At 60.8% G+C, this 54,897-nt stretch carries 55 protein-coding genes (2 of these 55 only partly in view); 19 read left to right on the top strand and 36 right to left on the bottom strand.

The features are described from left to right. Window positions 1–566 carry the 3' portion of a DUF481 domain-containing protein gene (locus AC0IXA_RS08530; RefSeq protein WP_024011896.1) on the top strand. Its footprint begins 442 nt before the window's first position, so 566 of the gene's 1,008 nt are visible here — the last part of the coding sequence; the start codon falls outside the window, past its left edge; it ends in the stop codon at window positions 564–566. A 118-nt stretch (window positions 567–684) separates the two neighbouring features. Here the strand turns inward: AC0IXA_RS08530 and AC0IXA_RS08525 are convergent, their stop codons facing one another. Continuing rightward, window positions 685–894, bottom strand: a complete 210-nt coding sequence (locus AC0IXA_RS08525; RefSeq protein ID WP_002554837.1) for a cold-shock protein — start codon at window positions 892–894, stop codon at window positions 685–687. 355 nt (window positions 895–1,249) lie between these two features. Between AC0IXA_RS08525 and dcd the strand changes: the two genes are divergently transcribed. Next, a complete protein-coding gene (dcd, locus tag AC0IXA_RS08520; protein ID WP_007940589.1) occupies window positions 1,250–1,816 on the top strand; it encodes a dCTP deaminase in 567 nt (188 codons plus the stop codon). Between the two features lie 107 nt (window positions 1,817–1,923). Then, a complete protein-coding gene (locus AC0IXA_RS08515) occupies window positions 1,924–2,133 on the top strand; it encodes a hypothetical protein (protein WP_016771389.1) in 210 nt (69 codons plus the stop codon). Between the two features lie 44 nt (window positions 2,134–2,177). On the opposite strand, the gene pdeM is transcribed toward AC0IXA_RS08515, so the two are convergent. The 10 genes from pdeM to AC0IXA_RS08465 all read right to left on the bottom strand — a co-directional run bounded on the left by pdeM (window position 2,178) and on the right by AC0IXA_RS08465 (window position 15,550). After that, window positions 2,178–2,831 carry a ligase-associated DNA damage response endonuclease PdeM gene (gene pdeM / locus AC0IXA_RS08510; protein ID WP_435896497.1) on the bottom strand — a complete coding sequence of 218 codons (654 nt, stop codon included), beginning with the start codon at window positions 2,829–2,831 and terminating at the stop codon, window positions 2,178–2,180. Next, on the bottom strand, window positions 2,828–5,314 hold the full coding sequence (locus AC0IXA_RS08505; protein WP_471812596.1) for a ligase-associated DNA damage response DEXH box helicase: 2,487 nt from the start codon (window positions 5,312–5,314) through the stop codon (window positions 2,828–2,830). The genes pdeM and AC0IXA_RS08505 overlap by 4 nt, the downstream gene beginning before the upstream one ends. A 193-nt stretch (window positions 5,315–5,507) precedes the next feature. After that, on the bottom strand, window positions 5,508–6,272 hold the full coding sequence (locus tag AC0IXA_RS08500) for an ABC transporter ATP-binding protein (protein ID WP_041478066.1): 765 nt from the start codon (window positions 6,270–6,272) through the stop codon (window positions 5,508–5,510). A gap of 12 nt (window positions 6,273–6,284) precedes the next feature. After that, window positions 6,285–7,403: a succinylglutamate desuccinylase/aspartoacylase family protein gene (locus AC0IXA_RS08495; protein WP_471812594.1), complete on the bottom strand. Its 1,119-nt coding sequence runs from the start codon at window positions 7,401–7,403 to the stop codon at window positions 6,285–6,287. A 27-nt stretch (window positions 7,404–7,430) separates the two neighbouring features. Further along, a complete protein-coding gene (locus AC0IXA_RS08490) occupies window positions 7,431–8,141 on the bottom strand; it encodes an ABC transporter permease (RefSeq protein ID WP_041478064.1) in 711 nt (236 codons plus the stop codon). Then, window positions 8,138–8,866 (bottom strand): ABC transporter permease, encoded by a 729-nt coding sequence (locus AC0IXA_RS08485; RefSeq protein ID WP_016771383.1) that lies wholly within the window; start codon window positions 8,864–8,866, stop codon window positions 8,138–8,140. Before AC0IXA_RS08485 ends, AC0IXA_RS08490 begins: the two co-directional genes overlap by 4 nt. Window positions 8,867–8,922: 56 nt before the next feature. Further along, the gene (locus AC0IXA_RS08480; protein WP_042608231.1) at window positions 8,923–9,705 is read right to left on the bottom strand and encodes a transporter substrate-binding domain-containing protein; all 783 of its coding nucleotides are present in this window, start codon (window positions 9,703–9,705) and stop codon (window positions 8,923–8,925) included. Window positions 9,706–10,077: 372 nt separating this feature from the next. After that, complete coding sequence (locus tag AC0IXA_RS08475) at window positions 10,078–11,766, bottom strand: ATP-dependent DNA ligase (RefSeq protein ID WP_122505745.1); 1,689 nt, start codon at window positions 11,764–11,766, stop codon at window positions 10,078–10,080. Next, window positions 11,763–12,797 (bottom strand): ligase-associated DNA damage response exonuclease, encoded by a 1,035-nt coding sequence (locus tag AC0IXA_RS08470; RefSeq protein ID WP_217852534.1) that lies wholly within the window; start codon window positions 12,795–12,797, stop codon window positions 11,763–11,765. The genes AC0IXA_RS08475 and AC0IXA_RS08470 overlap by 4 nt, the downstream gene beginning before the upstream one ends. 302 nt (window positions 12,798–13,099) lie before the next feature. Then, window positions 13,100–15,550 carry a penicillin acylase family protein gene (locus AC0IXA_RS08465; RefSeq protein WP_471812591.1) on the bottom strand — a complete coding sequence of 817 codons (2,451 nt, stop codon included), beginning with the start codon at window positions 15,548–15,550 and terminating at the stop codon, window positions 13,100–13,102. Window positions 15,551–15,751: 201 nt separating this feature from the next. Between AC0IXA_RS08465 and AC0IXA_RS08460 the strand changes: the two genes are divergently transcribed. Continuing rightward, window positions 15,752–16,309 carry a cysteine hydrolase family protein gene (locus AC0IXA_RS08460; RefSeq protein ID WP_471812589.1) on the top strand — a complete coding sequence of 186 codons (558 nt, stop codon included), beginning with the start codon at window positions 15,752–15,754 and terminating at the stop codon, window positions 16,307–16,309. Window positions 16,310–16,510: 201 nt separating this feature from the next. Here AC0IXA_RS08460 and AC0IXA_RS08455 read toward each other — a convergent pair whose 3' ends face one another. The 4 genes from AC0IXA_RS08455 to AC0IXA_RS08440 all read right to left on the bottom strand — a co-directional run bounded on the left by AC0IXA_RS08455 (window position 16,511) and on the right by AC0IXA_RS08440 (window position 18,300). Next, window positions 16,511–16,714, bottom strand: a complete 204-nt coding sequence (locus AC0IXA_RS08455) for an SEC-C metal-binding domain-containing protein (protein WP_003198420.1) — start codon at window positions 16,712–16,714, stop codon at window positions 16,511–16,513. 5 nt (window positions 16,715–16,719) lie between these two features. Beyond that, the gene (locus AC0IXA_RS08450) at window positions 16,720–17,205 is read right to left on the bottom strand and encodes an LEA/WHy family protein (protein ID WP_471812587.1); all 486 of its coding nucleotides are present in this window, start codon (window positions 17,203–17,205) and stop codon (window positions 16,720–16,722) included. Window positions 17,206–17,321: 116 nt separating this feature from the next. Next, on the bottom strand, window positions 17,322–17,798 hold the full coding sequence (locus AC0IXA_RS08445; RefSeq protein ID WP_016770618.1) for a YchJ family protein: 477 nt from the start codon (window positions 17,796–17,798) through the stop codon (window positions 17,322–17,324). Window positions 17,799–17,802: 4 nt separating this feature from the next. After that, on the bottom strand, window positions 17,803–18,300 hold the full coding sequence (locus AC0IXA_RS08440) for a DUF6231 family protein (RefSeq protein WP_039762620.1): 498 nt from the start codon (window positions 18,298–18,300) through the stop codon (window positions 17,803–17,805). A 199-nt stretch (window positions 18,301–18,499) separates the two neighbouring features. Between AC0IXA_RS08440 and AC0IXA_RS08435 the strand changes: the two genes are divergently transcribed. From AC0IXA_RS08435 to AC0IXA_RS08420, 4 genes are all read left to right on the top strand, one after another. Continuing rightward, window positions 18,500–19,195: a PA1041 family peptidoglycan-binding anchor lipoprotein gene (locus AC0IXA_RS08435; RefSeq protein ID WP_024011908.1), complete on the top strand. Its 696-nt coding sequence runs from the start codon at window positions 18,500–18,502 to the stop codon at window positions 19,193–19,195. Window positions 19,196–19,285: 90 nt separating this feature from the next. Further along, complete coding sequence (locus AC0IXA_RS08430; RefSeq protein WP_024011909.1) at window positions 19,286–20,008, top strand: PA1041 family peptidoglycan-binding anchor lipoprotein; 723 nt, start codon at window positions 19,286–19,288, stop codon at window positions 20,006–20,008. A 160-nt stretch (window positions 20,009–20,168) separates the two neighbouring features. Beyond that, window positions 20,169–20,450, top strand: coding sequence for a DUF1145 domain-containing protein (locus AC0IXA_RS08425; protein ID WP_471812584.1), 282 nt, complete (start codon window positions 20,169–20,171; stop codon window positions 20,448–20,450). Beyond that, window positions 20,443–21,201, top strand: a complete 759-nt coding sequence (locus AC0IXA_RS08420; RefSeq protein WP_133335095.1) for a collagen-like triple helix repeat-containing protein — start codon at window positions 20,443–20,445, stop codon at window positions 21,199–21,201. The genes AC0IXA_RS08425 and AC0IXA_RS08420 overlap by 8 nt, the downstream gene beginning before the upstream one ends. Before the next feature lie 200 nt (window positions 21,202–21,401). Here the strand turns inward: AC0IXA_RS08420 and AC0IXA_RS08415 are convergent, their stop codons facing one another. After that, on the bottom strand, window positions 21,402–21,866 hold the full coding sequence (locus tag AC0IXA_RS08415) for a CopD family protein (RefSeq protein WP_471812582.1): 465 nt from the start codon (window positions 21,864–21,866) through the stop codon (window positions 21,402–21,404). 99 nt (window positions 21,867–21,965) lie between these two features. Between AC0IXA_RS08415 and dinG the strand changes: the two genes are divergently transcribed. From dinG to AC0IXA_RS08385, 6 genes are all read left to right on the top strand, one after another. Beyond that, complete coding sequence (dinG, locus tag AC0IXA_RS08410) at window positions 21,966–24,110, top strand: ATP-dependent DNA helicase DinG (RefSeq protein ID WP_024011911.1); 2,145 nt, start codon at window positions 21,966–21,968, stop codon at window positions 24,108–24,110. Window positions 24,111–24,205: 95 nt separating this feature from the next. Beyond that, the gene (locus AC0IXA_RS08405; protein WP_471812580.1) at window positions 24,206–26,674 is read left to right on the top strand and encodes a beta-galactosidase; all 2,469 of its coding nucleotides are present in this window, start codon (window positions 24,206–24,208) and stop codon (window positions 26,672–26,674) included. 210 nt (window positions 26,675–26,884) lie between these two features. After that, entirely contained in the window at window positions 26,885–28,030 is a 1,146-nt protein-coding gene (locus tag AC0IXA_RS08400) for a serine hydrolase domain-containing protein (protein WP_341638631.1), read from the top strand. Window positions 28,031–28,143: 113 nt separating this feature from the next. Further along, entirely contained in the window at window positions 28,144–29,247 is a 1,104-nt protein-coding gene (locus tag AC0IXA_RS08395) for an OmpA family protein (protein WP_186568211.1), read from the top strand. A 24-nt stretch (window positions 29,248–29,271) separates the two neighbouring features. Beyond that, window positions 29,272–29,919, top strand: a complete 648-nt coding sequence (gene pdxH / locus AC0IXA_RS08390) for a pyridoxamine 5'-phosphate oxidase (RefSeq protein ID WP_130902007.1) — start codon at window positions 29,272–29,274, stop codon at window positions 29,917–29,919. 180 nt (window positions 29,920–30,099) lie between these two features. Beyond that, a complete protein-coding gene (locus AC0IXA_RS08385) occupies window positions 30,100–30,564 on the top strand; it encodes an outer membrane lipoprotein (protein WP_016771369.1) in 465 nt (154 codons plus the stop codon). A gap of 73 nt (window positions 30,565–30,637) precedes the next feature. On the opposite strand, the gene AC0IXA_RS08380 is transcribed toward AC0IXA_RS08385, so the two are convergent. The 5 genes from AC0IXA_RS08380 to nhaA form a co-directional block, all read right to left on the bottom strand. Further along, the gene (locus AC0IXA_RS08380) at window positions 30,638–30,889 is read right to left on the bottom strand and encodes a pyocin S6 family toxin immunity protein (protein ID WP_471812578.1); all 252 of its coding nucleotides are present in this window, start codon (window positions 30,887–30,889) and stop codon (window positions 30,638–30,640) included. 20 nt (window positions 30,890–30,909) lie between these two features. Then, window positions 30,910–31,155: a colicin E3-like toxin immunity protein gene (locus AC0IXA_RS08375; RefSeq protein ID WP_471812576.1), complete on the bottom strand. Its 246-nt coding sequence runs from the start codon at window positions 31,153–31,155 to the stop codon at window positions 30,910–30,912. A 63-nt stretch (window positions 31,156–31,218) separates the two neighbouring features. After that, window positions 31,219–31,446, bottom strand: coding sequence for a DUF7683 domain-containing protein (locus AC0IXA_RS08370; protein WP_460160179.1), 228 nt, complete (start codon window positions 31,444–31,446; stop codon window positions 31,219–31,221). After that, complete coding sequence (locus tag AC0IXA_RS08365) at window positions 31,430–32,665, bottom strand: S-type pyocin domain-containing protein (protein ID WP_471812574.1); 1,236 nt, start codon at window positions 32,663–32,665, stop codon at window positions 31,430–31,432. Before AC0IXA_RS08365 ends, AC0IXA_RS08370 begins: the two co-directional genes overlap by 17 nt. A gap of 171 nt (window positions 32,666–32,836) precedes the next feature. Next, window positions 32,837–34,021 (bottom strand): Na+/H+ antiporter NhaA, encoded by a 1,185-nt coding sequence (nhaA, locus tag AC0IXA_RS08360; protein ID WP_122505756.1) that lies wholly within the window; start codon window positions 34,019–34,021, stop codon window positions 32,837–32,839. 251 nt (window positions 34,022–34,272) lie between these two features. Between nhaA and AC0IXA_RS08355 the strand changes: the two genes are divergently transcribed. Then, window positions 34,273–35,367 (top strand): PLP-dependent cysteine synthase family protein, encoded by a 1,095-nt coding sequence (locus tag AC0IXA_RS08355; RefSeq protein ID WP_341638635.1) that lies wholly within the window; start codon window positions 34,273–34,275, stop codon window positions 35,365–35,367. A 138-nt stretch (window positions 35,368–35,505) separates the two neighbouring features. Here AC0IXA_RS08355 and AC0IXA_RS08350 read toward each other — a convergent pair whose 3' ends face one another. The 3 genes from AC0IXA_RS08350 to AC0IXA_RS08340 form a co-directional block, all read right to left on the bottom strand. After that, on the bottom strand, window positions 35,506–37,119 hold the full coding sequence (locus AC0IXA_RS08350) for an NAD(P)/FAD-dependent oxidoreductase (RefSeq protein WP_471812572.1): 1,614 nt from the start codon (window positions 37,117–37,119) through the stop codon (window positions 35,506–35,508). Between the two features lie 96 nt (window positions 37,120–37,215). Continuing rightward, complete coding sequence (locus tag AC0IXA_RS08345; protein ID WP_471812570.1) at window positions 37,216–37,869, bottom strand: COG3650 family protein; 654 nt, start codon at window positions 37,867–37,869, stop codon at window positions 37,216–37,218. A 60-nt stretch (window positions 37,870–37,929) separates the two neighbouring features. Beyond that, entirely contained in the window at window positions 37,930–38,529 is a 600-nt protein-coding gene (locus AC0IXA_RS08340) for a short chain dehydrogenase (protein ID WP_471812568.1), read from the bottom strand. Between the two features lie 104 nt (window positions 38,530–38,633). Between AC0IXA_RS08340 and AC0IXA_RS08335 the strand changes: the two genes are divergently transcribed. Then, complete coding sequence (locus AC0IXA_RS08335; protein ID WP_136492099.1) at window positions 38,634–39,548, top strand: LysR family transcriptional regulator; 915 nt, start codon at window positions 38,634–38,636, stop codon at window positions 39,546–39,548. A gap of 108 nt (window positions 39,549–39,656) precedes the next feature. Here AC0IXA_RS08335 and AC0IXA_RS08330 read toward each other — a convergent pair whose 3' ends face one another. The 9 genes from AC0IXA_RS08330 to AC0IXA_RS08290 all read right to left on the bottom strand — a co-directional run bounded on the left by AC0IXA_RS08330 (window position 39,657) and on the right by AC0IXA_RS08290 (window position 47,394). Next, window positions 39,657–40,133: a DoxX family protein gene (locus tag AC0IXA_RS08330; protein WP_471812566.1), complete on the bottom strand. Its 477-nt coding sequence runs from the start codon at window positions 40,131–40,133 to the stop codon at window positions 39,657–39,659. Next, on the bottom strand, window positions 40,130–40,888 hold the full coding sequence (locus tag AC0IXA_RS08325) for an HvfC/BufC N-terminal domain-containing protein (RefSeq protein ID WP_471812564.1): 759 nt from the start codon (window positions 40,886–40,888) through the stop codon (window positions 40,130–40,132). The genes AC0IXA_RS08330 and AC0IXA_RS08325 overlap by 4 nt, the downstream gene beginning before the upstream one ends. After that, window positions 40,885–41,772 (bottom strand): MNIO family bufferin maturase, encoded by an 888-nt coding sequence (bufB, locus tag AC0IXA_RS08320; protein WP_471812562.1) that lies wholly within the window; start codon window positions 41,770–41,772, stop codon window positions 40,885–40,887. Before bufB ends, AC0IXA_RS08325 begins: the two co-directional genes overlap by 4 nt. A gap of 25 nt (window positions 41,773–41,797) precedes the next feature. Continuing rightward, complete coding sequence (locus AC0IXA_RS08315) at window positions 41,798–42,103, bottom strand: BufA1 family periplasmic bufferin-type metallophore (protein WP_471812560.1); 306 nt, start codon at window positions 42,101–42,103, stop codon at window positions 41,798–41,800. A 291-nt stretch (window positions 42,104–42,394) separates the two neighbouring features. Continuing rightward, window positions 42,395–43,096 carry an ABC transporter ATP-binding protein gene (locus AC0IXA_RS08310; protein ID WP_003222380.1) on the bottom strand — a complete coding sequence of 234 codons (702 nt, stop codon included), beginning with the start codon at window positions 43,094–43,096 and terminating at the stop codon, window positions 42,395–42,397. Then, window positions 43,097–43,864, bottom strand: a complete 768-nt coding sequence (gene livG, locus AC0IXA_RS08305) for a high-affinity branched-chain amino acid ABC transporter ATP-binding protein LivG (RefSeq protein WP_016771357.1) — start codon at window positions 43,862–43,864, stop codon at window positions 43,097–43,099. After that, window positions 43,861–45,117, bottom strand: coding sequence for a high-affinity branched-chain amino acid ABC transporter permease LivM (locus AC0IXA_RS08300; protein WP_016771356.1), 1,257 nt, complete (start codon window positions 45,115–45,117; stop codon window positions 43,861–43,863). The genes livG and AC0IXA_RS08300 overlap by 4 nt, the downstream gene beginning before the upstream one ends. Further along, entirely contained in the window at window positions 45,114–46,037 is a 924-nt protein-coding gene (gene livH, locus AC0IXA_RS08295; RefSeq protein ID WP_016771355.1) for a high-affinity branched-chain amino acid ABC transporter permease LivH, read from the bottom strand. The genes AC0IXA_RS08300 and livH overlap by 4 nt, the downstream gene beginning before the upstream one ends. Window positions 46,038–46,266: 229 nt before the next feature. Continuing rightward, on the bottom strand, window positions 46,267–47,394 hold the full coding sequence (locus tag AC0IXA_RS08290; RefSeq protein WP_016771354.1) for a branched-chain amino acid ABC transporter substrate-binding protein: 1,128 nt from the start codon (window positions 47,392–47,394) through the stop codon (window positions 46,267–46,269). A gap of 351 nt (window positions 47,395–47,745) precedes the next feature. Between AC0IXA_RS08290 and AC0IXA_RS08285 the strand changes: the two genes are divergently transcribed. After that, window positions 47,746–48,051 carry a DUF2288 domain-containing protein gene (locus AC0IXA_RS08285; RefSeq protein ID WP_016771353.1) on the top strand — a complete coding sequence of 102 codons (306 nt, stop codon included), beginning with the start codon at window positions 47,746–47,748 and terminating at the stop codon, window positions 48,049–48,051. A gap of 282 nt (window positions 48,052–48,333) precedes the next feature. Here the strand turns inward: AC0IXA_RS08285 and AC0IXA_RS08280 are convergent, their stop codons facing one another. Then, window positions 48,334–50,532 carry a hypothetical protein gene (locus AC0IXA_RS08280; RefSeq protein ID WP_076566290.1) on the bottom strand — a complete coding sequence of 733 codons (2,199 nt, stop codon included), beginning with the start codon at window positions 50,530–50,532 and terminating at the stop codon, window positions 48,334–48,336. A 196-nt stretch (window positions 50,533–50,728) separates the two neighbouring features. Here AC0IXA_RS08280 and AC0IXA_RS08275 point away from each other — a divergent pair, with 196 nt between their 5' ends. Beyond that, complete coding sequence (locus AC0IXA_RS08275; protein WP_471812556.1) at window positions 50,729–51,625, top strand: NAD(P)-dependent oxidoreductase; 897 nt, start codon at window positions 50,729–50,731, stop codon at window positions 51,623–51,625. Here AC0IXA_RS08275 and AC0IXA_RS08270 read toward each other — a convergent pair. After that, window positions 51,516–53,798 (bottom strand): putative bifunctional diguanylate cyclase/phosphodiesterase, encoded by a 2,283-nt coding sequence (locus AC0IXA_RS08270; RefSeq protein WP_471812554.1) that lies wholly within the window; start codon window positions 53,796–53,798, stop codon window positions 51,516–51,518. The genes AC0IXA_RS08275 and AC0IXA_RS08270 overlap by 110 nt on opposite strands. 150 nt (window positions 53,799–53,948) lie before the next feature. Next, complete coding sequence (locus AC0IXA_RS08265; protein ID WP_024011928.1) at window positions 53,949–54,317, bottom strand: YkgJ family cysteine cluster protein; 369 nt, start codon at window positions 54,315–54,317, stop codon at window positions 53,949–53,951. A 301-nt stretch (window positions 54,318–54,618) separates the two neighbouring features. Here AC0IXA_RS08265 and AC0IXA_RS08260 point away from each other — a divergent pair, with 301 nt between their 5' ends. After that, a protein-coding gene (locus AC0IXA_RS08260; RefSeq protein ID WP_073475856.1) for a spinster family MFS transporter crosses the window boundary here: on the top strand, window positions 54,619–54,897 show its start. It continues 1,071 nt past the right edge of the window; 279 of the gene's 1,350 nt are visible here — the first part of the coding sequence; its start codon is at window positions 54,619–54,621; the stop codon falls past the right edge of the window.

The raw sequence follows: 54,897 nt of genomic DNA, 5'->3' as shown, positions 1-54,897 counted from the left end.
AGACTTCGGCTCGCCATGGCCGCTGGCGGCATACCGGCGAGGGCGAGTACAACCGCGAAGTCCAGGATGCGGAAACCACCACCAACAACTGGCGCGCCGAATACTCCCTCGACCGCTTCCTCACCGATCAGTGGTTCTGGCAGGGACGCATCAACTACAAGCGTGATCACATCGAAGAGCTGGCGCGTCAGCGCGTGGTCGGTACCGGTCCCGGCTACCAGTTCTGGGACGACGAACTCGGCGCGTTCTCGCTGGGCTCGTTGCTTAACCGAACCGATTACGAGTATCGCGATGGCAGCAAGGACAACTTCTACTCCGTCGCGATGAAGTGGGACTACAACCGCTACCTGATCGGCAAGAAGGTCGAGTTCTTCACCAATGGCGAAGTCGGCAAGCCGCTGTCGGGTGTTGCCGATTACGCACTGGATGCCGAGCTGGGCCTGCGCTACAAGGTCACCGACTGGGCTTCGCTCAACCTCAAGGCCGAGCGCGACATCATCAGTGGCACCAACGATGCGGATCTGAACAAGACCCGATATACCGCAGGGTTTGGTGTGGCTTGGTAAAAACACAAACGAAAAATCGCAGCCTTTCGGGCTGCGATTTTTTTTGCCTGAACAAAACAGGCGCCCACAAAAAAGCCCCGCTTTTAAGGGCGGGGCTCTTTTCTAAAGAAGCTGCAAGTTAGATAACTTGTACTTCTTCAGCTTGCATGCCTTTCTGACCGCGGGTAGCGATGAAAGAAACCTGTTGGCCTTCTTTCAGGCTTTTGAAGCCGTCGGATTGGATAGCTTTGAAGTGAACGAACAGGTCGTCACCGGATTGTGGAGTGATGAAGCCGAAGCCTTTTTCATCGTTGAACCACTTAACGGTACCGGTTTGGCGATTAGACATGGTGTAACTCCTTGAACAAAGATAACTGCGACTCAGGAAGAACCCTGGCCGAGACTGAGTGCAAAGAGCAGGAAAAATTCTTGTAGATGGTTGGATCGAAATTCAACATATCGTGTAGAGATTCTCAGTGACACAAGCAACACAGTGACGCCACCTTAACCCTTTTTCCGGAACGTGCCAATGTTTCTTGCAAAGGATTCTGTGTTTTAGGGATCGGCGGTGCGACGGTTCGTCGCCACAGCGCGTAAATACGGGGTGTTCGCCGAGAATTGCGTTGCGCACTTTGATCGCGGCGACGCGCCCGGTAAGATGCCGGACAGAATTTTTCCACCTCGCTATTCAGGACAAACCCGCCATGAGCATCAAATCGGACAAGTGGATTCGCCGCATGGCGCAGGAACACGGCATGATCGAACCGTTCGTCGAGCGCCAGATGCGCGGCAGCGACGACAGCCGGGTGATTTCCTACGGCGTGTCGAGCTACGGCTACGACGTGCGTTGCACCAACCACTTCAAGGTGTTCACCAACATCAACTCGGCCATTGTCGACCCGAAGAACTTCGACGCCGGCAGCTTCGTCGACATCCACAGCGACGTCTGCATCATTCCGCCGAACTCCTTCGCCCTGGCCAGCACCGTCGAGTACTTCCGCATTCCGCGCAACGTGCTGACCATCTGCCTGGGTAAAAGCACCTACGCGCGCTGCGGCATCATCGTCAACGTCACTCCGCTCGAGCCTGAGTGGGAAGGTCATGTGACGCTGGAGTTCTCGAACACCACCAATCTGCCGGCGAAAATCTACGCCAACGAAGGCGTGGCGCAGATGCTCTTCCTCGAATCCGATGAAGAATGTGAAGTTTCCTACAAGGATCGTGGCGGCAAATATCAGGGCCAGCGTGGCGTAACCTTGCCGCGTACCTGATCGACCATCCGACGGATGTCGGGAATTCTTTGGCGGGCAGACACTCTATGGGGTGTACTGCCCGTTTTTGTTACACACAAATTCGGGCCTTCACTGAGGAGTGCCCTATGAAGATCGACCCGCGAATCAGCGCTGAACTGGCAAGGCTTGAGCCCAATCAGATAGGCGTTCTGGCCTGGTCGTTACTGGCGAATCCGTCTTTGAGCCTGTCCGGCGGCGTACCCGGCCAGCCCGATCCCGATACTCCCAACGAACAACCGACCGAACCAGGCGAACCGACGCTGCCGGACGAGCCGCCTCCGGCGCCTGTTGCCTGATCCACTGTCATGAATATGGCCCGTCAGTCTGATCGATTTGCGATCTAGCTGACGGGCCATATTTCGTTGTCGCCGATCACGAAGACCTTGCAACTGTCGTCGCGCTCGACCTGATAGCCGCCAGTAAACGCACCGAATGCTGGCATCAGGCTGATGCGCTCACCGAGTCTGAAACAAGCCAGGCGCAGACTCTGCCGACCTTTGCCATGCAGCCGATAGACCGGGTGCACATGGCCGGCGATCACGTGCCGTTCCGGATGCGCATCGGGCTCATGCTGCAAGGCAAACGGCCCGAGTAACAGCGGCTCTGGCACTACGCGGATATTCAGCGAGGCCGGCGGGTCGCCCGCGCGTTTGTCGTGGTTGCCGCGAATCAGCGTCATCGGCAGGTCAGCGTGGCGCGCTCGCCACTCTGCCAGCGCATTCAATGTGGTCGGGACATGTGAGCCAGGCCCATGCAAGAAATCACCGAGAAAAATCAACTGGCGACACGGCAGCCGTGCCAGCAACGCGTCGATTACCTCGATGTTGCTCGCCGTCGTGCCATGCGGCACCGGCTGGCCGAGGCTGCGATAGGCCGCTGCTTTACCGAAATGCACATCGGCGATCAGCAATGCTTCCTGCGCTGGCCAGTACAGGGCTTTCTCCGGCAGCAGCCACAACTCCTCACCGGCCAAACGCACCGGGTAGGCACTCACGACGATTTTCCGTTATCAGCGGTTTTTTCCAGGTCACCGACCATTCTTCTGATCCTGTCAGCCAGCTTTTCCGAACTCATGCTCTCGCGCATCCGCTCCACCAGCAGCGGAAAACCCAGTGGTGTAGGACGTTTAACCTGATGCACGTCCAGTTTCATCTGATTGATGCGCTCCAGTGTCTGTTCCAGACGACGAATATCCAGTTCCTCGCGTAGGACTTCTTCCCCGGCCTGGGCCAGCAGCAGGTTGTCGGCGTCATATTGTTTGAACACCTGGAAAAACAAGCCACTCGACGCCTGCACCTGGCGGGTACTCTTTGGTGCGCCCGGATACCCGGCGAACACCAGCCCGGCGATCCGCGCGATTTCGCGGAAGCGGCGCAACGCCAGCTCACCGGCATTGAGGCTGGCCAGCACATCCAGCAACAAGTCATCGGCGTTGAACAGGTGAGCGTCGAGATGCGCGGCCCAATCCACCGGCGTGGCGCTGAGCAGTTCCAGGCCGTAATCATTCACGGCAATCGAGAAGGTCACCGGTTGCCGCTGACTGACGCGCCACGCCAGCAGGCTCGCCAGTCCCAGATGCACTTGGCGCCCGGCGAACGGATAGAGGAAAAGATGCCAGCCTTCGCGGGATTTCAGTACCTCGGCCAGCAGATTTTCCGTGGTGGGCAAGCCGGACCAGCGTATCTGCGTCTCCAGCAGCGGCCGCAGCGCGTGCATTTCCGGGCCGTTGAACTGACCTTGAGCAGCGGCGCTGAAGCGCGTCACCACTGCTTCGGCCAGTTCGTTGGATAACGGCATGCGTCCGCCATTCCAGCGCGGCACGGCGGCTTTTTTTGCGGTGCTGCGTTTGACGTAGGCGGTCATGTTTTCCACCCGCACCAGTTCCAGCAGGCGCCCGGCGAAGAGGAAACCATCGCCGGGTTTCAGTCGCGCGATAAAGCCTTCCTCGACGCTGCCCAGTTGTTTGCCACCGCCGCCCTTGCTCCAGAATTTCAGGTTGATACTCGCGTCGCTGACGATGGTGCCGATGCTCATACGATGGCGCCGCGCCAGACGCGCATCCGGCACGCGCCAGACGCCGTGTTCGTCCGGCTCGACCCGGCGGTAATCCGGATACGCTGTAAGAGACATCCCGCCATGGCGTACGAACGCCAGCGCCCAGGCCCAGTCTGCCGCTGTCAGGTCACGATAAGCCCAGGCACCACGGACTTCTTCGTACAAGTCTTCAGGAATAAAGCCACCGCCAAGGGCCATACTGACCAAATGCTGGACCAGCACATCCAGCGGCTTGTGCGGTGACAGACGCGGCTCTATGCGCCGCTGTTCGACGGCATCGCGTGCGGCAACCGCTTCGATCAGCTCCAGGCTGTGGGTCGGCACCAGCGTCACCCGCGAGGTGCGCCCCGGTGCGTGACCGGAACGGCCGGCACGTTGCATCAACCGCGCAACGCCTTTGGCCGAGCCGATCTGCAATACACGCTCGACCGGGAGGAAATCCACACCCAAGTCCAGGCTTGAGGTACACACCACCGCTTTCAATTGGCCATTCTTCAACGCCTGCTCGACCCAGTCGCGGGTATCGCGTGACAGTGAGCTGTGATGCAGCGCGATCAACCCGGCCCAGTCCGGCCGCGCTTCCAGCAGCGCCTGATACCAGATCTCCGATTGCGCGCGGGTGTTGGTGAACACCAGGCTGCTGGCGCAGGCGTCGAGCTCGGCCACCACTTGCGGCAGCATCTTCAGACCGATGTGGCCGGCCCAGGGAAAACGCTCGATGGCCGGTGGCAGCAGGGTGTCGACTTGCAGGGTTTTTTCGCTTTTGCCCTGAACACTGACGCCGCCCTGTGGGATCAGCACTTGCTCGGCGTGGGATTGATTACCGAGGGTGGCGGACACGCCCCAAACGATCAGTTCCGGCTGCCAATGCCGCAGGCGAGCGAGGGCCAGTTGCAGTTGCACGCCGCGTTTGTTGCCGAGCAACTCGTGCCATTCATCCACGACGATCATGCGCAGGGTCGACAACGCGGTGCGCGCATCGGCGCGGGCGAGCAACAGAGTCAGGCTTTCCGGTGTGGTGATCAGCGTGGTCGGCAGACGTCGGCCCTGGCGGGCGCGTTCGCTGCTGCTGGTATCGCCGGTGCGCAGGCCGATGGACCACGGAATCTGTAAATCATCCACCGGGCTTTGCAGCGCGCGGGCGGTATCGGCGGCGAGGGCGCGCATGGGCGTGATCCACAGCACTGTCAACGGCTCGGCCGGCGGTTTGCGTTTGCGCGGTGTAGCCACGGGCGGTTGCAGGCGGGCGAAGCGGTTGAGCGCAGCAAACCACACCGCATAGGTTTTACCGGCGCCGGTGCTGGCGTGGAGCAACCCGGATTCGCCGTTTTTCACCGCCGCCCACACCTGTTTCTGAAAGGCGAACGGCTTCCAGTCGCGGGCGCTGAACCAGGTTTTTGCAAAGTCGCGGGATTTCGCCATGCCGGCTGCGTGCGCTCTGGAGGTGTTGTTTCAGAGACAGCGAAGCGGGGGGACAAGTTTAACTTTGTCGGTCGGTGGATTCCCCCGTGGGAGCGAGCCTGCTCGCGAATGCGATGTCACCTTCAACATTGATGTTGACTGATAAACCGCTTTCGCGAGCAGGCTCGCTCCCACAAAGGGTTGAGTGCCAACCTTATTTAAGATTGCCGCTCAGGAATTGCTTCAGGCGTTCGCTTTTCGGGTTGCCCAGCACGTCTTCCGGCGCGCCTTCTTCTTCCACCAGACCCTGATGCAGAAACAGCACCTGATTCGACACCTTGCGCGCAAAACTCATTTCGTGGGTGACCATGATCATCGTCCGGCCTTCCTCGGCCAGGCCCTGAATCACTTTCAGCACTTCGCCGACCAGTTCCGGGTCGAGTGCCGAGGTCGGTTCGTCGAACAGCATCACTTCCGGTTCCATCGCCAGTGCCCGGGCGATCGCCACGCGCTGTTGCTGACCGCCGGAGAGAAACGCCGGGTATTGATCGGCGACCCGCGCCGGCAAGCCGACTTTGTCCAGATAACGTCGGGCGCGATCCTCGGCTTCCTGTTTGCTGCAGCCCAGCACCCGGCGCGGGGCCATGGTGATGTTTTCCAGCACGGTCATGTGGCTCCACAGGTTGAAATGCTGGAACACCATCGCCAGCCGCGTGCGCAGGCGTTGCAGTTCATCGGCGTCGGCGACGTGCATGCCGTGGCGGTCGGTGACCATGCGGATCGCCTGGCCATCGAGGCTCATGGCGCCGTCATTGGGTTGTTCAAGGAAATTGATGCAGCGCAAAAAGGTGCTTTTGCCCGAGCCGCTGGCGCCGATCAGGCTGATCACGTCGCCGGTTTTGGCCTTGAGCGAAACGCCTTTGAGCACCTGATGATCGCCATAGCTTTTGTGCAGGCCTTCAACGGTCAGTTTGTACATGGACGAGCATCCTCAAGGCGAAAGTAGGTAGCCGCTGCGATAGGCCTGGGCGCCCGCGACGTGGGCGATGACCATGCCGGCAGTGGCCATGCGCCGCAGCGAGCGCGCATACAGCAGGCCGGCGGCGGTGCAATGAATGGGGGTGACCTTGTCATGGATCGGGTCGATGATTTCGGCGATCTGCTGGCCGGCCTCCAAGTATTGGCCGGGCGTGGCGCAGTACACCAGCAGGCCGCCGACTGGCGTGGTCACCGGTTCGACCCCGGCCAGCGGCGTGGCCGGGTACGGTAGCGGCGGTTGCGGCTTGGTCTCGCCGACGATGGCATCGAACTGGATCAGATAGTCGATCAGCGCCTGACAATCGCGGCTGGCCAGCGGGTGATTGACGTCGCCCTGACCGCGCAATTCGACGGTCACCGAAAAGCTGCCCAGCGGAATCTCGAATTGCTCGCCGAAGCGCTCGCGCAGTTGCCACCAGAGCAGGGTGAAGCACTCGTCGAACGACTGCCCGCCGGAATCGGTAGCAAGCAGGCTAGCCTGCGCTTCCATGTAGCGCGCCAAGGGCTCGACCTGTGGCCAGGCTTCGGGCGTGGTGTACAGGTGCACCACCGATTCGAAGTCGCAGTGCAAGTCCAGCACCATGTCGGCATCGCAGGCCAGGCGTTGCAGGGTCAAACGCTGGGATTGCAGTTGTGTGGCCGGCGTCTGGCGGGCGAGGGCGTCGCGCAGGCTGGCGCGGATCAGTTCGAGGTTGTGCTGCGCATCGTCGTTCAGTTGGCCTTCGATGGCGTTGCCGATTTCTTCGCTGAGGTCGACGAACCAGCGATTGAAGTTCTGCCCGCTCTCCAGGTCGTAACGGCCCAGCGGCACGTCCATCAGCACTTGTTCGAGGCCGACCGGGTTGGCCACCGGCACGAGGACGATTTCGCTGCGCAGGCGGCCGGCAGCTTCCAGCTCGGCCAGACGCTGCTTGAGGTGCCAGGCGACCAGCATGCCCGGCAGTTCGTCGGCATGCAGCGAGGCCTGAATGTACACCTTGCCCTTGGCCTGCTGTGGGCCGAAGTGGAAACTGTGAATCTGCCGTGCGGTCCCCGGCAGCGGGGCCAGCAAGTCATGAATCTGGTGGCGCATTGTTATCTCTTTATTTTCAAACCGGGGCTAGTGAGTCGGCCCGAGGAAGGCCAGCCAGCGGCGTTCGGCAAGGCGGAACAGACCGACCAGCGCAAAAGTAATGGTCAGGTAGATCAGCGCGGCGATGCCGAATGACTGGAAGGTCAGGAAGGTCGCCGAATTGGCATCCCGCGCGACTTTCAGAATATCGGGAATGGTCGCGGTGAACGCCACGGTGGTCGAATGGAGCATCAGGATCACTTCGTTGCTGTAGTAAGGCAACGAACGGCGTAAGGCCGACGGCATGATCACGTAGGCGTACAGCTTCCAGCCGGTCAGGCCATAAGCCTTGGCCGCTTCGACTTCGCCATGGTTCATGCTGCGGATCGCCCCGGCAAAAATCTCCGTGGTGTACGCGCAGGTATTGAGCGCGAAAGCGAGGATCGTGCAGTTCATCGCGTCGCGAAAGAAACTGTCGAGGATCGGCTGTTCGCGCACGGCGGCGAGGCTGTAGATGCCGGTGTAGCAGATCAGCAACTGGATATACAGCGGCGTGCCACGGAACAGGTAGGTGTAGAACTGCACCGGCCAGCGAACGTAGAAGTGCGGCGAGACGCGGGCAATCGACAACGGAATCGAGACGATGAAGCCGATGCAGATCGAGGCGGTCAGCAGCCACATCGTCATCGCCAGCCCGGTGATGTTCTGGCCGTCGGTATAAAGGAAGGCGCGCCAATATTCCTGGAGAAGTTCGATCATCGTACGGCCTCCCGGGCACCGGCGGCGTAGCGGCGTTCGAGCCAGCGCAGGATGAAGTTCGAAGCACTGGTGATCAGCAGATAGATCAAGGCGGCAAGGACCAGAAAGTAGAACAGTTGATAGGTGCTTTTACCGGCGTCCTGCGCTGCCTTGACCAGATCGGCGAGGCCAATGATCGATACCAGCGCGGTGGCCTTGAGCATGACCATCCAGTTGTTGCCGATGCCTGGAAGGGCAAAACGCATCATTTGCGGAAACACCACGAAGCGAAAGCGCTGGCCACGTTTGAGGCCGTACGCGGTGGCGGCTTCGACCTGACCACGCGGCACCGCGAGGATGGCGCCACGGAAGGTCTCGGTGAAATACGCGCCATAAATGAAGCCCAGCGTCAGCACGCCGGCGCTGAACGGGTCGATTTCAATGTATTCCCATTCCATGTAGTCGGTCAGCGACGTCAGCCAGGTTTGCAGGCTGTAGAAGATCAACAGCATCAGCACCAGGTCCGGCACGCCGCGAATCAGCGTGGTGTAGAGCTGCGCGGGCAGGCGCACTAGTTTGACTTTCGACAGTTTGGCACTGGCGCCGAGCAGGCCGAGCAACACGGCCACCAGCAGCGACATCGCCGATAATTTGATGGTCATCCAGGTGCCTTGCAGCAGCAACGGGCCGAAGCCCTGCAGACTGAACGAGGCCAGCCCCAGATTTTGCAGGAGGGTTTCAAACATAAATCAGCAACCTGAGCGGATGGAAAAGGCGCCCATCGGGGATGGGCGCCGGGGCATTATTTGCCGCTGTACAGATTCAGGTCGCCAAAGTGTTTCTTTTGGATCTCGGCGTATTTGCCGTCGTCGTGTAACGCTTTGATACCTTTATCCAAAAGTGCTTTCAGCTCAGTGTTACCTTTCTTGATACCGACAGCGGTTTTGGCTGGCAGCAATTCGCTGTCGACCGGTTGGCTGATTTCATAATCAGCGCCTTTTGGCGACTTCAGAAAGCCCAGTTCGGCTTGCAGCATGTCCTGGATACCGGCGTCGAGACGGCCGGAGGTCAGGTCGGAGTACACCTGATCCTGGTTCTGATAGGCCTGGGTTTTCACACCGGCTTTGTCCAGCACGGCTTTGGCATAGGCTTCCTGAATGGTGCCTTGCTCATAGCCAACGGTTTTGCCTTTGAGTGAAGCGACATCGGCGGTGATGCCAGAGCCTTTCTTGAACACGTAAGCGGTCGGGCCGGAAAACAGTTCGCTGGAGAAGTCGATGACCTTCTCGCGCGCCGGGGTCACGGTCATCGACGAGATCACGCCGTCGAATTTGTTGGCCTTGAGGCCCGGAATCATGCCGTCGAAATCGCTTTCGACCCATTTGCACTTGACCTTCAGTTCGGCGCAGATCGCGTTGCCCAGATCGATATCGAACCCGACCAGGCTGCCATCGGCCGCTTTCGACTCGAACGGTGCGTACGAAGGGTCAACGCCAAAGCGCAGCTCTTTGTATTCCTTGGCCAGCGCGGAGCCGGCGGCCATGCACAACGCCAGTGCAGAAAGGGTCAGCAATGCTTTTTTCATTATTCAATCCCTAAGAACCAATATGAGCGCTTGTGGCGCAGAATTATTGTTACTGCAACGCTTACGACCTGTAGAAAGTAGCAATTTCCGAACCAGAGTGCCGAACAGGTGTTTTAAAAGGTCGAGTGCAGAGAGGCAAGGGTAGTTGAATGCCCGGAAACGGGCATTGCTGTTTGCATGCACTGTTTCGGTTCAAACGCGTGGCTGAGAGCAGGTAAAACTGTGGCAAGGGATTTGTCCCTGATGACTGATCGTTCCCACGCTCCTGCGTGGGAATGCATCAACGGACGCTCCGCGTCCGGCTCTGGGGGGACGCAGAGCGTCCCGGGCTGCATTCCCACGCAGAGCGTGGGAACGATCAGTGAAAAGGGGTTAGGCCAACAGATCCTGAAGGGTAGCGAGGCTGTCGGCTTCTTCGACGGTCTTGTCCTTGCGCCAGCGCAGCATGCGCGGAAAGCGCACGGCGATGCCGCTCTTGTGCCGGCGCGACAGGGCGATGCCTTCGAAGCCCAGTTCGAACACCAGGCTCGGCTTGACGCTGCTGACCGGGCCAAATTTCTCCACGGTAGTCTTGCGCACGATGCTGTCGACCTGACGCATCTCTTCATCGGTCAGCCCCGAATACGCCTTGGCGAACGGTACCAGCGAGCGCTGGCTGGATTCCGGCGGGCCGTCCCACACGGCGAAGGTGTAATCGCTGTACAGACTGGCGCGACGGCCGTGTCCGCGCTGGGCATATATCAGTACCGCGTCGACGCTGAACGGGTCGACCTTCCACTTCCACCACACGCCCATGTCCTTGGTCCGGCCGACGCCATACAACGAATCGCGCGCCTTGAGCATCATGCCCTCGACGCCGAGTTTGCGTGACGCTTCGCGCTGGCGGCCGAGGTCGAGCCAGTCTTCGCCGGTCAATACAGGGGAGGGCAGCAGTACCGGGCTGTTGCAGCGCGCGATCACCTCTTCGAGTTGCGCCCGTCGCTTGACCTGCGGCTGGTTGCGCCAGTCTTCGCCCTGCCATTCCAGCAGATCGTAGGCCAGCACCACCACCGGCACTTCTTCGAGAATCTTCTTGTCGAGGGTCTTGCGCCCGATGCGTTGCTGCAGCAGGGCGAACGGTTGCACGGCCGGCGGCTCATCGGATTGCGGATCGAAGGCATCTTCAGTAGTCGGATGGGTGCTCTTCCACACGACGATTTCGCCGTCGATCACCGTCCCGTCGGGCAAGCCGTGAACCAGCACATCGAACTCGGGGAAGCGCTCGGTCACCAGTTCCTCGCCGCGCGACCACACCCACAGCTTGCCGTCGCGCTTGACCACCTGCGCGCGGATACCGTCCCACTTCCATTCCACCTGCCAGTCGCTGGCGGGGCCGAGCAGAACTTCGAATTCCTCGACCGGTTGCGACAAGGCGTGGGCAAGAAAGAACGGGTAGGGCTGGCCGCCGCGCTGGGCATGTTCGTCGGCGGATTCCGGGGCGATCAGTTTCAGGTAACTGGCGGCGTTGGGCCGGTTCGACAGATCGGTGTAACCGACCAGGCGCTGTGCCACGCGCTTGCTGTCGAGCCCGGCCATTGAGGCGAGGGCGCGGGTGACCAGCAACTTCGACACGCCAACGCGGAAACTGCCGGTGATCAGCTTGATGCACAGCATCAGGCTCGGCCGGTCCAGTTGTGCCCACAACATTGGCAACTGGCGCGCCAGATACTCCGGCGTTTCGCCGCGAAGTGGCAGCAGCTTGTCTTCGATCCATTCGGCAAGACCGGCCTCGGAGCTGTGGGAATTTTCCGGTAGTACCAGAGAAATGGTCTCGGCCAGATCGCCGACGGCTTGGTAGCTTTCTTCGAACAGCCACGGCTCCAGTCCCGAAACTGCAACCGCCAGCTCACGGAGGATGCGCACCGGTACCAGCTGCCGAGGCCGACCACCGGAGAGGAAATATACCGCCCATGCGGCATCTTCCGGCGCGGCCTGCGCGAAGTACGCCTGCATCGCCGCCAGCTTGGCGTTGCTCGACGTGGTGGCGTCGAGTTCGGCATATAACTCGGCGAAGGCTTTCATGGCGATGTCTCGGCAACGGTGGGTTCGGTGGCGATGTTGTCGTCTTCGTCATCGCCGTATTCGGTGGTGAAGCCTTGTGCATCGAGGCCCTGTTCGCGCAGATGGCGCACGAGCACGCCGATCGAGCCGTGGGTGACCATCACCCGTTCCGCGCCGGTCTGGTTGATCGCCCACAGCAGGCCGGGCCAGTCGGCGTGATCGGAAAGGACGAAACCGCGATCGACGCCGCGCCGCCGCCGGGTCCCGCGCAGGCGCATCCAGCCGCTGGCAAAGGCATCGCTGAACTCGCCGAAACGACGCATCCAGGTACTGCCGCCTGCTGACGGCGGAGCAATGACCAGCGCCTGGCGCATGATCGGGTCGCTTTTTTTCACGTCGCCCGCATAAATCGTCGGCGGCAGGTACACGCCGGCATCGCGGTACACACGGTTCAGTGGTTCGACCGCGCCGTGGCTGAGGATCGGCCCGAGGGTTTCGTCGATGCCGTGGAGAATCCGCTGCGCCTTGCCGAAGGAGTAGCAGAACAGCACGCTGGCCTTGCCGGCGGCGATATTGGCCGCCCACCACTGATTGATCTCGGCGAAGATCTGCGCCTGCGGCTGCCAGCGATAGATCGGCAGGCCGAAGGTCGATTCGGTGATGAAGGTGTGGCAGCGCACCGGTTCGAATGGGGCGCAGGTGCCATCCGGCTCGACCTTGTAATCCCCCGATGCGACCCAGACTTCGCCGCCGTATTCCAGGCGCACCTGCGCCGAACCGAGGACATGTCCGGCGGGGTGAAAGCTCAGGGTCACGCCGTGGTGGGTCAGGCGCTGGCCGTAGTCGAGTGTTTGCAACTGGATGTCCTGACCCAGACGCGCGCGCAGAATCCCGGCGCTGGCGCTGCTCGACAGGTAGTGCTGATTACCGGTGCGCGCGTGATCGCCATGGGCATGGGTGATCACCGAACGCTCGACCGGCCGCCACGGATCGATATAGAAATCCCCGGCGGGGCAGTAGAGACCTTCAGGTCGGGCAATAACAAGATCCATGTCGTGACCGGAATGGGGGGCTTGTTAGCTATGAGGCGGGCGTAAGGCTGGAAGTTCGATCGGCTTTAAAGCGCTACCCTCACCCCAGCCCTCTCCCAGAGGGAGAGGGGGCCGACCGAGGTATCTGGTGAGGTACATCGACCTGGGGGACCGAGTTGAATATGGATCCGGCACAGCCTTGAGCCTGATCCAATGTTGGATTCACCGTCTCTCTTTCAGGTCGGCGCAAGACCCAAGCATCCCCCAATCAGTCCCCTCTCCCTCCGGGAGAGGGCTAGGGTGAGGGGCTGTTGATCTTTGCTCTATTTCCCGGGCGTCAGGGTCAAACGGGTCTTGCCATACACCCGATCAAAGTTTTGCGGCTGCATCGGCAGGCCGATGTACTGACCTTTCAGCCACGCATCGATCCCGTTCAGGTAGTTCGGACTCAGTGGATTGCCCGACTGCCCCGTACCGTTCTGCGCCATCAGTGGCTCGCTCTGGCCGAAGTCGACGATAAAACGCATCGACGGCGCGCGCGTGGTGACGAAGTCCTGGCCCCAGGCAAATGCCGAGCTGTTCAGCGTGGTGTGATCGCCTCCAGCCGCCAGCGGCCCGCGTACAGTCTGACCGTTGCTGTTTTTCCACGCATAGCTGTGCAGTTTGCCCCACTGCCAGGCGCGATGATCGCCGCCCAACTGGCTGTCGCCCGCTGTAATCGCTGCAGCGAGACTGCGGGCGAGAATCACGGATTTGTCTTCCTTCTGCGGCGTGCGCAGGTCATCCCAGAACGGACTGTCCTCACGCCCCAAGAGATGATCGGCCTGCGCCGCGTAGGACAGATCGCCATTGGCGACAAAGGCCTTCCACGCCGGGCTCGACTCAGGACCCAGTTCATCGAGGAAGATCTGCTTCATGCTTTCCTGCAGAAACAGTTCGTAGATCGCCGCATCCGCCGAGGTCGGGCTGAGCTTGCCGTCGAACGCCATCAAACGGGTGAAGGCTTCGCGGGCCTTGCTGCGCTCGGCTTCCGGCAGGGCGTCGATCGCCTGTTTCAGCGGTTGTTTCATGCCCGGCGCTTCCAAGACTTTTTTCAGCTTGGCGGCGAAGGTGGTGGTCTGGTCGTACTGCATGGCGATCACGCTGCGGCTGTCGTGCTTGCCGCTGCCAGCCATTTCCGCCAAGCGTTCGCCGCGCTCCGGTGCCGCCCAGGATTTCGACAACTGCATGCCGTAGCCGTCGGGGATGACGCGCTGGTTGGCGGTGCCGAGCCAGCCTTGTGCCGGGTCCTGATCGTAGGGGTGCAGCATCGGGTCGGCGTAACCGTCCCAGTCGTAGCGACCGTCCCAGCCCGGCGAGGGCAGGAGGCCTTCGCCTTCGCGACGGTTGGGGAAGCGCCCGGTGACTTGCCAGCCGATATTGCTCGCATCGGCAAAGACCAGATTGAGGGTAATGGCGCGGATTTCGCGGCTGGCGTCCGAGGCGCGCTCGACGTTCTGCGCGCGGGTCAGGTCGAAGAAGGCATCCAGGGTTTTGTCGTCGGTGAAGCTTGGCGTCTGCAGGGCGAGGCCGAAACCGCTGCCCTGCACCGCTGCCTGGGCACTGTTGAGCAGCGCGCCGTGGCGGGTTTCGTACACGGCTTCGCGAATCGGCCGCTGGCCTTTGACGAAGTAGGTCTCGTTGCGCACGCCCAGCGGCTGCCATTTGCCGTTGACTTCGTAAGTGAGGCTGCTGCCCTGACGGCGGATTTTCTCGAGGAACAGATCCTGGTTATCGCCGAGCACGCTGGTCATGCTCCACGCCACTTTGCCGTTGAAGCCGCCGAGCACCATCGGCAGACCGGCAACCGTGACGCCGGCGGCCTGATATTTCGGCGCACGGATCTGCACGAAACTCCACAGCGACGGCGCGGCCAACGGCCCGTGCGCATCGCTGGCCAGCAGGCTCTTGCCGCTGCGGCTGCGTTGCGGGGCGATCGCCCAATTGTTCGCAGTCGGCGTGGCGAGCAGGTTCAGCGCCGACAGTTGCTGGCTGGCGCTGCTCAGTTCCGTCAGCCCCGGAATCTGCCCGTTGAGCTTGAGGCCTTGCAGCTTGTCGGCTTCAGCCACTGGCAGGTTTTCATCAGGCGCCGACGGGCTCAGCCAGGCGAGTTTGTCAGTGGTCACGGTTTGCGCGAGCACCAGCGACTGGATTTCCTCCGGCAGGTTGGCCGACTGGCTGAAATTCAGCAGGGCAAAAATCAGCGCCGAATCTTCCGGTTTCCAGTATTCGGGCTTGTAACCGCTGGCGGCGAGGTCGCCCGGCAACTTGTCGGCGTAGCGGAACAGGTAGGCGTTGACGCCCCGTGCATACACCTCGAAGAAGCGCTTGAGCCGCGGCGACGAGGCCTTGTACAGCTCGCCGGCGCTCTTCTTCAGATTGACCGCGCGCATGTAGCGGTCGGCATCGAGCATCGACGCGCCGGACATTTCCGCCAACCGGCCCTGGGCCAACAGGCGCAGGGTGACCATCTGGTTGATACGGTCGCTGGCGTGGACGTAACCGAGACTGAACAGCGCGTCATGGAAGCTGTTGCTTTCGATCAGCGGCATACCCATCGCATTGCGCCGCACCGAAACGTTCTGCGCCAGGCCCTTGAGCGGTTGCACGCCGGAGGTCGGTGGCAGGCTGTCCTGGGCGTTCCAGGTCTGGCAACCGGACAGGCCGAGGACACCGGCCACCGCTGCGGCGACGCCGAACCGGGGAAGGAAATGTGTAAGGGCTGGCGAGGCCATGGCGAAGCTCCTGCGGGGGTATAAGGCTGGGGGCGCAATAAAGCCGCTACGTTAGTGACGGCGCGAGGGCCGCGCAAGCGGGGCGAGTGGTTATTTATGCAGTTGTCGGCTGATCGGTCAGGGTTGTGGCGGTTGCTTGTGGGAAAGCGCTGATGTTGAACTACGGAACAAGTCCCGAGCCCTGTCAGGAGAAAGATCGCTATGGAGCTTCAAAGCAACGCTGCGCTGATCATCATCGACCAGCAGAAAGGCATTCTGCATCCGCGTCTGGGGCGGCGGAATAATCCTCGGGCCGAAGAGCGAATGCTTGAGTTATTGGCGCTGTGGCGGCGGTGCGGGCGCCCGGTGGTTCACGTGCAGCACTTGTCGCGCTCGCCTGATTCGGTGTTCTGGCCCGGGCAGGACGGAGTGGAGTTTCAACCGCGCTTTGCGCCGCAGGAGGGTGAATGGCTGATTCAGAAACAGGTGCCGGATGCGTTTTGCGCCAGTGGGTTGGAGGCTCAGTTGCGTGAGGCTGGGATCGGGCAATTGATCATCGTCGGTGTCGCGACCAATAACTCGGTTGAATCAACGGCGCGCACTGCGGGCAACCTGGGGTTCGACACGTGGGTGGCGGAGGATGCGTGCTTTACCTTCGACAAGGCCGATTATTTCGGCACACCGCGTACCGCTGAAGAGGTGCACGGGATGTCGCTGGGCAATCTGCATGGGGAGTATGCGACGGTGGTCAGCTCTGCCCTGATTCTGACAGCCAACTGATAGACCTGTGGGAGCTGGCTTGCCAGCGATTGCGGTGAATCAGGCGACATCAATGCAGGGATGTGCCGCCCTATCGCTGGCAAGCCAGCTCCCACAGGGGCTGCGCAGGTTCACAAAAATGTGTTGAGTGCAGATCAACTGTGGGAGCGAGCCTGCTCGCGAAAGCGGTGTGTCAGGCGAAGAAGACCTTCGCCAGTGACATCAAGCGCCGTGGCACTTCTTGAATTTCTTGCCGTTGCCGCATGGGCAAGGGTCGTTGCGGCCGACATCTTTCAGGGCGTTGCGCACCGGTTCCTGGTGGGCGTGGCCGCAGTTCGGGCCGTGGACATGGCCATGGTCGTGATCGTGATGGTGGTCATGATCGTGGTTGCAGTCAGGGCCATGGACATGGGGTTGCTGGGTCATCGAGGTCACTCCGGAGTTAGATCGGCGGGGATTATCACGCCATTGCGCTCAAGGTGCACGTAGTGGGCGATGAATAAACCGGTTTCCATTTCCCCCTGCAATCGATAGGGAATCTGCTGGTGCGGATTTTTCAGCAGTTTCACCACCTGTTTGACCTTCGGCCACAGGTTGGTGCGGATCGGCACTTTGAAGTAAGCGCTGCGCTTGGGCCCGACAGTAAACCAGTGCTCATGCTCGCCTTCGGTGAGCAGCATGTCGGCCAGGTGAATCCGGTATTCGAGGCCGCGCACGGTCAGGTCGCTGTCGTTGGGATTGTCGACGCGAAAGTGCAGGATGAATTTTTGCTCGAGCAGTTTGGCCCGCACCACCTCGACTTTCACCAGATGCACGGCGGGCTCGACGCTTTCGTCGCTGAACCACGAGGCACAGCCGCCGAGGTTTACGATCAGCATCAACAGCAGAAAATGTAATGTGCGCCGACGACCGAGCATGAAATTGACTCCCTTTGTGCCCAGTCTAGACCTTAAAAGATTTCAGCCTTCGGCTAATCCCGTGTAAGAGCGGCCGAAGGCTCGGGCCGCGATCGGACGATCTTTTGATCTTCAGCTCAAGCGCCGAAATAACCCGAACAACACTTCTTGAACTTCTGGCCGCTGCCACACGGGCAGCCGTCATTGCGCCCCAGCTTCATCTGCACCGTCGGATCGATGAAGTACCAGCGCCCGCCGTTCTGGACAAAGGATGAGCGCTCGCGATGGCTGTGCTCGCCCTGGCTGTCATGCCAGCGCGCGGTGAAGGTGACAAAGGCGTGTTCCGGCTGACCGCCAAAGACTTCCGAGCTTTCAACCTCAAGGCCGAGCCAGGTGCTTTGCGCACTCCAGTCGCTGATCGATTGTCGGTTCAGCCCCGCCTGTTGCGCGGGCAGGGTAGTCGCTACCAGATAGTCGATCAGCCCCAGCACATAAGCGCTGTAGCGCGAACGCATCAAGGCTTCGGCACACGGTGCCGGGTGGCCGTCGTGATAAGGGCCGCAGCAGGCGTCCAGCAGATTGCCGCTGCCGCATGGGCAAATGGCTGTACTCATTGCATTACCACCAGTATTTCCCGAAGTTTTCCGGATTGGCCCAGAAGCGTGAATTGAGCCAGTCGGGGACTTGTTTGTAGTCAAGCAGATCGTAGGTGAACAGGGTCAGCACCTGCTCGTCGCGCTGGAAACGCTCGCTGGCCTGCAGGGCCAGCGAATAGAAATCGGTTTCCTGCCAGCCACTGGCCGCCAGATCCGCCAGCACCGCGATGCGACTGGCGTTGAGATTGCGAATGCCGCCCAACAGATTCAGGCCGTCGCGCTTGGGCAAATGTTCCAGGCAATCGACTACCAGCGCCAGATCGAAGCGTTGCGCGGCCAGCTCAGCCGGCAGTGCGCCGGGTGCGGCATGGGCGACCACTGTGTCGGGATGCGCGTCCTTGAAAGCGCTCAAGGCGGGAAACTCGCTGGCGCCGATCAGCAGCAGACGGGCCGGGGCGTAGCGATCCAGCAAAGCGGCCAACGCCTGTTGTGGCGTGCGCGAAGAAATGGCGGCGTTCATCGAAGCTCCTCAGTCAGACCGCCAAGACTAGCCTGCCAGACCGCGTCGGCAAAGCGCCCGGTGGCGGCGGTTTTCGTCAAAAGAGGCAAACCCCTGTGAACACGGTCGCAAACAGCGGTGGCCTATTGCTGGCGGAGATTAAAACTCCGGTCTTTACTCCCTGAATCGGTTTTAAGCCGATCCCTCAGGAGAAAACTAGATGAGCATAGTTCGGACAGCATTACCCTTGGTTCTGCTAACCAGTGTGTTGACTGGTTGTGCAGGTTTGCAGAAAACCGACTGGCCGACCTGTGCGGCGGTCGGCGGTGTGGTCGGTGCCGGTCTCGGCGCGACGGAAAGCGCATCGTGGGCTGGCTACGGTGCGCTGCTGGTCGGCGGTACGGCAGCGGCTTACTGCTGGGTGCATGGTGATGGCGATGAAGACGGCGATGGCGTGCCGGACAGTCGTGACAAGTGCCCGGGCACACCTAAAGGCGTGCAGGTCGATGCTGACGGTTGCCCGCCACCGACGCCTGCGCCAGTGGTCGAAGAAGCGGTTGTGGTCAAGGAAGAAACCATCGTCATTCGTGATGTGCATTTCGAGTTCGACAAAGCCACGCTGACCGGCCCTGACAAGCAAGTGCTGGACAAGGTCGCCGATCGCCTGAAGCAGGAATCCTCTACCGCGCAACTGACCGTGACCGGTCACACCGACAGTGTCGGCAGCGATGCCTACAACAAGAAACTGTCGGATCGTCGTGCGCACTCGGTGGTGGAATACCTGATCCAGCAGGGTGTACCGCGTGCCAGCTTCGTTTCGGTGTCGGGCCTTGGTGAAAGCCAGCCTGTGGCTGACAACAAGTCGGCTGATGGTCGTGCGCAGAATCGTCGCACCGAAATCAAAATCGTCCGCTAGCCCCTCTCGCATCCGCGGCTTGTGCAGTCGCGGATGCGGGTCTTTACTCCTGAGTAACCGGTATGGGCCGGTACACAGGAGCGTTCACAAATGCGTGTTTTCTCAAGGTCCGTCTTGCCGGTGCTGCTGCTTGGCAGCTTGCTCACCGGTTGTGCCACTCACAGCGATGGCACCGCCCCCCTCAATCAACGTACGTGGCCGATCTGCAGCCTGCTTGGCGGCCTGGTCGGCGGCGGTCTTGGCGCCATCGAAAGCGCCGGCTGGGCCGGTGGCGGCGCGGCACTGGGGATCGTCACCGGCGGGCTGATCTGCTACGCCCAGGATGGCGACGAAGACAGCGACGGCGTGTTCGACCGCCGCGACCGCTGCCCGGACACACCGGAAAACACCGAAGTCGATCACCGTGGCTGCCCGCTGCCGCAATATCCGGTCGCAGTCAAACCGGTCGAACCGGCGCCGCAAACCGAAGTGATCACCTTGAGCGATGCCGGTAACGTGCTGTTCGATTTTGACAAGTCCGATCTGACCCCGGCGGCAAAAGCCCAGCTCGACACCTTGATGGACAAGCTGCGCAATGCCGATGTGGTCAGTATCAAAGTCATCGGGCACACCGACAGCAAAGGCTCCGACGCCTATAACCAGGCATTGTCGGAACGCCGCGCCAGCAGTGTCGCGGCGTATCTGCTGAGTCAGGGCCTGGCGCCGAACAAACTCACCAGCGAAGGCCGAGGCGAGAGTGAGCCGGTCGCCGATAACGCTACTGATGAAGGCCGCGCGGAAAATCGCCGGGTCGAGTTGCACATCAATCGATAGGAAACCTCTGTAGTACGCAGGCTAGAGCTGCCGGGTCGGGATCGTCGTCCCGGCAGCCATTTCATCAGCGTTTGCACAAAATTCATTTTTCCCTCTGGCTTATCGCCCGCAGAAGCCGGTACTGTGCGTGCAAAGAATAATTCGCAACACGGGGGAGCGTATGAAGGTGTTCTGGGGGCTGGGGCGTTTGCTGACCCTGCTGTTCTGCTGCGTGGTACTGGCCAATCAACTGGTGCCGTTTGTTCATCCGCTGCATCTGCTGGTCAATCTGGCCGGCGCTCTGTTGTTGCTGATTCATCTACTCGAAGCGCTGCTGTGCAATCGCAGTCTCAAGGGGCGTCCGCATCCCTGGCGTGACCGTGGCCGCATCCTGTTGTTCGGCGTTTTTCACCTGCAAACCATCCCGGCCCCGGCCGCTCCGGAGGCTTCTTCCCATGCGTAAACTCTGCCTGCTCGCTGCATTCATCAGTCCACTGGCCTGCGCCCAGGTGGTCAACGTGCAAAGCAATTCGCTGATGCGTTTGCCCAACACCACCAGCACACTGCAGCTGGAGAAGCTGGAAGTCGCCGATTACGGCACCTTGCTGATCCCGTCCAACGTGACTGAATTGAACATTGATGAACTGCGCCTGGGCCACGAAGCACGTATTGCTATCGTTCCGGCTGAACAAGCGCTGGAAGTGAAGGTCAAGCGCGCTGAGTTGAGCGAGGGCAGCCAGATCACCGCGCGCGGCGCCCCCGGCACTTATGAAAAAGCGGCCCGGGCCGGGCGCAATCTAAATCTGCAATTCCAGGCCCTGAGCGCGCCGCAACTGACGGTCGATGCCCGTGGCGGCAGGGGCGCGCCGGGTTTCGTCGGCCTCGACGGCGGCAACGGTGAAGATCCGGGCTGCACCTATGGCTCGGCCGGCCACGGCGCCGATGGCAGTGACGGCAGCGATGGCCAGCCAGGTGCGCCGGGTGCGCTGGTGCGCCTCGCCGTACCACGGGATTTCCCGGTCGAGCTGATCAAAGTCAACGTGGCTGGCGGTGCCGGCGGCCCGGCGGGTGTCGGCGGCAAGGCGGGCAAGGGTGGCAAGTCCAAGGGCTGCCTGGTGTACCGCGCAGATGGCGGCAAGAACGGCAAGGCCGGCGCGGATGGCCAGCCTGGGCCGGAGGGGGCAGCGGGTTCGGTTACCGTGCAACGGCTCTAAAACTGTGACCCACTCTCTGATCAATAAAATGCTTTGGTGAGTGAAGATCTTTGGTGAGTGAAATTATGTGGCGAGGGGATTTATCCCCGCTGGGTCGCGAAGCGGCCCCGCTCTAAAAATCAAAAGCGGGACTGCTACGCAGCCCAGCGGGGATAAATCCCCTCGCCACAACTGTGTTCACAGCAGAAAAATAGTGCGATTCAGAGCATCGGCCGAGCCGCAGCCACGGCCACCAGCACCAACCCGACAAGCAGATTGAGCCCCACCACCCGGCGAATCCGCCCCAGCACCGCCGCACCCGCCGGCCAATCCTTCGCCTCAACCGCCTTGCGCAACTCTGGCAACATCAACCCCTGAATGCGGATGAACAGTGCCGTCATCACCACGTACAAGCCGATCATCACCTGCACGTACTTCGGCGCGGTTTCAAATCCGACCTGCTGCAGATGCAGCATGCCCACGCCGCTGATCGGAAACAGGATCACTGCGACCCAGACCCAACGGAAAAAACCTTGAAACACTTCCACCCACAGGGTCAGGCGAGCTGGGCCGTCCAGAGCCTTCACAGCCGCAGGGCGCAAGACCATCCAGGCGAAAAACATGCCGCCAACCCACACCAGAGCGGCAAGGACATGCAGGGGGTAAACGAGGCTAAAAGGTGTCATTCGGGCACTCCGTTCTGCGCAGGATCGATTAGGCAGGTATGATAGCCGCCGAACCAAACTACTGAAAATTTATCCAGCGTTTCCAGCGCCCGACACTCAATGATCAGCACTGAACTCAAAACCACGATCCAGGGCGCCTATTCGCGTTTTCTAGAGGCCAAGAGCCTCAAGCCGCGTTACGGCCAGCGCCTGATGATCGCCGAAATCGCCAAGGTCCTCGGGGATATCGACACCGATGACGAAGGCCGGCGCAGTGGCGACCCCGCGATTGTCGCGGTGGAAGCCGGCACCGGTACCGGCAAGACGGTGGCCTACAGCCTGGCGGCGATCCCTACGGCGAAACTGGCCGGCAAGCGTCTGGTGATTGCCACCGCGACCGTCGCCCTGCAAGAGCAGATCGTCTACAAGGATCTGCCTGACCTGATGCGCAACAGCGGGCTGAATTTCAGCTTCGCCCTGGCCAAGGGCCGTGGCCGCTACATGTGCCTGTCCAAACTCGACATGCTGCTGCAGGAAGGCCACGCACAAACCGCCACCGCGCAGTTGTTCGAAGAAGAAGGCTTCAAGATCGAAGTCGACGAGGCCAGTCAGAAGCTGTTCACCAGCATGATCGAAAAGCTCGCCGGCAATAAGTGGGACGGCGACCGCGACAGCTGGCCGAACGCGCTGGAAGACGCCGACTGGGCGCGTCTGACCACCGATCACAGTCAGTGCACCAACCGTCATTGCCCGAACTTCGGCCAGTGCGCCTTCTACAAGGCCCGCGAAGGCATGGGCAAGGTTGACGTGATCGTCACCAACCACGACATGGTCCTGGCTGACCTGGCACTGGGCGGCGGCGCCGTGCTGCCCGACCCGCGCGACACAATTTACGTGTTCGACGAAGGTCACCACCTGCCGGACAAGGCCATCGGCCACTTCGCTCACTACACGCGCCTGCGCTCCACCGCCGACTGGCTGGAAACCACCGCCAAGAACCTCACCAAGCTGCTGGCCCAGCATCCGCTGCCGGGCGATCTCGGCAAGCTGATCGAGCAGGTGCCCGAGCTGGCACGGGAGATCAAGACCCAGCAGCAGTTCATGTTCACCGCCTGCGAGCAGATCGCCGATTTCAAACCCGGCGAAGACGTCGAAGGCCGCGAACGTCCGCGACATCGCTTTGTCGGCGGGGTGATTCCCGAGGACATGCGCGAGATGGGCATCGAGCTGAAAAAAGGCTATTCGCGCCTTAACGACCTGTTCCAGCGCCTGACCGACCTGCTCAAGGAAGGCATGGACGGTGAGGTCAATATCGGCATCGCCAGCAATCAGGCCGAAGAATGGTATCCGTTGTTCGGCAGCTTGTTGTCCCGCGCTTCCGGCAACTGGGAATTGTGGACCGCGTTCACCGCCGAAGACCCGGAAGACAGCCCGCCGATGGCGCGCTGGCTGACCCTGGCCGAAAGCGGTTCGCTGTTCGATATCGAGGTCAACGCCAGCCCGATTCTGGCGGCGGAAACCTTGCGTCGCAGTTTGTGGAACGTCGCGTACGGCTGCCTGGTGACCTCGGCGACGCTGACGGCGCTGGGCACTTTCGACCGTTTCCGCATGCGCGCCGGTCTGCCGAAAAAAGCTGTCACAGCGGTGGTGCCGAGCCCGTTCCATCATGCCGATGCCGGCGTGCTGCGCGTGCCGGATCTGAAGGCCGACCCGCGCGATGCCGCTGCCCATACGGCGGCGATCATCCGTGAACTGCCCGATCTGGTCGAAGGGTCGCGTGGCACGCTGGTGCTGTTCTCCTCGCGCAAGCAAATGCAGGACGTGTTCGACGGTCTCGACCGCGACTGGCGCAAGCAAGTGTTCATTCAGGGCAACCTGTCGAAACAGGAAACCCTCAACAAGCACAAGGCGCGAGTCGATGGCGGTGATTCCAGCGTGCTGTTCGGGCTGGCCAGTTTTGCCGAGGGTGTCGATTTGCCGGGTGCCTACTGCGAGCACGTGGTGATCGCCAAGATTCCATTCTCGGTGCCCGACGATCCGGTCGAAGCTGCGTTGTCGGAGTGGATCGAGGCGCGTGGCGGCAATCCGTTCATGGAAATCTCAGTGCCCGATGCCTCGCTGAAACTGGTTCAAGCCTGCGGGCGTCTGCTGCGCACCGAAGAAGACCGCGGCACCATCACCTTGCTCGACCGGCGTCTGGTCACCCAGCGCTACGGCAAGGCGATCCTCAATGCGTTGCCTCCTTTCCGTCGTGAAATATCCTGAGACACGGGTGGGCCGATTGGCGCGCCGCGTTATCTATCTCTCTGCCACCGCTTTTTCACTGGCCTTGACTGGTCGTTAGGGAGAACTCCGTTCTTATGATCCGCCGTTCGTTGCCCGCTGTTCTCGCCATGTTCTTTGCCGCGCCGTTGCTGGCCGCGCCCGCCGGTCAGCAGACGCTGTTCAACTTCGTGCGCCCGGCCGACGTGGTCAAGGTCGCCACGGAAAACGCCGACCTGCCCCAGGCCAATGCCGAACAGACCGCCGAAGGCGAAGTGCTGCGCCGGGTGACGTTCAACCCGGTCGCCCGACCGACCTTGCGCCTGACCCCGCAGACCGGTGCCTGGGACTGGTCGCAGTCCGGCATGATGACTTTGCGTCTGCAAAGTGCGATGAACTGGGCGGTAACAGTCTATGTGCAGATCCAGAGCAACGATGGTCGCACTCTGGTCAGCCGCGTCGATCTGCCGGCCGGCCCCGCGCAGACCTTGCTGGTGCCGCTGGTGGCTTCGACGCCGCTGAGCCAGGGCATGAAAGCCGGGCCGCCGATGCCGATGACCGTCGATGGCCAACGCATCCTGCTGGCCAGTAGCACCGGCGAGATCGACCGCAGCCAAGTGGTCTCGGTGAGTCTGTCGCTGGATCAGCCGAAAGTTGCGCAGAGCCTGTTGCTCGAGCGTTTCGGCGTGCAGGACGGCGAGTCGGTGACGCGCGCGGTGTACGGCAATCTGGTCGATGCTTACGGGCAGTCAACCCGTAGTAAATGGCCGGAAAAAGTCAGCAGCGACGAGCAACTGAAAAACGCCGCCAGCAAAGAGCAGCAACAGCTGAATACGTGGCTGGCCGAGCGTGAAAAGGCTTCGCTGGACAAGTTCGGCGGCTGGAACAAAGGCCCGGCGTTCAAGGCCAGCGGCTTCTTCCGCACGGAAAAACGCGATGGCCGCTGGTATCTGGTGACGCCTGAAGGCCACCCGTTCTATTCGCTGGGCGTCAACACCGTCAGCCCGCAGGTCAACCAGACCTACGTGGCTGGTCGTGAGTACATGTTCGAATCGTTGCCGAAGAACGACGACCCGCTGGCCGCGCATTTCGGCGAGGGCGACAACCGTGGCGGCAACGGTGCCGATCAGGGCCGTGGCTACGGCAACGGCCGCTGGTACGACTTCTATGGCGCCAATCTGCAACGCCTGTACGGCGAACCGTGCAAGGCGGACAGCGACAACAAGGCCGGGATTGCCGAAGCGGCGAAGGCGGGCGCGGCTGAGGCCGGCTCGGTGCAGGCTGCTGAGACTGCAGCGGTGCCTGCCGAGCCGAAATCCGGTATTGCCGAAGCGGCGCAGACCGATGCGGTGCAAGCGTCCAACGAGGAAACCGCCCCGTGCAAAGCCACAATTGATGAAGAACGCTGGACCCGCCATACCCTCGATCGGCTGCAAGCCTGGGGCTTCAACACGGTAGGCAACTGGAGCGCGCCGTCGCTGGCGGATGCTGAGCGCGTGCCGTACACCTTGCCGCTGTCGATCGTCGGCGATTACACCAGCATCAGCACCGGCAGCGATTGGTGGGGCGGCATGCCGGATCCGTTCGATCCGCGTTTCGCCATGGCCACCGAGCGCGCCGTGGCCATTGCCGCCCGCGATCACCGTGACGACCCCTGGCTGATCGGTTATTACGCCGACAACGAACTGGCCTGGGCTGGCCCTGGCGACGATCCAAAGGCTCGCTACGCGCTGGCCTACGGCACGTTGAAAATGACCACCGACGTGCCGGCCAAACGCGCCTTTCTCAAGCAATTGCGCGACAAGTATCGCAATCAGGCCGGACTGTCCAAGGCCTGGGGTATCGAGCTACCGGCGTGGGAGTTGATGGAAGATCCAGGCTTCGTGCCGCCACTGCCGAACCCGGAGCATCCGGAGATCGAAGCGGATTTCAAATACTTCCAGAAGGTCTTCGCCGATACCTATTTCAAGACCATTTCCGATTCGCTGAAATGGCACGCGCCGAACCAGATGCTCCTTGGCGGTCGTTTCGCCACCAGTACGCCTGAAGCCGTGGCGTCCTGCGCGCAGTACTGCGATGTGTTGAGCTTCAACATGTACACGCTCAAGCCGCAGGACGGCTACGACTTCGCCGCGCTGACGGCGCTGGACAAACCGGTGCTGATCACCGAATTCAACTTCGGCTCGGCCGACCGAGGGCCGTTCTGGGGCGGCGTGACGCAGCTGGCCAAGGAGGAAGATCGCGGCCCGGCCTATGCCAACTTCCTCAAACAGGCGCTGAGCGAACCGTCGATTGTCGGCGTGCACTGGTTCCAGTATCTCGACCAACCGGTGACCGGGCGTTTGCTCGACGGCGAGAATGGCCATTTCGGTCTGGTCGGTGTGACCGATCTGCCGTATCAGGGATTTGTCGAGGCGGTGCGCAAAAGTAATCTGCAGGCGCTTGAGCAACTGGGCAAGGAGGCGCAGAAAACTCCGGCGGCGGAAGTTGAAGGCGGGCGCAAGGCCGAGGCTGGCAAAGCTGCGGAGGCTGCACAGGCGGGTGGGCATTCGGGGAATGGTCACTAGGTTTCCGACCGCGTTATCGTTCTTCGCGAGCAGGCTCGCTCCCACAGGGGATCTGCGCTGCTGTTGAGATCCAGTGTGGGAGCGAGCCTGCTCGCGAAGGAAGCAACACAAATTGCCGAGCAACCGTCTGGCCCGCGCCTGTTCCCAAATCCCTCAAGGGCTGGAACAATGCGGGCCACTTTGTAGAGCGTTTTCGCGGGGGAGTTGCGGGTGCAGATTCAGGGACATTACGAGCTTCAATTCGAAGCGGTGCGCGAGGCTTTCGCCGCACTGTTCGACGATCCCCAGGAACGCGGCGCAGCCCTGTGCATCAAGGTCGGTGGAGAAACCGTCCTCGACCTCTGGTCCGGTACTGCCGACAAGGACGGCGCCGAGGCTTGGCACAGCGACACCATCGCCAACCTGTTCTCCTGCACCAAGACCTTCACCGCCGTTACCGCGCTGCAACTGGTGGCCGAAGGCAAGTTGCAACTCGACGCCCCGGTTGCCCGCTACTGGCCGGAATTCGCCGCCGCCGGCAAAGAATCCGTCACCCTGCGCCAATTGCTTTGCCATCAGGCCGGCCTGCCGGCGCTGCGCGAACTACTCGCGCCTGAAGCGCTTTACGACTGGCAAACCATGGTCGACGCCCTCGCGGCCGAAGCGCCATGGTGGACTCCGGGCACCGGTCACGGTTATGCCGCGATCACCTACGGCTGGCTGGTCGGCGAATTGCTGCGCCGCGCCGACGGTCGTGGGCCGGGCGAGTCGATCGTCGCTCGGGTCGCCAAACCGTTGGGCCTGGATTTCCACGTGGGCCTGGCCGACGAAGAGTTTCATCGCGTGGCGCACATTGCCCGTGGCAAGGGCAACGCCGGCGACGCTGCGGCGCAGCGCCTGCTGCAAGTGACCATGCGCGAACCGACTGCCATGACCACCCGCGCCTTCACCAATCCGCCGTCAGTGCTGACCAGCACCAACAAGCCGGAATGGCGCCGCATGCAGCAGCCTGCGGCTAACGGCCACGGCAATGCGCGCAGCCTCGCCGGGTTTTACGCCGGCCTGCTCGACGGCAGCCTGCTCGAGAGCGAGATGGTCGAAGAGCTGACCCGTGAGCACAGTCTTGGCGATGACAAGACCTTGCTCACCCGCACCCGTTTCGGCCTCGGCTGCATGCTCGATCAACCGGACGTGCCCAACGCCACCTACGGCCTCGGCCCGCGCGCGTTCGGCCATCCCGGGGCGGGCGGTTCGATCGGTTTTGCTGATCCTGAGCACGATGTGGCTTTCGGTTTCGTGACAAATACCCTGGGGCCTTACGTTTTGATGGATCCGCGCGCGCAAAAGCTGGCGCGGGTGCTTGCCACTTGTCTGTAAAGCTTCAACAGAGGTTCCAGGGTCGGAACCTCGAAGGGATTTTCGTTTCAAAACGGCTGTTTATCCGGGCGAAAGTGCTCTGATTTTTCATTACTTCATTTTGTGGATTTTCAATGTCATCTAAAAAGACCCTCGCCCTGGCCCTGTGTGTAGCGATCACCGGTTGCGCACAGACTCCGAAAAACGATGCAGATGGCGGCAGTTGGTGGCCATTCGGTTCTTCCGACAAAGTCGCGGCCAAAGATTCGACTTCGGCTCCAGCTCCTTTGAAACCTGCGGCGACCGCGCCAGTGGCCAAGGCTGAGAGCAGCAACCCGTGGTACTGGCCGTTCGGTTCCAGCGATGAAGCGGTCAAGGCTGATCTGAAAGCCGAGGTCAAACCTGAAGCCAAACCGGTCGAGGTGGCCAAAGCCGAGGCGCAGTCCAATGGCAAATGGTGGTGGCCGTTCGGCGGCAAGGACCAGCCAACCGCCAAAGCCGTGCCGATGCCGGATCCGAAGGTGACTCAGGCCTGGCTGGATGACTACGAGCCGCGTCTGCGTGAAGCGGTGAAGGACAGCAATCTGCAACTCGAGCGTCGCGACAATGTGCTGGTAGTGACGGCGCCGGTCGAAGGCTCGTTCAATCCAGACCGCCCGGCGATGCTGCTGCCGGTCACCCTTGGCCCGTTCACTCGCGTAGCGAAAATCCTTGAAGCCGACCCGAAAACCGCAGTGCTGGTGCTCGGTCACAGCGATACCAGCGGTGCTGCGCCGGCCAACGTCAAACTGAGCCAGGAGCGTGCGCAATCGGTGGCGGCGATCTTCCGCCTCAGCGGCTTGCAACGTGATCGCCTGATGCTGCGCGGCATGGGTTCCGAAGCGCCGCGTGCGGCCAACGACAGCGTTGAAGGCCGTGCCTTGAACCGTCGCGTCGAACTGCTGGTGACTCCGCAGAACACCATGGTTGCGCTGCTGAGCAAATACAACATGCCAGCACCGAAGCCTGTAACGATGGTCGCTGCGCAAGACGTCAAGCCAGTTGCCAAACCGGTTACCCCGGCGCCTGCGGCGAAAAAAGCCGCTGTGCCGGCGGCGAAAAAGGCGCCAGCCAAGAAAACCGCCGCCAAGGCTCCTGCGAAGAAGGCACCGGCCAAGGCTCCAGCGAAAAAAACTGCACCAGCCAAAGCCGCCGCGACCGACAAGAAAGTCGCCGCAGCCGACGCCGCCAAGAAGTGATCCGCTAACGAAAAGGAATCCGCCATGACCCAGGCTCTGGCCGATATGCGTCGCGACTACACCCGTGACGGTTTGACCGAGGCGCAAGCCCCGGCCGAGCCGTTTGCGCTGTTTCACCAGTGGTTCGCCGATGCGGTGAAAACCGAGCAGGCGCCGGTAGAAGCCAATGCCATGACCCTGGCCACGGTTGATGCCGACGGTCGTCCGCATTGCCGCATTTTGTTGCTCAAGGGCCTGGACGAGCAGGGCTTCACCTTCTTCACCAACTACGACAGCGCCAAGGGCCAGCATCTGGCGGCCAACCCGTTTGCCGCCATGACCTTCTTCTGGCCAACCCTGGAGCGCCAGGTGCGCATCGAGGGGCGGGTGGTCAAGGTCACGGCGCAAGAGTCCGACGCGTATTATCAGGTGCGTCCGCTGGGCAGCCGCCTCGGCGCTTGGGCCTCGCCGCAGAGCCGAGTCATCAACGGTCGTGGTGAGCTGGAGGATTTGCTCAAGGCCACCGAGCAACGCTTCAGCGACAGCCAGCCGCACTGCCCGGAACATTGGGGTGGTTACCGCTTGTTGCCCGAGCGCATCGAATTCTGGCAGGGCCGTCCGAGCCGCCTGCACGATCGCCTCAACTACCGCCTCCAGGGCACCGAGTGGATTCTGGAACGACTGGCACCCTGAGCAGTCTACCGAGCGAGATAAACGCGGATGGCGCAGGATCGCTGATTTGACGCTACCTTGAGTGGACGCTCGCGGGCATCTGTACCAGGCCTGAATGGAAGCCAATTTTATCCGGATGGTGTCGTGACAGGCGCCAGGCCACGGGGTTTAATGAACACATGTTCTTTTGGAGTTGATGCTATGCGTAAGTCTGTTCTGCTGGTTGCTTCTTTTTCGACGATGGCGATGTTGCTGACCGGCTGCCAATCGAGCCTCACCGGCGACTCCTACTCCCGTGACGAAGCGCGTCGTGTGCAGACGATTCGCATGGGCACCATCGAATCCCTGCGCCCGGTAAAAATCGAAGGCACCAAGACCCCGATCGGCGGCGCAGCAGGCGCAGTGGTCGGCGGCGTCGGCGGCAGTGCTATCGGCGGCGGCAAGGGCAGCATCGTTGCTGCGGTCATCGGCGCAGTGGCCGGCGGCCTGCTTGGCTCGGCCACCGAAGAAGGCCTGACCCGCACCCAAGGCGTGGAAATCACTGTCCGCGAAGACGACGGCAGCATGCGCGCCTATGTGCAGCAGGTTCAGGAGAATGAAGTATTCCGCGTTGGCGAGCGGGTACGGATCTCCACCGTTGGCGGAACCAGCCGCGTTTCGCACTAAGCGGGAAGCTGGGTAAAAGAAAACCCCGATCAGGTGACTGGTCGGGGTTTTTCTTTGTTTGTGAATTGCTCATTCAGTATGTGGAGCAGGTGCCCATGAAGTATTCGAGGCCCTTTGGAAAACTGACGTTGAGCAGGGTTTCCAATGCGGTTACCTGATCCTGAGTCAACAACAGCTCGCCGGGTTCCACCTCATCCAAGGGCTTGGATTCAATGAGCTGGGCCACTTTTTCATGCATCTCGCTGCCTGTGATATCCAGCTCGAATTGCAAGGAGTCATCTTGGACTTCGTCAGGGAAGAATCCGGTAATCGAAAGAAAGCGCATGAAGAACTCATCCCGGTTATTTAACTGTAATCAAACGAAATCTGGTAGTCGCAGGTATTCAGAGTGATTTGATGTTGAAAGTACGGCTGAATGCTAGCTACCCACTTTTCGATGACGTTGAAGCCGCCATTATTGATGCTGCCTTCTACCGGAATACTCAGAGCCTTCAAAACTGATTCATCGTCCCCCAGATCTTTTGACGATTCCTCGCCCTGAATTTCTAGGGTTGCTGTGTCGTACCACTCCAGCCTCAATACCAGACCCATTTCTTCCTCGCAGATACTTTGATGTTGCTTTTATTTTTTGTTCTTCACATTGCTCGCTTACGGCTAATCGGGGCCGTTACATGTCAGTTGAAAGTAATAGCGTGAATCTGCGATTGATATCTGCATCAGTTTTTCAAAGGCTTGAACTTGATTCTGATTCAAATCGTAGCCTTCCCACCCTTGCTGCTTGGTCGTCCAACCCATAATCGACTTAATGTGCTCCGCATACTCTTTGGGTATTTCGGTTACCGATACTTGGTAATCAGTCTGCTTATCAAAAGCTTCTATCAAAAATCTCAAGGCTCAACGCTCCGTTTTTTTCCTTTCTTCGAGTTTTTATTCTTTTTTTTGTAGACGTGGGCTCACCAGTCGCTGGATCGAATTCCCCGATGTGGTTTCCCCGAGGATCATATTTTTCAATCGTTCCGTGCATGGAGTCCCATTCAAGAATATGCCCTTTGGCGGTTTTCCATCTTTTGCGTTTTGAACCACCGCCTTGGACTACTGTTTTACGGCCGACGATTCTGGCATCGGGAAAAGCTGGCAGTATGTCAGGCGGCGGATGATATTCGTGATCACCAGCGCGAGTACTGATAACGATGTAGACCGGTTTAATACTAGATCCGGCCGGAAACACCAAAATAAAGTCTTTGTACTCCGGCGGATAAACCGGATTCACCAATATTCCGTCCGCCGCCTTCGTCGGTGGATACACCCAGATATGCGGTGTCTGCGGTGCGGCCTCCAGCGCTGGAATGCCTAGAATGTCCGAGCCATCCACCGCCGGGGTCCAGAGCAGTTCGACGCCTTCACCGAGATCCGCAACGAACCGGTCGCCGCGCGCAGTGAATTGCACGACATCAACCATTTCCCAATCGCGGTTCTTACCGGTGTAGAAACCGTAACCCTTGAGGCTGCCATCGGCCTGTTGCTCGACGCGCAGGCGTACGCGGGTTCGAGCTTGTTTGAGTGTGTTCAGTTGCTCGTCGGTATAGAGCGCGCTGTCGCCCAGGCTTGACGGCATCAGCAGCGCAACGAGGCCCACCAAAGACGCAGCGGCTGCGCTTGATGCGAGCGCTGGCAGCGCTTCAAAAGCCGAACCTGCCAGGGCCAGACTGCCGAACCCGACCGGGATGACGTTGGCGCTGATTTTCTTGAAAGGAATGCCGCCGCTCGCGTCGGCTTCGCGCGCGCCGAGCAGAATCAGCTCGCCGTAATCCTTCAGGCTGTCGGTCGGCACCATGCCGGAAGGATTGCTGTAATCGATAATCGCATCCGGCAGCTTGCAGGACTTGGCGAATACACAGCCGGCACGCACGGCTTCAGGTTTGTTCGCAGCCACTTCACGGCTGCGCTCGAAAGCCTCCTGCCGCGCCAGCATCGCGTCGTAAGCGTTTTGCCCGGCTTCGCGCTCGGCCAGTTCTGCCGCCGTCATATACCGCCAGGTAACGTGATGTCCGTCGCCCTGCGGTGGGTTTTGCACCCGGGGAATGTCCTTGTTCCGCGCCACTGATCGTCCCTTCGTTCATCATCGACAGCCCCTCGAGAAGGGGCCGCACGACGTTATCGAAGCGGGGAAAGTGTGGCTGTAGGACGGGTCGCTAATGACGTGGGGATTGTTCTCTGCGTAACTGTAAGGCGAGGAATCTGTGGCGAGGGGCAAGCTCCCTCGCCACAGGGGTTATTGCAGTTGTGAATTCTTGCGACTCGCCGCCGCCGTCACCGCATAACCAATCACCGCCGCGAGGATCGAGCCGGTGAGGATGCCCATGCGATCCATGCCGGCGTAATCACTCACGCCCGGTTCGAAGGCCAGCGAGCCGACGAACAGGCTCATGGTGAAGCCTATGCCGCAGAGGATCGCGACGCCGAGGACCTGGCCCCAGTTGGCGCCTTGGGGCAGGGCGGCGATGCCGATCTTGACCGCCAGCCAGGTCAGGCCGAACACGCCGACGGTCTTGCCCAGCAGCAGGCCGATGGCGATGCCCATCGGTACGTCGTGGGTGAAGCTTTCGACGGTGACGCCGCTCAGCGACAGGCCAGCGTTGGCGAAGGCGAACAGCGGCAGGATGCCGTAGGCGACCCACGGGTGCAGCGCGTGTTCGAGGGTCAGCAGCGGCGACGATTCAGCGTTTTTCGTGCGCAGGGGAATGCAGAACGCCAGGGTCACGCCGGCCAGCGTCGCGTGGACACCGCTCTTGAGTACGCAGACCCAGAGGATCAGGCCGATGATCATGTACGGCCCGAGCTTGACCACGCCGAGCCGGTTCATCGCCACCAGCGCGGCAATGCACGCAGCCGCCAGGCCAAGGGACAGGGTCGAGAGTTCGCCGGAATAGAAGATTGCGATGATGACGATGGCGCCGAGGTCGTCGATGATCGCTAGGGTCATCAGGAACAGTTTCAGCGACACCGGCACGCGTTTGCCAAGCAGGGCCAATACGCCGAGGGCGAAGGCGATGTCGGTGGCGGTCGGAATGGCCCAGCCACTCAGGGCGGCGGGGTTGTCGCGATTGAGGAACCAGTAGATCAGCGCCGGCACCAGCATGCCGCCGATCGCCGCTGCGCCGGGCAGGACGATTTGCGAAGGCTTGGACAATTGGCCGTCGAGCACTTCGCGTTTGACTTCCAGACCGATCAGCAGGAAGAACATCGCCATCAGGCCGTCGTTGATCCACAGCAGCAGGGGTTTGGCGATTTTCAACGCACCGATCTGCGCCACCACAGGAGTGTCGAGCAGGCCGGTGTACAGCCACGACAGCGGTGAGTTGTTGATGATCAGCGCGAGAACGGCTGCGGCGATCAATAGCAGACCGCTGGCGGCTTCCAACTGAAAGAAACGCGTGAAAGTGCTACGCAGAGGCAAGGTCGCTCTCCATCGAATCAAGAAAAAGGTGAAACACCCTAACCCGTACCGTTAGTTGTTAAAACAAAAGTTATATTCTTTTTTGTTATATGTCGTTACAGGCTGTCTGGTACGGGCAGCACTGAGCCTAGCAGTTGCCTGACACATTGAGACTCAGCTGTATCTTTGCCGCCTGCGGGATTTTTCCTAAGCTTGCGGCAGACCTTTTTCAGAAGACCGATCTTCTGGCTGATTCAACGAGAACCGAAACCATGAGCGACAACCGACAGTGGGCACGCGAAGCCATCCGCATCATCGAGGCGGACTTCCAGCGCAGCGCCGACACCCACCTGATCCCTTTGCCGCTGCCCGGTTTTGCCGGCATCGAGTTGTATTTCAAGGACGAATCCAGCCACCCCACCGGCAGCCTCAAGCATCGCCTGGCCCGGTCGCTGTTCCTTTACGCGCTGTGTAACGGCTGGCTGAAACCCGGCGCGCCAGTGATCGAGGCATCCAGCGGCTCGACGGCGATCTCCGAAGCGTATTTCGCGCGCATGCTCGGTTTGCCGTTTATCGCGGTGATGCCGGCGACCACTTCGAAAGAGAAGATTGCCCAGATTGCCTTCTATGGCGGGCAGAGCCATCTGGTGCAGGATCCGACGCAGATCTACGCCGAATCCGAGCGCCTGGCCCGCGAGCATGGCGGTCACTTCATCGATCAGTTCACCTACGCCGAACGTGCCACCGACTGGCGAGCGAACAACAACATCGCCGAGTCGATCTTCCAGCAGATGCGCTACGAAAAACACCCTGAACCGACCTGGCTGATCTCCAGCCCCGGCACCGGCGGCACCACCGCGACCCTCGGCCGTTACGTGCGCTATCGCCAGCACTGCACCCGCGTGTTGTGTGCCGATGCCGAGCGTTCGGTGTTCTTCGATTTTTATCAGACGGGAGATGCCAGCCTGCGTCTGGATTGCGGTTCACGCATCGAAGGCATTGGCCGGCCTCGGGTGGAAGCGTCGTTCCTGCCCAAGGTGATCGATGCGATGGTCAAGGTGCCGGACGCCCTGTCCCTGGCGGCCATGCATTATCTGGCGCAGCGTTTGGGGCGGCATGTCGGCGGGTCGAGCGGGACCAATCTGATCGGTGCGCTGATGGCGGCGCAGCAGATGAAAGCGGCGGGGCAGTCGGGGTCGATCGTGGCGATCCTGTGCGATGGCGGCGAGCGTTATGCCGACACGTATTACGATCAGGCGTGGCTGAAAGCGCAAGGGTATGAACTGGGTGATTTGATTGCAGCGGTGGCGGCAAGTGCCGAGCGCGGGGAGGCGCTGCCGACCTCGGTGCTGCGCGCGAATATCTAAAGCCAAATGCAGAAACCACTGTGGGAGCGAGCCTGCTCGCGAAGGCGGAGTCACATTCAACAACTTCATTGAGTGACAGACCGCTTTCGCGAGCAGGCTCGCTCCCACAGGGTTTTGCGTTGTTGCGAACTTAGCGGATCAGGCGTCGAGGCCGAGAATATCGCGAGCCACTGCCTCGGCAATGCGAATCCCGTCAACACCCGCCGAGAGAATTCCGCCGGCATAGCCCGCGCCTTCACCGGCCGGGAACAGGCCTTTGACGTTCATGCTCTGCAGCGACTCGTTGCGGGTGATGCGCAGCGGCGATGAAGTGCGTGTCTCGATTCCGGTCAGCACAGCGTCGTGCAGGGAATAACCGCGAATCTGCTTCTCGAACGCCGGCAAGGCTTCACGGATCGCCTCAATGGCAAAGTCCGGCAGCGCCAAGGCCAGATCGCCCAGCGCCACGCCTGGCTTGTACGACGGCTCGACTTCGCCCAGTTCGGTCGATGGAATGTCGTTGATGAAGTCGCCAACCAGTTGCGCCGGGGCCTTGTAGTCACTGCCGCCAAGGATGAACGCGTGGGATTCCAGGCGCTCCTGCAACTCGATACCGGCGAGCGGGCCGCCCGGATAATCGACTTCCGGGGTGATGCCGACGACGATGCCGGAGTTGGCATTGCGCTCGTTACGCGAGTACTGGCTCATGCCGTTGGTGACCACGCGATTGGGCTCGGACGTTGCCGCGACCACGGTGCCGCCCGGGCACATGCAGAAGCTGTACACCGAACGCCCGTTCTTGGCGTGGTGCACCAGTTTGTAATCGGCAGCACCGAGTTTCGGGTGGCCGGCGTATTTGCCCAGGCGCGCGCGGTCGATCAGCGACTGCGGGTGCTCGATGCGGAAACCCACCGAGAACGGCTTGGCTTCCATGAACACGCCACGGCTGTGGAGCATGCGGAAGGTGTCGCGGGCGCTGTGGCCGAGGGCCAGAACCACATGCTTCGAATGCAGGGTTTCGCCGCTGGCCAGTTGTACTCCGACCAGTTGGCCGTCTTCGATCAGCACGTCGCTGACGCGCTCCCCGAAGCGCACTTCACCGCCCAGTTCGCGGATCTGCTCGCGCATGTTTTCGACCATACCGGTGAGGCGGAACGTACCGATGTGCGGCTTGCTGACGTAGAGAATTTCTTCCGGCGCGCCGGCCTTGACGAACTCGTGCAGGACTTTGCGGCCGAGGAATTTCGGGTCCTTGATCTGGCTGTACAGCTTGCCGTCGGAGAACGTGCCCGCGCCGCCTTCGCCAAACTGTACGTTGGACTCGGGATTGAGCACGCTTTTGCGCCACAGGCCCCAGGTGTCCTTGGTGCGTTGACGGACTTCGGTGCCGCGCTCGAGAATGATCGGTTTGAAGCCCATCTGCGCCAGCAGCAGGCCGGCGAAGATGCCGCACGGGCCGAAACCGACGACGATCGGTCGCTGGCCGAGATCGCTCGGTGCCTGGCCGACGAATTTGTAGCTGACATCCGGCGCCACGTTGACGTTACGGTCGTCGGCGAACTTGCCCAACACTCTGGCCTCGTCGCGTACGTTGAGGTCGATGGTGTAGATGAAGCACAGCTCGGAGGACTTTTTGCGCGCGTCATAGCTGCGCTTGAACAAGGTGAAATCGAGCAGATCATCGCTGGCGATGCCCAGGCGTTGCACGATGGCGACGCGCAGGTCTTCTTCGGGATGGTCGATTGGCAGCTTGAGTTCAGTGATTCGTAACATGGCGGGGATCCGGATTCGCGGGGCGCACAACTGCGCCAGGGCGTTTGAAGGCGGCGATTATAAGCCGCCGCGAGCGGATCCGTGGGGGAAAAACGATCAGTCGTTACGCGCGCCGCCGAAATAGCCGCAGCCGCGCTGCACCTGACCGTCGATACGCAACTCGGCGCTCATGTGCTGCACGCTGCCGGTGCTGCTGTCGACGCAGCGCTGTGGCGCGACCCACAATTCGATGCGCTGGTTGTTGGCTTCGCTGCTGAGATTGAAGCGGCCGTCGCCCAGTTGCTCTTCCACATACGGCACGGCCAGCGGCGGCTGGCCGTCGCGCTCGATGACCATGCCTTTGCCGCTGACCTTGACGTTCCATTCCGGGCCATGACCGGCGGCGCGCAGGATCAGCAGTTTGAAATTCGGGTCGTCGCAGGCCGTGCCCGAGCGCTCGACGCGATACAACTGGCCGAGGTCGAGGCGGTCGCCGGAGACCTTGCCGCGCACATCGGCAAACAGCTTGCCCTGCTCGTCGGCGAGGGTGGCGGCTTCTTGCAGAACGCTGGTGCCGCCGATGTCGTTGACCACCAGTTGCCGCTGATCCTGGCACGGCTGGAACACCAGTTTGCCGTCGGCGGCGGTCAGTTGCCCCTGCATTCGCGTCTGCCCGGCATGAGACACACTTTCACGCTGGCCGTCGAACAACTGGCAGGCGGCAAACAACGGCAGCAGGGCAACGAGGACGATCGAACGGGCAACACGCATCTTTGGCTCTCCAGACAAGTGCTGCCACGTTACGCAGCCTGACCGTTCATCACAAGGGCCTTAACCCACGTGAAACGTCTGCCCTGTTTGCAGGCCTTCGACACTTTTCGCGTAAGCCAATGCCACTTCCGCTGCAGGAACCGGCTTGAAGCCACGGAAGTAGGGCGCGTATTTGCCCAGGGCTTCCGTCAGCACGGTCGGGCTCACCGAGTTCACCCGCACGCCACGCGGCAGTTCGATGGCGGCGGCGCGGACGAAGCTGTCGAGGGCGCCGTTGACCAGCGCTGCCGAGGCGCCGCTGCGAATCGGGTCGTGGCTGAGCACGCCGGTGGTAAAGGTGAACGAGGCGCCGTCATTGGCGTACTCGCGGCCGATCAGCAGCAGGTTGACCTGGCCCATCAGCTTGTCTTTCAGGCCGAGGGCGAAGCTGTCCCCAGTCATCTCGTCGAGCGCTGCAAAAGTCACGTTGCCCGCCGCGCAGATCAGCGCATCGAACTTGCCGGTCTGTTCGAACAGCTTGCGGATCGACGCGCTGTCGCTGATATCCACCTGCAAGTCACCGCTGTTGCGACCGATACGAATGACCTCGTGGCGTTGCGACAACTCTTTGTCCACCGCCGAACCGATGGTGCCGCCTGCGCCTATCAACAGAATTTTCATCGAGCTGTACCTCATGTGTGTGAATGAGGTTTCAGTCTAAAGTGGTTTTTTCTCCGGATAAGCGCACTAATAGGCAACCTTTGGTTTTCAAATGGAAACAATCCATGAGCGAAATGGATGACCTTGCCGCGTTTGCCGTGCTGATCGAAGCCGGCAGTTTTACCCTGGCCGCGCAGCAGTTGGGCTGCAGCAAGGGCCAACTCTCCAAGCGCATCAGCCAGCTCGAAGCGCAATTCAGTGTGGTGCTGCTGCAACGCACGACCCGACGCTTGAGCCTGACGGCGGCGGGGGCGGCGCTGCTGCCGCAGGCTCAGGCGCTGGTGGTTCAGGTCGAACGCGCGCGGCAGGCGTTGGCGCGGTTGAAGGACGACATGGCCGGCCCCGTGCGCATGACGGTTCCGGTGTCGCTCGGCGAGACCTTCTTCGATGGCTTGCTGCTGGAGTTTTCCGGGCAATACCCCGAGGTGCAAATCGAGCTGGAGCTGAACAACAGTTATCGCGATCTGTCGCGCGATGGCTTTGATCTGGCGATTCGCGCCGAAGTGGCCAATGACGATCGGCTGGTGGCCAAGCCGCTGTTGGCGTGGCACGAAATGACCTGCGCCAGCCCGGCCTACCTCGAGCGCTTCGGCGAGCCGGCGACGCCCCATGCCTTGGCCGAGCATCGTTGCCTGCTCAACAGCCATTACAGCGGCCGCGAAGAATGGCTGTATCACCAGCAGCACGAGTTGTTGCGGGTGCGGGTTTCGGGTCCGTTTGCCAGCAATCACTACAGCCTGTTGAAGAAAGCAGCGCTGTCCGGCGCCGGCATCGCCCGTTTGCCGTCGTATCTGCTGCAAGCGGAACTGGCGGACGGCCGCTTGCGCTGGTTGCTGCGCGATTACCAGACCCGACGCATGCCGATGTATCTGGTGCACCCGTATCAGGGTGGATTGCCCAAGCGCACGCAGGTGTTGGCGGATTATCTGATGGGCTGGTTCAAGCGCAGTGGCGAGGCGCTGGATCGACTGCAGCGCTGATGTGATTTCCCTGTGGGAGCGAGCCTGCTCGCGAATGCGTCAGTTCAGTCGATACCGATGTTGAATGACACACCGCTTTCGCGAGCAGGCTCGCTCCCACGGGGGTGATTATTTGGCGAAACGGCGCGCGATCATCTGATCGATCGACAACCTGCCCGGCCCGGTCGCCATCAGGTACAGCAACACCGCCGCCCAGGTGCCGTGGGTGGGGTAGGCATCCGGGTAGACGAACAATTGAATGGTCAGGGTCATGCCAAGCAATGCCAGCGCTGAAAACCGTGTGGCAAGACCGAGCAGAATCAACAGCGGAAACACATGCTCGGCAAAAGCCGCCAGATGCGCGGCAGTTTCCGGCGAGAGCAGCGGCACGTCGTACTCGCTCTGAAACAGCGGAATCGTCGAGTCGGCCAAGCGTGGCCAGCCCAGTTCAAAGGTGCCGTCAATCAAATCCACGGCCAGTCCTTCGACCTTGGTTTGCCCGGATTTCCAGAACACCGCAGCGATGGAAAAACGCGCGATGAGGGCGATCAGGCTGTGCGGGATTTTTTCCAACAGCGCAATGACGCGCAAGACCAAAGCGTTCATGGCAACTCCTTGTAATTCAGACGGGTAATCGCGTTGTGCGCAATCAGTAAGGCGAGGGTTTGGGCGAGATCGAACGGCGGGCTGTTTTCTGCCGCCGCGAGCAGTGGCGAGCCCTGGAGCAGATGACCAATGAACACGCTCGCACCCGGTTCAAGAGCGAACACCTCAACGTCGAGACCATTGCGCAGCACCAGGGCGTGCTGGCCTTGATTCAGGCCAATGCCCGCCAGAGTTGGCTCCTGCTGATGCGCGGCCCAGATCGCCACGACCGCAAAAGCAGAGTCGAGCAGGTGCAGCGAGGGATGCAGTTCGAAACACAGTTCAGTCAGCGACTGCGGATCGGCCAGCGCGGCACTGACTTGTTCGGGCCGGATCGGCTGCGCATCAGCGGCGTGGTAGGCAACAGTACGCAAGTGCTCCAGTCGCGCGACGTCAGCGACATAAGGCACGCCGGCAATGGGTTCGAATTGTGCGATGAAGTCGGCAAAGTGCTCGCCATAGCGGCTCATCAACGGACTGTGTGGCGGCTGACTCTGGACGAAAATCGCCGCCATGGCGCGAAAGAACTCCTCGCCGACCAATTGCAGCACCACCGGATAGCTGTCGGCCAGGGCATTGATCAGCGAGCTTTGCACGTTGTTGCGATAGACCGCGAAACGCCGCGACGGATCGGCGCCGTTGCGGCTGCACAGGCCCTTGGGACACGGCAGTTGCGCATTGAGCAGGGCGGCGGCGAAATCCGCTTGCGTGCTCATGCCGCACGCTCCGCGTGGCGCAACAGCGTCTCGGCTTGCTGCGCTTCGGCGAGCAAAACGTCGAAGGCCGGCACCTGATTGTCACGTTCGATCAGCGTCGCCACCGGGCCGATACGGCGCAGCACTTGCCGGTACAGATCCCAAACGGCCTGATCAACCGGCGCGCCGTGATCGTCGATCAGCAAGCGATCGCCGAGGTTGTCGCAATCTTCAGCGAAGCCGGCCAGATGAATCTCGCCGACCGCGTGCAGCGGTAACGCATCAAGGTAGGCCAAAGTTTCGCGCTGATGATTGATGCACGACACGTAGACATTATTGACGTCGAGCAACAAGCCGCAGCCGCTGCGGCGGATTACTTCGGCGATGAACTCGGCCTCGTCGATCGTCGAGTGCTCAAACCCCAGATAGGTCGCCGGGTTCTCCAGCAGCATCGGTCGTTTCAGAGTGTTCTGCACCTGGTCGATGTGCGCACAGACGCGGTTCAGCGTCGGCGTGTCGTAAGCCAGTGGCAGCAGGTCATTGAGGAACACCGGGCCGTGGCTCGACCATGCCAGATGTTCGGAAAAGGCTTGCGGTTGATAGTGCTCGATCAGCTCGGCGAGGCGTTTGAGGTGCTGGCTGTCCAGCGGGCCTTCGCCACCGATCGACAGGCCCACGCCGTGCAATGACAGCGGGTACTGCTCGCGGATCAGACCGAGAAAATGATGAAACGGGCCGCCGGCCACCATGTAGTTTTCGGCGTGGACTTCGAAGAAACCGAGGTCCGGAACGGAGCCGAGCACTTCGAGGAAGTGCCCGGTCTTGAGCCCCAGCCCGGCGCGGGCAGGAAGCTCGGTGCGAGCTGCCTGAGTGCGCGGCAGGGACGGTTCGTGATGGCTGAACATGGGCGTCACTCAGGCAGGCCGTGGATCAGGACTTGGCTTTGAAGGTTTCGAGCTGACCGAAACCGGTCGGCGAGGTTTTGCTTTCGGTGGTGGCGCAGGTGCCTTTCGGAACGAGCTTCCAGGCGTTGGCCTGATAGTCCATTTTCGCCGTGCCGGCGCAGGTAGTACCGGCACCTGCGGCGCAATCGTTCTTGCCCTTCATGGCCACGCCGAAGCATTTTTCCATGTTGGCATCGGCGGCCTGGGCGGTGGAGACAGTGGCGATGCTCAGAGCGGAACCGAGGGCCAGAACCAGGGCGGTAGCGGACAGGGTACGGGTAGTCGCAGTCATGATGTTTCTCCAGGTTTTATCAGGGTTTCTGCAAGCGGTTTGCGCTTGCTTGTCCCTCTAGAGAACGGGTGCGGGGATGCGTTACAGGTGGGGCGAGAAATTTATGAAAAATTTCGGATTCAGCTGTATCCCTGTGGGAGCGAGCCTGCTCGCGAAGGCGGTGTGACATTCAACATTATTGGTGCGTGATACATCGCTTTCGCGAGCAGGCTCGCTCCCACAGAGGATCGGTGTTTATCGTTTGGGCATAAAAAACGGCCCGAAGGCCGTTTTTTTGTGCAGCGATAACACTCAACCGCCGAGGTACGCCTCGCGTACTTTCGGGTCGGTCAGCAGCGCTTCACCGGTGCCTTGCATGACCACGCGGCCGTTCTCCAGAACGTAGGCGCGGTCAGCGATTTTCAGTGCCTGGTTGGCGTTCTGCTCGACCAGGAACACCGTCACACCGTCCTTGCGCAGCTGTTCGATGATGTCGAAGATCTGCTGGATGATGATCGGCGCCAGACCCAGCGACGGCTCGTCGAGCAGCAGCAGCTTGGGCTTGCTCATCAGCGCGCGGCCGATAGCGAGCATTTGCTGTTCGCCGCCGGACATGGTGCCGCCGCGCTGGTTGAAGCGCTCTTTCAGGCGTGGGAAAAGTCCGAGGACCTTGTCCATCTGTTCCTGATAGTCGCCCTTGTCGGTGAAAAATCCGCCCATCGACAGGTTTTCTTCAACGGTCAGACGGGCAAACACTCGACGACCTTCCGGGACCACGGCGATGCTCTTGCGCATGATCTGCGACGAGTCCTGGCCGACCAGTTCCTCACCCATGTAGCGGATGCTGCCGCTGTGCGCCTGCGGCGAACCGCAGAGTGTCATCAGCAGCGTGGATTTGCCGGCACCGTTGGCGCCGATCAGCGTCACGATCTCGCCCTGACGGACTTCGACGTTGACGCTGTGCAGGGCCTGGATCTTGCCGTAGAAGGTGGAAACGTTTTCGAACTGCAGCATTTACGCTTCCCCCAGGTAGGCTTTGATCACTTCAGGATTGTCGCGGATCTGTTCCGGCGTGCCGTCGGCCAACGGTGTGCCCTGGTTGATCACGACGATGTGGTCGGAAATGCTCATGACCAGCTTCATGTCGTGTTCGATCAGCAGCACGGTGACGTTGTGCTCTTCGCGCAACACACCGATCAGCGCCTTGAGGTCTTCGGTTTCCTTCGGGTTCAGGCCAGCGGCCGGTTCGTCGAGCATGAGGATCCGCGGACGGGTCATCATGCAGCGGGCGATTTCCAGACGCCGTTGCTGACCGTAGGCCAGGGTGCCGGCGGTACGGTTGGCGAACTCTTTGAGGTTGACCTTTTCCAGCCAGTACTCGGCAAATTCCATGGCCTCGCGCTCGCTTTTGCGGAACGCCGGGGTCTTGAACAGGCCGGACAGGAAGTTGGTGTTCAAGTGACGGTGCTGGGCGATCAACAGGTTCTCGACCGCAGTCATGTCCTTGAACAAACGCACGTTCTGGAAGGTCCGCACCACGCCTTTGAGGGCGATCTTGTGGCCCGGCAGGCCCTGGATCGGCTCGCCGTCGAGCAGGATGCTGCCGCCGGTAGGCTGATAGAAGCCGGTCAGGCAGTTGAACACGGTGGTCTTGCCGGCGCCGTTCGGGCCGATCAGGGCAACCACCTGTTTTTCCTTGACGGTCAGCGCCACGCCGTTGACCGCGAGCAAGCCGCCGAAGCGCATGCTCAGATTTTCGACTTTAAGGATCTCGCGGCTCATTTGCGCAACTCCATGTGTGGGCGTTGCATCGGCAGCAGACCTTGTGGACGCCAGATCATCATCAGCACCATCAGCGCACCGAACATCAACATGCGGTATTCGCTGAACTCACGCATCATTTCCGGCAACAGGATCATCACGATCGCCGCCAGAATCACACCCAGTTGCGAGCCCATGCCACCCAATACGACGATGGCGAGGATGATCGCCGACTCGATGAAGGTGAACGACTCCGGGGTCACCAGACCCTGGCGCGCGGCGAAGAAGCTGCCGGCGAAACCGGCGAACGCAGCACCCAGGGTGAACGCGGAGAGCTTGATCACGGTCGGGTTCAGGCCCAACGCGCGGCAGGCGATTTCGTCTTCACGCAGTGCTTCCCACGCACGGCCGATCGGCATGCGCAGCAGACGGTTGATCACGAACAGCGCGGCCAGTGCGAGCAACAGCGCAACCAGGTAAAGGAAGATCACCTTGTTGATCGAGTTGTATTGCAGGCCGAAATACTCGTGGAACGTCTGCAGGCCTTCGGCGGCTTTGCGCTCGAAGGTCAGGCCGAAGAACGTCGGTTTTTCGATGTTGCTGATGCCGTTCGGGCCACCGGTGATGTCGGTCAGGTTACGCAGGAACAGACGGATGATCTCGCCGAAACCCAAGGTCACGATCGCCAGATAGTCGCCGCGCAGACGCAACACCGGGAAGCCCAGCAGGAAGCCGAACGTCGCCGCCATCAGGCCGGCAATCGGCAGGCAGATCCAGAAGCTCAAGCCGTAGTAATGCGACAGCAGCGCGTAGCTGTAGGCGCCGACGGCGTAGAAACCGACGTACCCCAGATCAAGCAGACCGGCCAGACCGACAACGATGTTCAGGCCCAGGCCGAGCATCACGTAGATCAGGATCAGCGTTGCGATATCCACCGCGCCACGGGAGCCGAAGAACGGCCAGACCAGGGCGATCAGAATCAGCGCAATGATGAAATAGCGCTGGGTGGTCGGCAGGGTCAGGAAGTTGCTGGCCTTGGCCGGGATCAGCGGCATGCCCGGCGAGGAGCGCCAGGCCTTGCTGATCTGCTGGTTGAACAGCACGCGCAGGAACATCAGCACCGAGCAGATCGCGATGGTTGCGAGTACCGCAGGGCTGGTGTTGTGCACTTCCAGATTGATGCCGACGATGGTCAGTTTCAGACCCAGTACCGGGTAGGCCACCGCCCACACCAGCAAGGCACTGAACAGTGCCTGTTTAAGATTCCTAGTCATACTTTCTCAACCTCCGGACGGCCCAGAATGCCGGTCGGACGGAACAACAGCACGAGAACCAGCAGGCCGAACGCAACGACGTCCTTGTACTGGTCGCCGAAGATATCGGCACCGAACGCTTCCGCTACACCGAGCACCAGGCCGCCGAGCATTGCCCCGGGGATGCTGCCGATGCCGCCCAGTACCGCAGCGGTGAAGGCCTTGAGGCCGACGAGGAAACCGGCGTTCGGGTTGATCACGCCGTATTGCATGCTCAGCAGCACCGCAGCGACCGCCGCCAGCGCAGCACCGATGACGAAGGTCAGGGCGATGATGTTGTTGGTGTTGATGCCGAGCAGGTTGGCCATCTTGATGTCCTCGGCACAGGCGCGGCAGGCGCGGCCCAGGCGGGAACGGGAGATGAACAGGGTCAGGCCGAGCATGGCGATCAGGGTAACCACGAACACCACGATCTGCATGTAGGAAATCAGCACTTCTTGTGCACCACCCGGACCGAAGGCGAAGTTGCCCGGGATCAGGTTGGGGATAGCTTTGTCCTTGGAGTCTTGCGCCAGCAGAACGGTGTTCTGCAGGAAGATCGACATACCGATGGCAGAAATCAGCGGGATCAGACGGTTGCTGCCGCGCAGGGGGCGGTAGGCGATCCGTTCGATGCTGTAACCGTAGGAACTGGTGACGACGATGCTGGCGATGAACGCCGCGGTCATCAACAGCGGGACACTGTCGAGTCCCATCATGGTCAGCCCGGCGATAGCGATGAAGGCCACGTAGGAACCGATCATGTACACCTCGCCGTGGGCGAAGTTGATCATTCCAATGATGCCGTAGACCATCGTGTAGCCGATGGCGATCAGGGCATACATGCTGCCAACGTTGAGGCCGTTAACCAGCTGTTGGAAGAAGTGATAGAGGTCAGGCATTACAGCGCTCCTAAAAACCTGTACGCATTTCACTGGTGGAGTCATTTTCCCGCCCGGCCCCGTGGATCTCTATCCACTTCGAATCCGAGTTTTGCCAGCGAACCGCTGATGACGGTTTTGAGATTTTCAGGTGGGTCGACTGGCGGATCACGCCAGCGCGGCCCATACATTCGCAAAACAAAGCCCACGGCACGCCGTGGGCTTTATTGGCAGTCAGTCGGGCAAGGCCTTACTGAGGCGAAACTTCGGTTTTAGGTTTGCCGTTGTGCCACTCGTACACGACAAATTTGAAGTCCTTCAGGTCGCCCTTGTCGTCGAAGCTCAGGTCGCCGGTCGGGGTCTTGAACGAACCGGCGTGGATGGCTTCAGCCACTTTGGTCGCGTCTTCGGACTTGGCCGCCTTGATGCCTTCGGCAATCACGGTCACCGCCGAGTAGGACGGGAACACGAACGGACCGCTCGGATCTTCCTTCTTGGCTTTGAAAGCGTCAGCCAGGGCAACGTTGGCCGGATCCTGGTCGAAGGATTTCGGCAGGGTCACCAGCAGGCCTTCGGACGCATCCTTGGCGATCTGGGTGATCGAGTCGTTACCCACGCCTTCCGGACCCATGAAGCGGGCTTTCAGGCCTTTTTCCTGAGCCTGGCGCAGGATCAGGCCCAGCTCCGGGTGGTAGCCGCCGTAGTAGACGAAGTCGACGCCGGCTTGCTTGAGCTTGGCGATGATGGCGGAGAAGTCCTTGTCGCCGGCGTTGACGCCTTCGAAGACGGCAACCTTGGTGCCTTTCTTCTCGAGGGTCGATTTCACGGCGGTGGCGATGCCTTCACCGTACTGCTGTTTGTCGTGCAGCACGCCAACCACTTTCGGTTTCACGTGATCGGCGATGTAGTTGCCGGCGGCAGGGCCTTGGGCGCTGTCGAGACCTATGGTGCGGAAGATCATTTTGTAGCCACGGGCGGTGATGTCCGGGCTGGTGGCAGCCGGGGTGATCATGATCACGCCTTCGTCTTCGTAGATGTCCGAAGCAGGCTGGGTGGAGCTGGAGCACAGGTGACCGACCACGAACTTGACGCCGTCGTTGACGACCTTGTTCGCTACCGCTACCGCTTGTTTCGGATCGCAGGCATCGTCGTATTCAACGGCTTCGAGTTTCTTGCCGTCGACGCCGCCTTTGGCGTTGATCTGCTCGATGGCCATCTTCGCGCCACTGAACTGCATGTCGCCGTACTGGGCTACTGGACCGGTTTTAGGACCGGCGATACCGATTTTGATGGTGTCAGCTGCGAACGAATGGCTGGCAACCCCGGCCAGAACCATAGCGGCAAACAGTTTGGAAATCTGCTTAGTAGCCTTAGTCATAGTGCTCCACTCTTACTGTTGTATTTTTTAGAGTTCTGGCGCCGTAGCAGCAGAACCGGGTCAGATATCTTTGCGATACCCTCCGGAAAATGCCCCGGCAACTGTACCGGTACAGTGTAGAGCGCCGCTTGATCAACTGGGAAGCGGGCGCCACGGGGCAAAACTTGGGGGTGTCGCATTTTTGAATGAAAGAGACAGAATTGCGGCGGGGCAATCGGGGGCATATATCCCAAAAGGCAGCATTCCCTGGCGTTCCTGCTCTTTTCGTTCGGTGCAGCGATTTGCAACCGGGTTTTTCTGACGGACCACCGACGTTATCATTCGCGTCGATTTCTTTTCCGGACAGCTCCCATGAATCAAGAACCTAGCACCCTCTATGCCAAGCTGCTTGGTGAAACGGCATCTATTACCTGGAAAGAGCTGGAGCCGTTCTTCGCCAAGGGTGCCCTATTGTGGGTCGACCCTGACCTGGATTTGATCGCCGCCGCCGAGGCCGTGGCATCGGATGAAGGCGAGAAAGTCGCGGCCTGGCTGGCCGACGACAAGGTCGCCAAGCTGTCTGAAACGCGGGCACTGGATATTTTCGAACGTGATCCGCAGCTGTGGGCCGTGGTGGTTTCGCCGTGGATTCTGATCCAGGAAAGGGCGGCCGTTTAATTGCTCGCACTCTTTTGGTGCCTCGATTGCCGCGCCGCAAGTGTGTAGCGGAGTAGCGTGATGGCACCTTGCCGTGGAGAAATGCCACGCCTCACGGTGACGTAAACGTAACGGGAACAGTTTCTAGAGCGGCCTGAGGGCCGCTTAATTGTTTCTGGATGTTCGTAAGCTGAATTTGTCGGTGAGGTTGAGGGCGCCTTCGCGAGCAGGCTCGCTCCCACACCGGAATGCACTTTCCTGTGGGAGCGAGCCTGCTCGCGAATGGGGCGACTCGGTGCCAGATCAGACCGAGTAAGTCTTCCCGGTATGGTTATTCAGCGAAATCACCTTGGTCTTGCCAATCCGGTGGCGGTAGATCTCGCGCAGGTACTTGATCGACTTCTTCACGCAATCGCGTGACAGGCGAATGTCATTGATCGAGACGAACTTGTCCTTATCGTTGATCAACTCACGGTATTTCTTTTCGTACATCGGTTTGATCGCGTACCAGTTGGTATCGAGGATCTTCGCCGGGTTTTCGAATTCGTTGAGCAGGTCGTCGATCCGCTCTTCGTCGAAGTCTTCCTGAATGATGAAGTCGAGAATCGAGTTATCCAGCGTCTCGTCGAAACGGTACGGATTCTTCGCAAAGCAGCGCTTGATGAACGCCACGATCAGCGTGAGGAAGTCGTCCGACAGGCACGGGCTCTTGGCGATCAGGGTGGTCAGCGACAGGTTGGCCGAAGCGCCGATCACCAGCGCGTAACGCTTGAGCGTGGTGTTGGGGAACAGGCTGTTGAGGTGGGTCTTCAACCGGTTCAGATCCATGTACGACAGCTTGTAGTCTTTCGGCAGCGAGACGATCGAGACCACCGACGAGCAATTCTTGAAGAAGTGCAGGTCGTGCAGCGCGGCGGCGTCGTAGCCGGAATTCTTGTACTGCTCCAGCGAAGCGCGATAACGCTTGGATTCGATCGGCAGCAGGCTGATGCCTTCGATGGCCTGAGTGACCTTGTTGAAGTGCGGCAGGTCGATCGAACGGAAGAACAGGTCGTCGATGTTCAGGCGCTGCGGCTCTTTGTCGAAGACCTTGAACTTGTCGCTGCTCGGCGGCGGGGTTTCCGGGACTACCGATTCGGCGTAGGCAATCGCCACCGGCCCGGCCAGACTCATGAACAGGTCGTTGGCGTCCAGGCGGATGGTTTCGCCGATGTCGATGCCGGCGCGGCGGAAGTAGTTCTGGTCGTAGTCAGTAGTGACTGCCTGCGCTGTCAGAATGTTGAAGATCTGCTGCGAGATGTACTGGTTGGCGTGCTTCTCCATGGCATTGACATCAATGTTCTGGATATTGCCGTCATCGCTTTCTTCGGCGTAACGCATGATGTCGTTGGAGATCAGCATCATCGCGTTCCACGGGCGGATACGTCCCATCACGCTGGCTTCGCTGCTGTCTTCGTTGGCGAAGTTGTAGGAGAAATCCCATTCCTCCGACAGGTATTTGCACAGCAGGCGCCCGGCGTTGATGTGCAGCGCCTCGGACATTTCGCTGCGGTGGTCGGAAATGTTCGGCAGCACGCAGATGCCGCTGGTGAAGATCGGCTCGAACACAAACGAATGACCGCTCTTACCGTCATGCTCGTCCATCGGCTTGGTGTCGAAGGTCTTGTTCATGTACGAGTGCTGCTGCGCCAGACCGAACTCCGAGGCCATGCCCGAACCGGTACCGCCGCCGGCACTGAAGATCGAGAAATACAGGCGCGACTGGTTGGCCTTGATCCCGCAGCTGTCGATCAGGTACGAGTGGATCATTTTCCAGTCAGGGCTGGAGAAGCGCTGGGTGTCTTTGTTGAGGATGATCTTCGCCAGGTACTGGCCGAGGATCGGCGCATTACCGGCGCCACCGGCGTGGACTTCGGACAAGTCCATGATCTTCATTTTGCTGTAGTCGCGCAGGAAGCCGCTTTTCTCGCCCTTGCGCGAGAAACGGATGCGCCCGGCGATGTCCTTGTCGAGGTCGCCAAGCATCACCAGCGGTTCGACCAGAAACACCGGTTTGGTCGATTTGCTGGTGCCGATGCGCAGATTGTTCTTGATCCACTGCGCCGGGCTGTAGCCCTTGTCGGCCAGACGCCGGTCGGTCGGGCGGTCTTCGTTGTTGAATTCGTTGAGGTAGAACTTGCGCGCGTTGTACACCAGCTCCGCCACGTCGAGGGCGATGTTGGAGCCGCAGCGACCGAGGCCGATCAGGCACACCGAGGGGAATTCCTGGTCGTTGTGCTGCTCGTTGTCGCCTTCCTGATGCGCCGGGCGCGGGAACACCGAATCGCGCAGGCCGTCGAGGTTATCGAGGATGCGGTCGGTGTTGGTCTCGGTGAAGTACAGGTATTGCTGGGTCGACAGCGGGCGCGAAGGCGGCGTCGGCCTGGATAATGACGCGCTGTTCGCGGCGGGGCTCAGGGTCAGATCGGCTGTTGCACTGGCGGGGTTGTTTTTAGAGGTCATGGTGCGCCATTTACCTGGACTGGGTTGGCCCGCCGAACAGTGCCGGCGAACCTCACGGAATAAGATCTCGCGTCTTGTGTGCGCGAATACGGCCCGGGCGTCGTAGTGCTGGCTGGTCTGATCGCCGGGCGGAATCCTTTCCTGATCGTTGATGAATCGGCCATGATCCGGTGATCTTTAATCGAAAAGAGGCGAAATGATGTCAACGCTACCTTCGTTGGGGTTTGCCGGAATCGGCCTGATGGGCCTGCCGATGTGCCAGCGTCTGCTGGCCGCGGGTTACCCGCTGACCGTGTGGAACCGCAACCCGGACAAGTGCGCGCCACTGGTTGCGGCCGGCGCCCTGCAAGTGGCGAGCCCCGCCGAACTGTGCGCACACGCTGACATCGTCATGCTGTGCCTGGCCGACACCGCCGTTGTGCGTGAAGTGGTGTTTGGCGCTGGCGGTATTGCCGAAGGGGCGAAAAGCGGACAGTTGCTGGTGGATTTTTCCAGCCTTGAACCGACGGCGACTCGCGAGATGGCCGCGACGCTGGCCGAGAAAACCGCCATGGCCTGGCTCGACTCACCGGTGTCCGGCGGTGTGGTCGGTGCCGAGGCCGGCAGCCTGGCGATCATGGTCGGTGGTGCGGCGGCGGATCTTCAGCGCGTGCGCCCGGTGCTGCTCAATCTCGGCCAGCGCGTCACGCACATGGGCGGCGTTGGCGCCGGGCAAGTGACCAAGGCCTGCAACCAGATGATCGTCGCCTGCAATGCGCTGGTGATCGCCGAAGTGGTGGCGTTGGCCGAGCACGCCGGGGTCGATGCCAGTCTGATCGCCGAGGCGCTGGCCGGTGGGTTTGCCGATTCCAAGCCGTTGCAGATCCTTGCCCCGCAAATGGCCGAGAGCCGTTTCGAGCCGATCAAGTGGCATGTGCGCACGCTGCTCAAGGATCTCGACACGGCGGTGAAATTTTCCCGCGAGCAGGGCTCGGCGACGCCAATCAGCGGATTGGCCGCACAATTGATGCGCCTGCATGGGGCGCAAGGCTTTTTAGCGAAGGATCCAGCGACGCTGGTGCAAATGTTTCGCGCGCCAGACTCAACGGATTGACCCCGAGGACGGGTTTGCGCTGGTTGATTTCATCGAGCACCGCGCGCAATTCGTCCAGCGGCACCGGGCGGCTGAGCAGATAACCCTGAATGAAATCGCAGCCCGAACGCTCGAGAAACTCGTATTGCTCCAGGCTCTCGACGCCCTCGGTGACCACCTGCAGATGCAGGGTGTGGGCCATGACGATGATCGCCTGGACGATCTCCATGTCCGCCGTAGCGGTGGGAATGTCGAGGATGAACGAGCGGTCGATTTTCAGGGTGTTCAGCGGCAGACGCTTGAGGTAGGCCAGCGACGAATAGCCGGTGCCGAAATCATCGATCGACAGCGACACACCGAGGGCGCGGATCTGCCGCAACAGCACCAGAGTGTTGGCGATGTTGCCCATCAAGGCGTTTTCGGTGACCTCCAGTTCCAGGCGTTCCGGGGCCACGCCTGCTGTGTGCAAGGCGTGCTCGATCTCCTCGGCCAGCTCTTCGCGCGCCAGATTCAGCGGCGAGCAGTTCCAGGCGATTTTCAATTCGGCACAACCATGCCGCGACAGCTCGCCGAGATCCTTGCAGGCGCGGCGCAGCACCCAGTTGTCCAGTTCGGCGATCAGCCCGTTGTTCTCGGCAATACCGATGAAGCGATCCGGGGTGAGCAAACCGTGAACCGGATGCTGCCAGCGAATCAGCGCTTCGAGCTTGGTCACGCGTCCGGTTTTCACTTCGAAGATCGGCTGGTAGTAGAGCATCAGCGCGTTGTCTTGCCGCAGCGCACTGCGCAGTTCTTCTTCCAGTTGCAGCTCGAAACTGGCGCGGGTCTTCAGGCTGGAATTGAAGAAGTGCAGACCGTTGCGCCCGGCGCCTTTGGATTGGTACAAGGCCAGGTCGGCGTGTTTGAGCAGCTCTTCGCAAGTGGTGCCGTCTTCGGGAAACAGGCTGATGCCGATGCTGGTGGTCATCACCATGCGCCGGCCGGCCAGTTCAATCGGCTCTTTCATCTTGTGCATGATGCGCTGCGCCATACCGCGCGCCTCTTCGCGGTCGCGCAGGCTGATGAGGATGCAGAACTCGTCGCCGCCAAATCGCGCGACCACGTCTTCGTGGCTGCGCACCGAGCTCTTGATGTGCTGGGCGATGACTTTGAGCAGCGCGTCACCGGCGTCATGGCCGAGGCTGTCGTTGATGCGCTTGAAGTGGTCGATGTCGAGAAACATCACCGCGAGCATGCCGCCCTCGCTGGTTTTCTGGCTGAGTTTTTCGGCGAACATCTGATTGAAACCACGGCGGTTGATCAGATTGGTCAGCGCGTCGTAATTGGCCGCTTGCTGCAAAGACATGCGCGCCTGATCGAGTTGGCTGAGCAGGGCGTTGAGCCGGCGCAGGTCGTTTTCCTTGTTCTGCAGCTTTTTGTCGGCGAGGGCGGCGCTGATCGCACTGCCGAGAATCAACAGGATGATCAGCGCTACGGTCAGGCCCAGTTGCAGATGGCCGGTGTCGCCGCCGCTCGCTGCCAGAGCACCTTCGGGAAGCACCAGATCCAGCGCAGCCATGCCGGTGAAGTGCATGCTGATGATGCCGGCGCCGAGAATCAGCGCCGCGCTGTACTTGAGCAACTGATGTGCCACGCCGCTGCCTTCACTCAGATAGCGCGCCACCCACAGTGCGGCGAAACTGGCGCCGATGGCAATCAGCACCGACAGTGCGAACAGCTCCGGCTGGTAGTAGGCGGTGGCGCTCGACTTCATCGCGGCCATGCCGACGTAATGCATGCCAGCGATGCCCAAACCGATGACACACGCGGTCTTCAGGCAATGCAGCGCGCTCGGCTGCGCCTCACTGAGGGTATGCATGGCCAGCCACGAGGCGAGCAGGGCGATCAGCAACGACAAGAGGGTGATGCCGAGGTCGTACTGAATATCGATGGGGGTCTGGAAGGCCAGCATGCCGATGAAGTGCATGGCCCAGATGCCGCCGGCCAGGCAGGTCGCGCCGATCCAGCGCCAGATCCGCCGCGACCCCGGGTCTTCGGCATGCACCAGGCGCTCTGCCATGTCCAGGGTGGCGAAGCTCGCCGCGCAGGCGACCAGATAGGCCACCATCACCAGCAAAGGGTTGTGGCTGCAATCGAGGAGAATCTGCCCGCTCGCCGGCAGCTCGGCAACAAACTGCAAACCAAGCCACTCCATAGCATGCCCCGTCTCGGATTCATCTGGCCCGTGCGTCAATCAACGCAGGCGAATGAAAGCAGTATAGAGGCGCTTTTCCGGCTGCAAGCCGTAGTGGCACATTGGTGGTAATGATTTTGCCATTAGCCTCATAGCGATTCGCGCTAAGGCTCAGGCAATGCGCTCCAGCGGCAGATCGTTCCAGTGTGGCGGCAAGGGTGGCAGGCCGTGGGCGGCGCGGGCCTTGTCGCAGTCCGGGTTGTGCTCTCCGTTCTCCCACGACGCCTCGAACTCGCGGCAGGTGCTCGAGCGCTTGTCATAGATCGTGCAGGCCACAGCGCTGCCGACCTCACCCGCCAGCGACATGCAACGCGCCGGTTTGCGATCGGTGCCGATCATTGCCACCCGGCTCGGGGTGATCTGCGCGACCAGTTCATCGGGCACCGTCCCGCCAGAGGATGAGCACTCACCCCAGAAAAAAGACACGCGAAAGTGGGAACAGCAGGCACCGCAATTCAGACACGGACTGGCTTCGGACATGGGCGGGGGTATCAAAGGGATTGATCGGAAGATCCGGACGGATCCGGCGGCCATTCTAGGCTTTGCCATGGCGTTGGGAAGGGGGGCGCGAAACTATTTTTTTGTCGCCGGATTTTGCCGCGAAAGCCCCGTACGGCGGGGGATTCCAGACTTATCAAGGGCTTACGTTTCGTTACAGTGCGATGGGTCGATATCAGGCTGACGAATGATGACAGACAGCCCCCGCGCAGCTGACTAGATTGCAGGTTCCGGGCTCAACGCGCTGGCAGTGAAGCCCTCATAACAATAAAGAGACGGACCCATGCAGAACTCGACCCAAGCGGCGAATGCCTGGCGCATTCTGTTCCTGCTGTTCCTCGCCAACCTGTTCAATTTTTTCGACCGCACCATCCCGGCGATCATCATCGAACCGATCCGCATGGAATGGCACCTCAGCGACTTTCAGCTGGGCATCATCGGCACTGCGTTCACCATCGTTTACGCCATTGCCGGCCTGCCACTCGGGCGCATGGCTGACACCGGTTCACGCAGCAAACTGATGGGCTGGGGCCTGGCGACCTGGAGTGCGCTGACTGCGGTC

The organism is Pseudomonas sp. AC083 (assembly GCF_979253165.1).
The sequence above is the reverse complement of the archived record's forward strand: the minus strand, read 5'-3'. Positions and strand labels throughout refer to the sequence as shown.

Excerpts from the sequence above, each read along its gene's own strand:
- AC0IXA_RS08515 (WP_016771389.1), top strand. The coding sequence starts at position 1,924 with ATGAAGATCGACCCGCGAATCAGCGCTGAACTGGCAAGGCTTGAGCCC.
- AC0IXA_RS08270 (WP_471812554.1), bottom strand. The coding sequence starts at position 53,798 with ATGGAGTGGCTTGGTTTGCAGTTTGTTGCCGAGCTGCCGGCGAGCGGG.
- AC0IXA_RS08470 (WP_217852534.1), bottom strand. The coding sequence starts at position 12,797 with ATGGATCTTGTTATTGCCCGACCTGAAGGTCTCTACTGCCCCGCCGGG.
- AC0IXA_RS08375 (WP_471812576.1), bottom strand. The coding sequence starts at position 31,155 with ATGGGTCTGGTATTGAGGCTGGAGTGGTACGACACAGCAACCCTAGAA.
- AC0IXA_RS08435 (WP_024011908.1), top strand. The coding sequence starts at position 18,500 with ATGAGCATAGTTCGGACAGCATTACCCTTGGTTCTGCTAACCAGTGTG.
- AC0IXA_RS08500 (WP_041478066.1), bottom strand. The coding sequence starts at position 6,272 with ATGTACAAACTGACCGTTGAAGGCCTGCACAAAAGCTATGGCGATCAT.
- AC0IXA_RS08455 (WP_003198420.1), bottom strand. The coding sequence starts at position 16,714 with ATGACCCAGCAACCCCATGTCCATGGCCCTGACTGCAACCACGATCAT.
- AC0IXA_RS08330 (WP_471812566.1), bottom strand. The coding sequence starts at position 40,133 with ATGAACGCTTTGGTCTTGCGCGTCATTGCGCTGTTGGAAAAAATCCCG.
- AC0IXA_RS08425 (WP_471812584.1), top strand. The coding sequence starts at position 20,169 with ATGAAGGTGTTCTGGGGGCTGGGGCGTTTGCTGACCCTGCTGTTCTGC.
- AC0IXA_RS08475 (WP_122505745.1), bottom strand. The coding sequence starts at position 11,766 with ATGAAAGCCTTCGCCGAGTTATATGCCGAACTCGACGCCACCACGTCG.
- AC0IXA_RS08415 (WP_471812582.1), bottom strand. The coding sequence starts at position 21,866 with ATGACACCTTTTAGCCTCGTTTACCCCCTGCATGTCCTTGCCGCTCTG.
- AC0IXA_RS08335 (WP_136492099.1), top strand. The coding sequence starts at position 38,634 with ATGAGCGAAATGGATGACCTTGCCGCGTTTGCCGTGCTGATCGAAGCC.
- AC0IXA_RS08440 (WP_039762620.1), bottom strand. The coding sequence starts at position 18,300 with ATGAACGCCGCCATTTCTTCGCGCACGCCACAACAGGCGTTGGCCGCT.
- AC0IXA_RS08405 (WP_471812580.1), top strand. The coding sequence starts at position 24,206 with ATGATCCGCCGTTCGTTGCCCGCTGTTCTCGCCATGTTCTTTGCCGCG.
- AC0IXA_RS08420 (WP_133335095.1), top strand. The coding sequence starts at position 20,443 with ATGCGTAAACTCTGCCTGCTCGCTGCATTCATCAGTCCACTGGCCTGC.
- AC0IXA_RS08290 (WP_016771354.1), bottom strand. The coding sequence starts at position 47,394 with ATGACTAAGGCTACTAAGCAGATTTCCAAACTGTTTGCCGCTATGGTT.
- dinG (WP_024011911.1), top strand. The coding sequence starts at position 21,966 with ATGATCAGCACTGAACTCAAAACCACGATCCAGGGCGCCTATTCGCGT.
- livH (WP_016771355.1), bottom strand. The coding sequence starts at position 46,037 with ATGCCTGACCTCTATCACTTCTTCCAACAGCTGGTTAACGGCCTCAAC.
- AC0IXA_RS08525 (WP_002554837.1), bottom strand. The coding sequence starts at position 894 with ATGTCTAATCGCCAAACCGGTACCGTTAAGTGGTTCAACGATGAAAAA.
- AC0IXA_RS08385 (WP_016771369.1), top strand. The coding sequence starts at position 30,100 with ATGCGTAAGTCTGTTCTGCTGGTTGCTTCTTTTTCGACGATGGCGATG.
- pdxH (WP_130902007.1), top strand. The coding sequence starts at position 29,272 with ATGACCCAGGCTCTGGCCGATATGCGTCGCGACTACACCCGTGACGGT.
- bufB (WP_471812562.1), bottom strand. The coding sequence starts at position 41,772 with ATGTTCAGCCATCACGAACCGTCCCTGCCGCGCACTCAGGCAGCTCGC.
- AC0IXA_RS08325 (WP_471812564.1), bottom strand. The coding sequence starts at position 40,888 with ATGAGCACGCAAGCGGATTTCGCCGCCGCCCTGCTCAATGCGCAACTG.
- AC0IXA_RS08395 (WP_186568211.1), top strand. The coding sequence starts at position 28,144 with ATGTCATCTAAAAAGACCCTCGCCCTGGCCCTGTGTGTAGCGATCACC.
- AC0IXA_RS08445 (WP_016770618.1), bottom strand. The coding sequence starts at position 17,798 with ATGAGTACAGCCATTTGCCCATGCGGCAGCGGCAATCTGCTGGACGCC.
- AC0IXA_RS08480 (WP_042608231.1), bottom strand. The coding sequence starts at position 9,705 with ATGAAAAAAGCATTGCTGACCCTTTCTGCACTGGCGTTGTGCATGGCC.
- dcd (WP_007940589.1), top strand. The coding sequence starts at position 1,250 with ATGAGCATCAAATCGGACAAGTGGATTCGCCGCATGGCGCAGGAACAC.
- AC0IXA_RS08345 (WP_471812570.1), bottom strand. The coding sequence starts at position 37,869 with ATGCGTGTTGCCCGTTCGATCGTCCTCGTTGCCCTGCTGCCGTTGTTT.
- AC0IXA_RS08300 (WP_016771356.1), bottom strand. The coding sequence starts at position 45,117 with ATGACTAGGAATCTTAAACAGGCACTGTTCAGTGCCTTGCTGGTGTGG.
- AC0IXA_RS08490 (WP_041478064.1), bottom strand. The coding sequence starts at position 8,141 with ATGATCGAACTTCTCCAGGAATATTGGCGCGCCTTCCTTTATACCGAC.
- AC0IXA_RS08465 (WP_471812591.1), bottom strand. The coding sequence starts at position 15,550 with ATGGCCTCGCCAGCCCTTACACATTTCCTTCCCCGGTTCGGCGTCGCC.
- AC0IXA_RS08280 (WP_076566290.1), bottom strand. The coding sequence starts at position 50,532 with ATGACCTCTAAAAACAACCCCGCCAGTGCAACAGCCGATCTGACCCTG.
- AC0IXA_RS08485 (WP_016771383.1), bottom strand. The coding sequence starts at position 8,866 with ATGTTTGAAACCCTCCTGCAAAATCTGGGGCTGGCCTCGTTCAGTCTG.
- AC0IXA_RS08430 (WP_024011909.1), top strand. The coding sequence starts at position 19,286 with ATGCGTGTTTTCTCAAGGTCCGTCTTGCCGGTGCTGCTGCTTGGCAGC.
- AC0IXA_RS08265 (WP_024011928.1), bottom strand. The coding sequence starts at position 54,317 with ATGTCCGAAGCCAGTCCGTGTCTGAATTGCGGTGCCTGCTGTTCCCAC.
- AC0IXA_RS08350 (WP_471812572.1), bottom strand. The coding sequence starts at position 37,119 with ATGTTACGAATCACTGAACTCAAGCTGCCAATCGACCATCCCGAAGAA.
- AC0IXA_RS08495 (WP_471812594.1), bottom strand. The coding sequence starts at position 7,403 with ATGCGCCACCAGATTCATGACTTGCTGGCCCCGCTGCCGGGGACCGCA.
- AC0IXA_RS08310 (WP_003222380.1), bottom strand. The coding sequence starts at position 43,096 with ATGCTGCAGTTCGAAAACGTTTCCACCTTCTACGGCAAGATCCAGGCC.
- AC0IXA_RS08275 (WP_471812556.1), top strand. The coding sequence starts at position 50,729 with ATGATGTCAACGCTACCTTCGTTGGGGTTTGCCGGAATCGGCCTGATG.
- AC0IXA_RS08315 (WP_471812560.1), bottom strand. The coding sequence starts at position 42,103 with ATGACTGCGACTACCCGTACCCTGTCCGCTACCGCCCTGGTTCTGGCC.
- livG (WP_016771357.1), bottom strand. The coding sequence starts at position 43,864 with ATGAGCCGCGAGATCCTTAAAGTCGAAAATCTGAGCATGCGCTTCGGC.
- AC0IXA_RS08460 (WP_471812589.1), top strand. The coding sequence starts at position 15,752 with ATGGAGCTTCAAAGCAACGCTGCGCTGATCATCATCGACCAGCAGAAA.
- AC0IXA_RS08340 (WP_471812568.1), bottom strand. The coding sequence starts at position 38,529 with ATGAAAATTCTGTTGATAGGCGCAGGCGGCACCATCGGTTCGGCGGTG.
- AC0IXA_RS08380 (WP_471812578.1), bottom strand. The coding sequence starts at position 30,889 with ATGCGCTTTCTTTCGATTACCGGATTCTTCCCTGACGAAGTCCAAGAT.
- AC0IXA_RS08285 (WP_016771353.1), top strand. The coding sequence starts at position 47,746 with ATGAATCAAGAACCTAGCACCCTCTATGCCAAGCTGCTTGGTGAAACG.
- AC0IXA_RS08355 (WP_341638635.1), top strand. The coding sequence starts at position 34,273 with ATGAGCGACAACCGACAGTGGGCACGCGAAGCCATCCGCATCATCGAG.
- AC0IXA_RS08505 (WP_471812596.1), bottom strand. The coding sequence starts at position 5,314 with ATGGCGAAATCCCGCGACTTTGCAAAAACCTGGTTCAGCGCCCGCGAC.
- AC0IXA_RS08450 (WP_471812587.1), bottom strand. The coding sequence starts at position 17,205 with ATGCTCGGTCGTCGGCGCACATTACATTTTCTGCTGTTGATGCTGATC.